Source organism: Pseudonocardia sp. EC080619-01 (assembly GCF_001420995.1).
Lineage (GTDB): Bacteria > Actinomycetota > Actinomycetes > Mycobacteriales > Pseudonocardiaceae > Pseudonocardia.
This window is the reverse complement of the sequence record NZ_CP012184.1, coordinates 57,672-113,922: the sequence shown is the minus strand read 5'-3', so window position 1 is coordinate 113,922 and position 56,251 is coordinate 57,672. Positions and strand designations below refer to the sequence as shown.

Annotated in this window: 53 protein-coding genes (2 of these 53 only partly in view); 27 read left to right on the top strand and 26 right to left on the bottom strand. The window is 74.2% G+C overall.

What is annotated here, in order from left to right; translation table 11 throughout:
• The 4 genes from tkt to AD017_RS00515 all read left to right on the top strand — a co-directional run.
• A protein-coding gene (gene tkt / locus AD017_RS00530) for a transketolase (protein ID WP_082398984.1) crosses the window boundary here: on the top strand, positions 1–1,169 show its 3' portion. 937 nt of this gene lie to the left of the window's left edge; the window shows 1,169 of its 2,106 coding nt (coding positions 938–2,106); its start codon lies beyond the left edge, outside the window; its stop codon occupies positions 1,167–1,169.
• A 33-nt stretch (positions 1,170–1,202) separates the two neighbouring features.
• Entirely contained in the window at positions 1,203–1,790 is a 588-nt protein-coding gene (gene hxlB, locus AD017_RS00525; protein WP_082398983.1) for a 6-phospho-3-hexuloisomerase, read from the top strand.
• Positions 1,791–1,877: 87 nt separating this feature from the next.
• A complete protein-coding gene (locus AD017_RS00520) occupies positions 1,878–2,819 on the top strand; it encodes a fructose-bisphosphatase class II family protein (RefSeq protein WP_060572209.1) in 942 nt (313 codons plus the stop codon).
• Between the two features lie 27 nt (positions 2,820–2,846).
• Positions 2,847–4,268, top strand: coding sequence for an ATP-dependent 6-phosphofructokinase (locus tag AD017_RS00515; protein WP_060572207.1), 1,422 nt, complete (start codon positions 2,847–2,849; stop codon positions 4,266–4,268).
• 91 nt (positions 4,269–4,359) lie between these two features.
• Here AD017_RS00515 and AD017_RS00510 read toward each other — a convergent pair whose 3' ends face one another.
• The 4 genes from AD017_RS00510 to hxlA all read right to left on the bottom strand — a co-directional run bounded on the left by AD017_RS00510 (position 4,360) and on the right by hxlA (position 7,751).
• A complete protein-coding gene (locus AD017_RS00510; RefSeq protein WP_145984087.1) occupies positions 4,360–5,094 on the bottom strand; it encodes a class I SAM-dependent methyltransferase in 735 nt (244 codons plus the stop codon).
• A 240-nt stretch (positions 5,095–5,334) separates the two neighbouring features.
• Positions 5,335–6,513, bottom strand: a complete 1,179-nt coding sequence (locus AD017_RS00505; protein ID WP_145982610.1) for a sodium:calcium antiporter — start codon at positions 6,511–6,513, stop codon at positions 5,335–5,337.
• Positions 6,514–6,830: 317 nt separating this feature from the next.
• Positions 6,831–7,109 (bottom strand): hypothetical protein, encoded by a 279-nt coding sequence (locus AD017_RS00500; RefSeq protein WP_029239314.1) that lies wholly within the window; start codon positions 7,107–7,109, stop codon positions 6,831–6,833.
• Between the two features lie 12 nt (positions 7,110–7,121).
• The gene (gene hxlA / locus AD017_RS00495; protein ID WP_029239997.1) at positions 7,122–7,751 is read right to left on the bottom strand and encodes a 3-hexulose-6-phosphate synthase; all 630 of its coding nucleotides are present in this window, start codon (positions 7,749–7,751) and stop codon (positions 7,122–7,124) included.
• A gap of 278 nt (positions 7,752–8,029) precedes the next feature.
• Between hxlA and pqqC the strand changes: the two genes are divergently transcribed.
• The 3 genes from pqqC to pqqE are packed head-to-tail and all read left to right on the top strand — an operon-like array spanning position 8,030 to position 10,109.
• Positions 8,030–8,725, top strand: a complete 696-nt coding sequence (pqqC, locus tag AD017_RS00490) for a pyrroloquinoline-quinone synthase PqqC (RefSeq protein ID WP_010228272.1) — start codon at positions 8,030–8,032, stop codon at positions 8,723–8,725.
• On the top strand, positions 8,725–9,000 hold the full coding sequence (gene pqqD, locus AD017_RS00485; RefSeq protein ID WP_010228270.1) for a pyrroloquinoline quinone biosynthesis peptide chaperone PqqD: 276 nt from the start codon (positions 8,725–8,727) through the stop codon (positions 8,998–9,000). The genes pqqC and pqqD overlap by 1 nt, the downstream gene beginning before the upstream one ends.
• Positions 8,997–10,109, top strand: a complete 1,113-nt coding sequence (gene pqqE / locus AD017_RS00480) for a pyrroloquinoline quinone biosynthesis protein PqqE (protein ID WP_060572203.1) — start codon at positions 8,997–8,999, stop codon at positions 10,107–10,109. The genes pqqD and pqqE overlap by 4 nt, the downstream gene beginning before the upstream one ends.
• A 74-nt stretch (positions 10,110–10,183) precedes the next feature.
• Here pqqE and AD017_RS00475 read toward each other — a convergent pair whose 3' ends face one another.
• The 4 genes from AD017_RS00475 to AD017_RS00460 form a co-directional block, all read right to left on the bottom strand.
• Positions 10,184–11,278: a dipeptidase gene (locus tag AD017_RS00475; RefSeq protein WP_060572202.1), complete on the bottom strand. Its 1,095-nt coding sequence runs from the start codon at positions 11,276–11,278 to the stop codon at positions 10,184–10,186.
• A gap of 38 nt (positions 11,279–11,316) precedes the next feature.
• Positions 11,317–12,261, bottom strand: coding sequence for a fructose-bisphosphatase class II (locus AD017_RS00470; protein ID WP_060572200.1), 945 nt, complete (start codon positions 12,259–12,261; stop codon positions 11,317–11,319).
• Between the two features lie 98 nt (positions 12,262–12,359).
• Entirely contained in the window at positions 12,360–13,337 is a 978-nt protein-coding gene (locus AD017_RS00465) for a class I fructose-bisphosphate aldolase (protein WP_060572198.1), read from the bottom strand.
• A gap of 40 nt (positions 13,338–13,377) precedes the next feature.
• Entirely contained in the window at positions 13,378–14,421 is a 1,044-nt protein-coding gene (locus tag AD017_RS00460; protein ID WP_060572196.1) for a LysR family transcriptional regulator, read from the bottom strand.
• A gap of 452 nt (positions 14,422–14,873) precedes the next feature.
• Here AD017_RS00460 and AD017_RS00455 point away from each other — a divergent pair, with 452 nt between their 5' ends.
• The gene (locus AD017_RS00455) at positions 14,874–16,508 is read left to right on the top strand and encodes a cytosine permease (RefSeq protein WP_060576156.1); all 1,635 of its coding nucleotides are present in this window, start codon (positions 14,874–14,876) and stop codon (positions 16,506–16,508) included.
• 49 nt (positions 16,509–16,557) lie between these two features.
• On the opposite strand, the gene AD017_RS00450 is transcribed toward AD017_RS00455, so the two are convergent.
• From AD017_RS00450 to AD017_RS00425, 6 genes are read right to left on the bottom strand one after another with little or no spacing between them, the layout of a single operon-like run.
• Positions 16,558–17,319, bottom strand: a complete 762-nt coding sequence (locus AD017_RS00450; RefSeq protein WP_060572194.1) for an urease accessory protein UreD — start codon at positions 17,317–17,319, stop codon at positions 16,558–16,560.
• Between the two features lies 1 nt (position 17,320).
• On the bottom strand, positions 17,321–18,028 hold the full coding sequence (gene ureG, locus AD017_RS00445) for an urease accessory protein UreG (RefSeq protein ID WP_060572192.1): 708 nt from the start codon (positions 18,026–18,028) through the stop codon (positions 17,321–17,323).
• A complete protein-coding gene (locus AD017_RS00440; protein ID WP_060572190.1) occupies positions 18,018–18,722 on the bottom strand; it encodes an urease accessory protein UreF in 705 nt (234 codons plus the stop codon). Before AD017_RS00440 ends, ureG begins: the two co-directional genes overlap by 11 nt.
• Positions 18,722–20,443, bottom strand: coding sequence for an urease subunit alpha (locus tag AD017_RS00435; protein ID WP_060572188.1), 1,722 nt, complete (start codon positions 20,441–20,443; stop codon positions 18,722–18,724). Before AD017_RS00435 ends, AD017_RS00440 begins: the two co-directional genes overlap by 1 nt.
• A complete protein-coding gene (locus AD017_RS00430) occupies positions 20,440–20,796 on the bottom strand; it encodes an urease subunit beta (RefSeq protein ID WP_060572187.1) in 357 nt (118 codons plus the stop codon). The genes AD017_RS00435 and AD017_RS00430 overlap by 4 nt, the downstream gene beginning before the upstream one ends.
• A complete protein-coding gene (locus tag AD017_RS00425) occupies positions 20,793–21,095 on the bottom strand; it encodes an urease subunit gamma (RefSeq protein WP_060572185.1) in 303 nt (100 codons plus the stop codon). The genes AD017_RS00430 and AD017_RS00425 overlap by 4 nt, the downstream gene beginning before the upstream one ends.
• A 210-nt stretch (positions 21,096–21,305) precedes the next feature.
• Here AD017_RS00425 and AD017_RS00420 point away from each other — a divergent pair, with 210 nt between their 5' ends.
• The 3 genes from AD017_RS00420 (at position 21,306) to yidC (ending at position 25,039) form a co-directional block, all read left to right on the top strand.
• The gene (locus AD017_RS00420) at positions 21,306–23,294 is read left to right on the top strand and encodes a solute carrier family 23 protein (protein WP_060572184.1); all 1,989 of its coding nucleotides are present in this window, start codon (positions 21,306–21,308) and stop codon (positions 23,292–23,294) included.
• 40 nt (positions 23,295–23,334) lie between these two features.
• Positions 23,335–23,682, top strand: coding sequence for a DUF6412 domain-containing protein (locus AD017_RS00415; RefSeq protein ID WP_060572182.1), 348 nt, complete (start codon positions 23,335–23,337; stop codon positions 23,680–23,682).
• A gap of 448 nt (positions 23,683–24,130) precedes the next feature.
• Positions 24,131–25,039 carry a membrane protein insertase YidC gene (gene yidC / locus AD017_RS00410; protein WP_060572180.1) on the top strand — a complete coding sequence of 303 codons (909 nt, stop codon included), beginning with the start codon at positions 24,131–24,133 and terminating at the stop codon, positions 25,037–25,039.
• 60 nt (positions 25,040–25,099) lie between these two features.
• Here the strand turns inward: yidC and AD017_RS00405 are convergent, their stop codons facing one another.
• Positions 25,100–26,632, bottom strand: a complete 1,533-nt coding sequence (locus AD017_RS00405) for a PucR family transcriptional regulator ligand-binding domain-containing protein (RefSeq protein WP_060572178.1) — start codon at positions 26,630–26,632, stop codon at positions 25,100–25,102.
• A gap of 92 nt (positions 26,633–26,724) precedes the next feature.
• On the opposite strand from AD017_RS00405, the gene AD017_RS00400 reads away from it, so the two are divergent.
• From AD017_RS00400 to AD017_RS00390, 3 genes are read left to right on the top strand one after another with little or no spacing between them, the layout of a single operon-like run.
• Complete coding sequence (locus AD017_RS00400; RefSeq protein WP_060572176.1) at positions 26,725–28,071, top strand: 8-oxoguanine deaminase; 1,347 nt, start codon at positions 26,725–26,727, stop codon at positions 28,069–28,071.
• 4 nt (positions 28,072–28,075) lie between these two features.
• Positions 28,076–28,873: a xanthine dehydrogenase family protein subunit M gene (locus AD017_RS00395; RefSeq protein WP_010233194.1), complete on the top strand. Its 798-nt coding sequence runs from the start codon at positions 28,076–28,078 to the stop codon at positions 28,871–28,873.
• Positions 28,870–31,656 (top strand): molybdopterin cofactor-binding domain-containing protein, encoded by a 2,787-nt coding sequence (locus AD017_RS00390; RefSeq protein WP_060572175.1) that lies wholly within the window; start codon positions 28,870–28,872, stop codon positions 31,654–31,656. The genes AD017_RS00395 and AD017_RS00390 overlap by 4 nt, the downstream gene beginning before the upstream one ends.
• Positions 31,657–31,661: 5 nt before the next feature.
• Here the strand turns inward: AD017_RS00390 and hchA are convergent, their stop codons facing one another.
• Positions 31,662–32,543, bottom strand: a complete 882-nt coding sequence (gene hchA / locus AD017_RS00385) for a glyoxalase III HchA (protein WP_060576155.1) — start codon at positions 32,541–32,543, stop codon at positions 31,662–31,664.
• Between the two features lie 143 nt (positions 32,544–32,686).
• On the opposite strand from hchA, the gene AD017_RS00380 reads away from it, so the two are divergent.
• On the top strand, positions 32,687–33,814 hold the full coding sequence (locus AD017_RS00380) for a zinc-binding dehydrogenase (protein WP_060572173.1): 1,128 nt from the start codon (positions 32,687–32,689) through the stop codon (positions 33,812–33,814).
• Positions 33,815–34,278: 464 nt separating this feature from the next.
• Here the strand turns inward: AD017_RS00380 and AD017_RS00375 are convergent, their stop codons facing one another.
• The gene (locus tag AD017_RS00375) at positions 34,279–35,013 is read right to left on the bottom strand and encodes a GntR family transcriptional regulator (protein ID WP_174521777.1); all 735 of its coding nucleotides are present in this window, start codon (positions 35,011–35,013) and stop codon (positions 34,279–34,281) included.
• Positions 35,014–35,136: 123 nt separating this feature from the next.
• On the opposite strand from AD017_RS00375, the gene AD017_RS00370 reads away from it, so the two are divergent.
• From AD017_RS00370 to AD017_RS00350, 5 genes are read left to right on the top strand one after another with little or no spacing between them, the layout of a single operon-like run.
• A complete protein-coding gene (locus AD017_RS00370; RefSeq protein ID WP_227012623.1) occupies positions 35,137–36,342 on the top strand; it encodes a TIGR03364 family FAD-dependent oxidoreductase in 1,206 nt (401 codons plus the stop codon).
• Entirely contained in the window at positions 36,342–37,253 is a 912-nt protein-coding gene (locus tag AD017_RS00365; protein WP_060572170.1) for a phosphate/phosphite/phosphonate ABC transporter substrate-binding protein, read from the top strand. Before AD017_RS00370 ends, AD017_RS00365 begins: the two co-directional genes overlap by 1 nt.
• On the top strand, positions 37,250–38,059 hold the full coding sequence (locus tag AD017_RS00360) for a phosphonate ABC transporter ATP-binding protein (RefSeq protein WP_202968959.1): 810 nt from the start codon (positions 37,250–37,252) through the stop codon (positions 38,057–38,059). Before AD017_RS00365 ends, AD017_RS00360 begins: the two co-directional genes overlap by 4 nt.
• A complete protein-coding gene (phnE, locus tag AD017_RS00355; RefSeq protein WP_010236912.1) occupies positions 38,056–38,886 on the top strand; it encodes a phosphonate ABC transporter, permease protein PhnE in 831 nt (276 codons plus the stop codon). The genes AD017_RS00360 and phnE overlap by 4 nt, the downstream gene beginning before the upstream one ends.
• Positions 38,883–39,575, top strand: a complete 693-nt coding sequence (locus AD017_RS00350; protein WP_060572168.1) for a phosphonatase-like hydrolase — start codon at positions 38,883–38,885, stop codon at positions 39,573–39,575. Before phnE ends, AD017_RS00350 begins: the two co-directional genes overlap by 4 nt.
• On the opposite strand, the gene AD017_RS00345 is transcribed toward AD017_RS00350, so the two are convergent.
• The 3 genes from AD017_RS00345 to AD017_RS00335 form a co-directional block, all read right to left on the bottom strand.
• Positions 39,563–39,850 (bottom strand): YrhK family protein, encoded by a 288-nt coding sequence (locus AD017_RS00345; protein ID WP_060572166.1) that lies wholly within the window; start codon positions 39,848–39,850, stop codon positions 39,563–39,565. The two genes, AD017_RS00350 and AD017_RS00345, sit on opposite strands and share 13 nt — an antisense overlap.
• Before the next feature lie 147 nt (positions 39,851–39,997).
• Positions 39,998–41,602: a benzoylformate decarboxylase gene (gene mdlC / locus AD017_RS00340; protein ID WP_060572165.1), complete on the bottom strand. Its 1,605-nt coding sequence runs from the start codon at positions 41,600–41,602 to the stop codon at positions 39,998–40,000.
• A gap of 72 nt (positions 41,603–41,674) precedes the next feature.
• Positions 41,675–42,304 (bottom strand): PadR family transcriptional regulator, encoded by a 630-nt coding sequence (locus AD017_RS00335; RefSeq protein ID WP_060572163.1) that lies wholly within the window; start codon positions 42,302–42,304, stop codon positions 41,675–41,677.
• A gap of 73 nt (positions 42,305–42,377) precedes the next feature.
• Here AD017_RS00335 and AD017_RS00330 point away from each other — a divergent pair, with 73 nt between their 5' ends.
• A complete protein-coding gene (locus AD017_RS00330; RefSeq protein ID WP_060572161.1) occupies positions 42,378–42,614 on the top strand; it encodes a hypothetical protein in 237 nt (78 codons plus the stop codon).
• Positions 42,615–42,663: 49 nt separating this feature from the next.
• Here the strand turns inward: AD017_RS00330 and catC are convergent, their stop codons facing one another.
• Genes catC through AD017_RS00310 form a run of 4 tightly spaced genes read right to left on the bottom strand, consistent with a single transcriptional unit; the run spans position 42,664 to position 45,863 of the window.
• Positions 42,664–42,948 carry a muconolactone Delta-isomerase gene (gene catC / locus AD017_RS00325; protein WP_010225188.1) on the bottom strand — a complete coding sequence of 95 codons (285 nt, stop codon included), beginning with the start codon at positions 42,946–42,948 and terminating at the stop codon, positions 42,664–42,666.
• Positions 42,948–43,805, bottom strand: coding sequence for a catechol 1,2-dioxygenase (catA, locus tag AD017_RS00320; RefSeq protein WP_010225190.1), 858 nt, complete (start codon positions 43,803–43,805; stop codon positions 42,948–42,950). The genes catC and catA overlap by 1 nt, the downstream gene beginning before the upstream one ends.
• Positions 43,806–43,836: 31 nt before the next feature.
• The gene (locus tag AD017_RS00315) at positions 43,837–44,940 is read right to left on the bottom strand and encodes a mandelate racemase/muconate lactonizing enzyme family protein (RefSeq protein ID WP_010225191.1); all 1,104 of its coding nucleotides are present in this window, start codon (positions 44,938–44,940) and stop codon (positions 43,837–43,839) included.
• A complete protein-coding gene (locus AD017_RS00310) occupies positions 44,937–45,863 on the bottom strand; it encodes a LysR substrate-binding domain-containing protein (protein WP_010225193.1) in 927 nt (308 codons plus the stop codon). Before AD017_RS00310 ends, AD017_RS00315 begins: the two co-directional genes overlap by 4 nt.
• 211 nt (positions 45,864–46,074) lie before the next feature.
• Between AD017_RS00310 and benA the strand changes: the two genes are divergently transcribed.
• The 4 genes from benA to AD017_RS00290 are packed head-to-tail and all read left to right on the top strand — an operon-like array spanning position 46,075 to position 53,474.
• Positions 46,075–47,439, top strand: a complete 1,365-nt coding sequence (gene benA, locus AD017_RS00305; protein WP_060572159.1) for a benzoate 1,2-dioxygenase large subunit — start codon at positions 46,075–46,077, stop codon at positions 47,437–47,439.
• A 34-nt stretch (positions 47,440–47,473) separates the two neighbouring features.
• Complete coding sequence (gene benB, locus AD017_RS00300) at positions 47,474–47,995, top strand: benzoate 1,2-dioxygenase small subunit (protein ID WP_060572157.1); 522 nt, start codon at positions 47,474–47,476, stop codon at positions 47,993–47,995.
• 10 nt (positions 47,996–48,005) lie between these two features.
• A complete protein-coding gene (gene benC, locus AD017_RS00295) occupies positions 48,006–50,717 on the top strand; it encodes a benzoate 1,2-dioxygenase electron transfer component BenC (protein WP_060572155.1) in 2,712 nt (903 codons plus the stop codon).
• A 45-nt stretch (positions 50,718–50,762) separates the two neighbouring features.
• Positions 50,763–53,474 (top strand): LuxR family transcriptional regulator, encoded by a 2,712-nt coding sequence (locus AD017_RS00290; protein WP_082398981.1) that lies wholly within the window; start codon positions 50,763–50,765, stop codon positions 53,472–53,474.
• Here the strand turns inward: AD017_RS00290 and AD017_RS00285 are convergent.
• A complete protein-coding gene (locus AD017_RS00285) occupies positions 53,461–53,691 on the bottom strand; it encodes a hypothetical protein (RefSeq protein WP_083697116.1) in 231 nt (76 codons plus the stop codon). The genes AD017_RS00290 and AD017_RS00285 overlap by 14 nt on opposite strands.
• A gap of 256 nt (positions 53,692–53,947) precedes the next feature.
• On the opposite strand from AD017_RS00285, the gene AD017_RS00280 reads away from it, so the two are divergent.
• Together AD017_RS00280 and AD017_RS00275 are read left to right on the top strand one after the other, a co-directional pair.
• Positions 53,948–54,817, top strand: a complete 870-nt coding sequence (locus tag AD017_RS00280; RefSeq protein ID WP_145982608.1) for an MEDS domain-containing protein — start codon at positions 53,948–53,950, stop codon at positions 54,815–54,817.
• Positions 54,814–55,752, top strand: a complete 939-nt coding sequence (locus AD017_RS00275; protein ID WP_060572149.1) for an ATP-binding protein — start codon at positions 54,814–54,816, stop codon at positions 55,750–55,752. The genes AD017_RS00280 and AD017_RS00275 overlap by 4 nt, the downstream gene beginning before the upstream one ends.
• 12 nt (positions 55,753–55,764) lie before the next feature.
• Here AD017_RS00275 and AD017_RS00270 read toward each other — a convergent pair whose 3' ends face one another.
• A protein-coding gene (locus AD017_RS00270; RefSeq protein WP_227012622.1) for a PIG-L deacetylase family protein crosses the window boundary here: on the bottom strand, positions 55,765–56,251 show its 3' portion. It continues 287 nt past the right edge of the window; 487 of the gene's 774 nt are visible here — the last part of the coding sequence; its start codon lies off the right edge, out of view; the stop codon is at positions 55,765–55,767.

The following is a 56,251-nucleotide window of genomic DNA, read 5'->3' as shown; positions in this document are numbered from 1 at the left end:
ACGACGACGTCCTGCGCCACACCCGCGCGGCCGCCGAGCGCGGCCGGGTGGACCACGAGAAGTGGCAGCTCGAGTTCGACGCCTGGGCGCAGGCCAACCCGGGCCGCAAGGCGCTGCTGGACCGCCTCGGTGACCGCGCGCTGCCGGCCGGGTGGGCCGACGACCTGCCCAGCTGGGAGGCCGGCGGGGGAGCGGTCGCCACGCGCAAGGCATCGGCCGCGGTGCTGGCCACCCTCGGCGAGGTCCTGCCCGAGCTGTGGGGCGGGTCGGCCGACCTGGCGGAGAGCAACAACACCACGATCAAGGGCGCCGACTCCTTCGGCCCCGCCGAGATCTCCACCGGGACCTGGACCGCCCAGCCCTACGGTCGCACGCTGCACTTCGGCATCCGCGAGCACGCGATGGGCTCGATCCTCAACGGCATCGCGCTGCACGGCGGCACCCGGCCCTACGGCGGCACCTTCCTCATCTTCAGCGACTACATGCGGCCCGCGGTGCGGCTGGCCGCGCTGATGCGGCTGCCCGTCGTCTACGTGTGGACACACGACTCGATCGGCCTCGGCGAGGACGGACCGACCCACCAGCCCGTCGAGCAGCTGGCGTCGCTGCGCGCGATCCCCGGCCTGTCCGTGGTGCGCCCGGCCGACGCCAACGAGACCGCGCACGCCTGGAAGGCCGTGCTGGAGGACACCGGCGGCCCGGCCGGGCTGGCGCTCACCCGCCAGAACGTCCCGACCCTGCAGGGCACCTCCGCCGAGGGGGTCGCCCGCGGCGGCTACGTGCTCGCCGACGCCTCCTCGGGTCCTCCCCGCGTGGTGCTGATCGCCACCGGCTCCGAGGTCCAGCTGGCGGTGGAGGCCCGGACGGCCCTCGAGTCCGACGGCATCGCGACCCGGGTGGTGTCGATGCCGTGCGTGGAGTGGTTCGACCGCCAGGACCGCGCCTACCGGGACGATGTCCTCCCGCCGGCGGTCCGGGCCCGGGTGGTCGTCGAGGCGGGCATCGCGCAGCCCTGGCACCGCTTCGCCGGCGACGCCGGCGAGATCGTCTCGCTGGAGCACTTCGGTGCCTCGGCGGACTTCACGACCCTGTTCACCGAGTTCGGCATCACCACCGCCGCCGTGGTCGACGCGGCCCGGCGCAGCGTGGAGTCCCTACAGCGGCGGTGACCCGCCGCCGTCCTCACGACAAGGAGAATTGCGTTGACTCAGTCGATTCCTACGGCGCTCGATCCCGGTCATTTCTCCGACGCCACCCGCGCGGTCGTCGGTGAGGTCGACAAGGTGACCGCAGGCGTCCAGTACGAGACCTGGACACGGGCCGGGGCACTGCTGCTCACGGCACCGAAGGTGTTCACCCTCGGGACCGGGCGCAGCGGGCTCGCCCTGCAGATGGCCGCCATGCGGTTCATGCACCTCGGGCTCCCCACCCACGTCGTCGGTGAGGTGACCGCCCCGGCGATCGGCTCGGGCGACGTCCTGGTCGCGGCGTCGGGCTCGGGCACCACCGCCCGCGTGGTGCGCGCCGCGCAGACCGCGCGCGACCAGGGCGCGGAGGTGATCGCGCTGACCACGGCGGCCGACTCGCCGCTGGCCGGGATCGCGACCGAGGTGCTCGTCGTCCCGGCCGCCGACAAGCAGGACTTCGACGGCGCCACCTCCGTCCAGTACGCGGGGAGCCTGTTCGAGCAGTCCGTGCTGCTGATCACCGACGCGCTGTTCCACACGCTCTGGAAGACCGGCGGCACGCAGGCCCGCGAGCTGTGGCGCCTGCACGCGAACCTCGAGTGAGCGCCGCACCGGGCCCGTCCGGACGCCAGGTCGCCCCCTCCGTCGAGTCCCACGTCGAATCCCACGTCGAATCCCGAGGAGCCCGTGATGCAGGCCGCTGACCTCAGCACGTTGGAAGCGGTGGCGCTGGCCGCCACCCGCAGCGCCGCCGTGGCCGGCTACGCCTGGGTCGGCCGCAACGACCAGAAGGCCGCCGACGCGGCGGCGACCACGGCGATGCGCACGGCCCTCGCCGCCGCACCGGGCCGGGGGACCGTCGTCATCGGGGAGGGGGAGAAGGACGACGCCCCGATGCTGTTCAACGGCGAGGTGGTCGGCACCGGCCACGGACCGGACTTCGACATCGCCGTCGATCCCCTCGAGGGGACCTCGTTCTGCGCGCGGGACCTGCCCGGCTCGCTGGCCACGATCGCCTTCGGCGACACCGGCACGCTCTGGTCGCCGGGGCCAGGTTTCTACATGGACAAGATCGTCGTGCCCCCGGCCGCGAAGGACGTCGTCGATCTCGACGCCCCGCCCGAGCAGACCGTGGCCGACGTCGCCGCGGCACTCGGGAAGGACGTCGCCGACCTGCGGGTCGTCATCATGGACAAGCCGCGGCACACGGAGCTGATCGAGCGCGTGCTCCGGACGGGCGCTGCGGTCCAGACACCGGCGGGCGGCGACGTCGGCGGTGCCCTGGCGGTGCTGATGCCGACCCACGACCTCGACCTGCTCCTCGGGGTCGGCGGCACACCGGAGGGGGTCATGACGGCCGCGGCGGTCCGGGCGCTCGGCGGCGGCATGCTGGGCCGCCTGGCCCCGCAACGTGACGACGAGGCGGACGCGATCCGCGCGGCGGGCATGTCCCTCGACCGCGTCTACGACGGTACCGAGCTCGCGGCGGGTGAGGCCTTCTTCGCCGCCTCCGGGGTCAACGGCGGGCCGCTGCTCGCCCGGCCGCACATCCGCGACGGCACGACCGTGGTCGAGTCACTGCTGATCTCCCGAGGTCAGATCCGCCACATCACCCACACCACCTTCGACTGACCCCACCCGGACGACCAAGGAGATTCGGTGACCCTGCACCTGGACGACCTCCGTGTCCGCGACCTCGGCGAGTGCCACTACGACTCGCCGATGTCCGAGCTGCTCCCCACCAAGCAGACCTCGCCGCACTACGTGGCCGAAGGCGACCGGGTGCTGCTCGAGGACACCGTCTCGATGCTGGCCGGGCACGGCCTCCCGTCCGTCCAGGCACCGAGCTTCGAAGCCGCCGGCCCGCGCCGCAAGATCTACTTCGATCCCGCGGAGGTGACCGCGGGCGTCGTCACCTGCGGGGGGCTGTGCCCCGGGCTCAACAACGTCATCCGCGGCCTGGTCAAGGCACTCGCCGTGCACTACAAGGTCAAACGGATCCTGGGCTTCCGCAACGGGCTCCGTGGGCTGACGGCCGAGCACCGCGACGACACCGTCGACCTGACCGTGGACGGCGTCCGCGACATCCACCACGCCGGCGGCACCATCCTGGGCAGCTCACGCGGCGGGCAGGACGCCGACGAGATGGTCGACAGCCTCGTCCTGCGCGGCGTCGACATCCTGTTCGTCATCGGTGGCGACGGCGGGATGCGCGCCGCGACCTACCTCAGCGAGGCGATCCGGGCGCGCGGTCTCGACATCGCGGTCATCGGGGTCCCGAAGACCATCGACAACGACCTGCCCTTCACCGACCAGTCGTTCGGGTTCCAGAGCGCGTTCGCGCGCGCCACCGAGTTCATCTCCGCGGTCGCGGTCGAGGCCGCCGCCAGCCCGAACGGCGTCGGGATGGTGAAGCTGATGGGCCGCCACTCGGGGTTCATCGCCGCCTACGCCGCGCTGGCCGCGAGCGCCGCGGACATCGTCCTGATCCCCGAGGTCGGGTTCGCACTCGAGGGCGAGACCGGCCTGCTCGCCCACGTCGAGCAGCACGTGCGCACCAAGGGCCACGTGGTGATCGTCCTCGCCGAGGGGGCCGGCCAGGACCTCCTCGATGACCACGGCCCGTCCTCCGTCGAGCTCGGATCCCTCTCCGGGGCAGGCCTGCCGCAGCACAACGGCCGCGGCACCGACGCGTCGGGCAACATCAAGCTCGGCAACATCGGTGAGCTGCTCAAGGAACGCATCACCGCCCACCTGAGCGCGGTCGGCCTCACACCCACGATGCGCTACATCGACCCGAGCTACGCGGTCCGCAGCATCGCCGCGAACGCCTACGACAGCGTGTACTGCCTGCGCCTGGCCCACGCCGCGGTGCACGCGGCCATGGCCGGGCGTACCGAGGCCGCCGTCGCGCGCTGGCGGCGACGCATCGTCCACGTCCCGCTGCCGCTGATGACCAGCCGCCGCAACCAGATCGACCCCGACGGCGACATGTGGATGTCGGTGCTCGAGGCCACCTGCCAGCCGGCCGAGTTCGGCCCGGTGCGCACCCGCGACACGGTCCCCGCGGGCTTCTGCTGACCGACCGCACACGCCGGCGCGGACGCCCCCTCCGGAGCACGGCGGCGGGTTCTCCGACCACGGCGGAAGCTGCTTCGTCCCCCGGTGCGACTCATCGACCATGCGTCGACCGGGCCGGACGGCCGCCGTGGCGCGCCAGGAGGTAGCCGGCCGGGGGCCTGGCCGGGGCCGGAGCGGCGATGCGCATGCGTCCGAGTTCGACGAAGCCGTGCGGTCGTAGTCGTTCGTCGAGCGCGTCGAGGTTCCACAGGAACGCCGGTGAGGCCTTGTGGGCATAGGGGACCCAGCCGTCGGCGCCCGGTGTGTCGGTGATCTGCACCCCGATGAGCAGGGGACCTCCCGGCCTGATCACCCGGGCGAACTCGGCCAGGACGTCCGGGAGGAGGTCCGGCGGGGTGTGGATGAGCGAGAAGTGGGCCAGGACGCCGGCGACCGAACGGTCCGGTGCGTCGAGACGGAGCATGGAACCGACCTCGTAGCGGAGATCGGGGCGGTATCGCCGGGCGATCGCGACCATGGCGGGTGACAGATCGACCCCGTAGGCCCGGGTGCCGTTCCGGTCCAGGTGGTCGGTCCACTGTCCCGGGCCGCACCCCGCGTCGATCACGGCGTTGTCCGGTCGATCGGCATGGTCCGGCCCACCGGCACGGTCCGGCTCACCGGCGCTGTCCGGCCCGCCGCCACGGGCGAGCCCGGCGAAGGCGTCGATCATCGCTGCGGAGAGGGCGTCGGTGGTCTCGTCGCCCTGCCGCACCATGTCGTCGTACGCCTCGGCGACGTCGTCGTAGTCCCGGCGCGTCCGTTCCACGGCCTCGTGCTCGTCCATGCGGCGGACCATAGGGAACGGCACCGACACCTCGGCCGCGCCTGCGCGCCCGACCCACTCCCGATCTGACCCATGCCCGCCACGACCGCACACGTTCTGGTGCTCCCGCACGAGATACGAACCGTGCGGGAGCACCAGAAGGGTGCGGATGCGGCGGGGCCTGTGCGGCATGGACCGGACCCGGACCCGGACCCGGACCGGACCGGTCGCCGAGGAACGACGACGCGCGACCGGTCGTCGTCAGTCGTCGTCCGGTGCGCCCGGGACGGCGGGGGCCTCGATCCCCGGAGGGGACGCCGCGTCGTCGTCGTCGCCGCCGGCGTCGTCGACCGGGACCAGGCCGAACACGGTGAAGCTGATGGCCCAGTAGGCGATGTAGCCGACCAGCAGCGCGGCGCCGTGCCATCGGCGCAACCGGCCGGTGAACAGGGCGTACGCCGCGAACCCGTTGATCACGACCAAGGCCGGCAGATGCCAGCTGAACACCTCGGAGGTGATGACGATCGTGCCGCCGGCCAGAACGACGATGCCGAGCTTGGCCGTCACCGAGAACACCACGCTGCCGACGACGTTCCCGACCCCGATCGCGGGCGCACCCCGCCGGGCCGGTTCGACGGTCAGGAAGATGTCCTCGAGGGAGAGAACCAGGGTCGCGATCGTCGCACCGAAGACCGTGCCGCTGATCGCGAAGTTCTCCAGCAGCCCCTCGGTGCCCTCCGACATCGCCCAGGCACCGACGACGAGACCGAGCAGCGCCAGTATCGCCAGGAGCAGCAGCGTGCTGCCGGAACGACGGTTCGCCGTCGCGACCGCGAGGTCGCCGGTCTCGTAGAGACCCCCCGCACCCGCGTCACCGGGACCGCCCCCCGCGGTCCCACCGCCGACGGAGGCGGCGACCCGCCGGCCGGTGACCGCGCGGGTCTCCTCGCCGTCGAGCGACTCGAGCACCTCGGAGCTGCGGAACGTCGGCATCGCCCGCTGGTACTCGCGGTAGGCCACGTAGGCCACGAACGCCACGAACAGCAGGATGAGCACGATCGCGGACGCGACCCCGAGCTCGCCGATCAGGGCGACCGGGACCAGGATCAGCGGGGCGAGCGCGAAGATCGCGATGTAGTCCCGGGGAATCTCCACCCGGCAGGGCGCGATCAGCGCGGCGAGGCCCAGCACCAGGCCGGTCATCGACATGACGGTCCCGAAGATGACGCCGACCGCGACGTCCTCCAGGCCCTCGAGGTTCAGCACGATGCCGAACGCGAGGTCGTCGAACTCGATACCGGTGAACAGGATCGCCAGCAGGAACAGCGACACCGTGAGACCGCGGGCGGCGCCGACCAGATAGGTGATCAGCTTTTCGGCGCTGTAGACGAGCACCGCCGCACCGGCGGCGAAGACGATGAGTGACGTTATCGCGTCCATGGTGCGGTGCTCCTCCTCGAGCAGGCGTCGGCCCGTGCAGCGACCAGAATCGATGGACGAACGGCGACCGGGCTCCCTGTCACGCGTTCGACGGCAGCCGGGAACCGGCGGAGACTCCTCGGAACGGAGACCGTAGATCCTCATAGGACGCCGAATCCGTCGCCGCCGGGATGGTAGATCGCACCCGACATCTCGCGGAGCTGGTCGAAAGGCGAGTTGACAGGAACGGGATCGATACGTCCCGAAAGGATCCACTCCGCCGGACCGGGTGGGCGGCGATGAGCGCGCCCACCCGGTGGCCGAACGGTGTGGCCCCCTCACGAGGTCTGCGGCCACAGCCTCGATCGCTCGGGGTGGTCGTCGTCGAGCAGGCGGTGTGCCAGCGCGATCGCCTCGTTCGGGTCGATCTGGTCGAACGCGGGATCCCCGTAGGAGAGGCTCTCGAAGACGTCGGCGAGCTCGTTCGCCGCGGCCGGGGACAGACCGTCGTCCCGCTCGCAGCGCACGTAGCGCACCCGGAGCACCCCGGCGGCCTGCAGCATCAGTGCGCCGTAGGCGTTGGCGGGCGCCAGCTGCGGGGGTCGGTGTCCTTCCATGCCGGTTCCCCCTCAGCCGGTGGCGCGCTGCTTGAGCTCGGCCGCTGCCGCGCCCGGGTCGTCGGCGCCGTAGATCGCCCCGCCCGCGACGGCGACGACCGCGCCGGCCTCACGGACCGAGGCGATCGTGTCGGCCTTGACCCCACCGGCGATCGAGAACGCGACCCCGGCCTCCCGGCCGTCGTCGAGCAGCTGCGCGATCGAGTACCCCGGACGGGCCTGCTCGTCGAGACCGGCATGGATCTCCACGAACGCCACACCCAGCTTCGCGACCTCACGGATCCGGGCCACCCGCCCGTTGACCACACTGATCATGTCCGCCACGACCTGCTTGCCGTGCTTCTCCCCGGCCGCGACCGCACCACGCACGGTGTCGTCGTCGACCGCACCCATCACCGTCACCAGATCCGCACCCGCGGAGAACGCCAGCTCCGCCTCCAGCGCACCCGCATCCGCGGTCTTCAGGTCCGCGAACACCAGCTTGTCCGGGTGCGCCGCCTTGATCGCGGTCACCGCACCGATACCCGCCGACTTCACCAACGGCGTACCCAGCTCCAGAATGTCCACGTGCTCGGCCACCTGGTCCGCCAGCCTCAACGCCGAGGGAAGATCCAGAACATCCAACGCCACCTGCAGCTGCACGAGAGAACTCCCAACGTCACGACTCCGATGTATGTCCCCACCACCATCACCGCCACCACCGAAAACCGGCAACGCCGCAGCACATGCGAAAAACCAATCCCCCGATACACCTTCCACATAACCGTCCGGGGCCGCAGATGATCCCGATCCGCTCGTGGCGGGCTCGTCGCCGTTCGTCCGCGGTCCGGCGCCGGTCGTTCCCACCCGGTTGTCAGGCATCGGCGTGGGTATCACGGTGAGCGGACAAGTCCGGCAGAGCCGGTGTGGAGGTGGGGGAAATGAACGCCTGGTCCGCGAACGAGTTCGAAGCGCGGCTGCGGTCCATCGGGGAGAAGCGGTATCACCATCTGCACCCGTTCAACGAACGGATGCACGCGGGCACACTGACCGAGAACGAATTCCGGGGCTGGGTGCGGAACCGCTTCTACTACCAGGTGAACCTCCCGGTGAAGGACGCGTTCATCCTGACCAAGCTCCCCGGCCGCGACGACCGGCGGCGCTGGATCCAGCGCATCATCGACCACGACGGGCGTACCGGCGACGAGGGCGGCATCGAGAAGTGGATCCGCCTCGGCGAGGCCGTCGGCCTGACCCGTGAGCACCTGTTCGACGACGACACGGTCCTGCCCGGCACACGGTTCGCGGTGGACGCCTACGTCGACTTCTGCCGCCGGCAACCGTGGCTGGAGTCGGTCGCCTCGGCGCTGACCGAGCTGTTCGCGCCGGACCTGCTCAGCCGGCGGATCACCGACGTCACCCACCACTACCCGTGGATCGCGACCGACGGTCTCGAGTACTTCCGGGCACGGCTCACCCAGCAGCCCAAGGACATCGAGCACCTGCTCGAACTGGTCCTCGACCACGCGACGACCCGCGAGCAGCAGGACGCGTGTGCCCGGGCGCTGGAGTTCAAGTGCGACGTCCTCTGGAGCCTGCTCGACGCCGTGGAACTCGCCTACGGCAGGAGCCGCTGATGACCGACGACGATCTGACCGCCACCCCCCGGCTGGCGACCAGGGCGATGCTCAAGCACGACCGCGTCCGGGGTGTGGAGCTGCTGCTGCTGCCCGAGCGGGTCGTGGTCCTCAACCAGTCCGGCGCGGCGATCCTCGGCCTGTGCGACGGCAACCGGACCGTGCGGCAGCTGGTCGACCAGCTCGAACGGGACTTCGCCGCGACCGACCTCGTGAACGACGTCATGACGTTCCTCGACGACGCCAGCGGGCGGGGCTGGGTGGTGGTGTCGTGAACGGCCCGCCCCAGCCCTACGGCCTGCTGGCCGAGGTCACCCACCGGTGCCCGTTGCACTGCGTCTACTGCTCGAACCCGCTGGCGCTCCTGGAGAGCCACGACGAGCTCGCCACCGACGACTGGCTGCGGGTGATCGGGCAGGCGGCCGGGCTCGGCGTCGTGCAGGTCCACCTGTCGGGCGGGGAACCCCTCGTCCGCGGCGACCTGGAGACGCTGGTCGCCGAGTGCCGCCGCCTCGGCCTCTACACGAACCTGATCACCAGCGGTCTCGGGCTCACCGAGCGCAGGGTGGAGTCGCTGGTCGCCGCCGGGCTCAACAGCGCCCAGCTGAGCATCCAGGGCGACGCCGCCGAGTCGACGGACCTGGTCGCGGCGAGCAAGCGGTTCGACAAGAAGGAAGTGGCCGCGCGCCTCATCCGCGACGCCGGGCTGCCGTTGAACATGAACGTCGTGCTGCACCGGCTCAACCTCGACCGGCTGGACGCGATCATCGACGTCTGCGTGCAGTGGGGCGCCGAACGGCTCGAGCTCGCCAACACCCAGTACTACGGCTGGGCGCTGCGCAACCGCGAGGCACTGATGCCCGGCACCGCCCAGCTGGACCGGGCGGTCGAGGTCTACCGGCGTCGCAAGGCGGAGCTGGCCGGGCGGACGGAGCTGCTCTGGATCCTCCCGGACTACTACGAGCCCTACCCGAAGCCGTGCATGGGGGGCTGGGCGCAGACCGCGCTGACCGTCGCCCCCGACGGTCGCGTGTATCCGTGCCCTGCGGCCTCGGAGATCACGACCATGGAGTTCGACTCCGTCCGCGACCACGACCTCGACCGGATCTGGACGACGTCCGCCGCGTTCGCGGCGTTCCGCGGCACCGAGTGGATGCCCGACCCGTGCCGCAGCTGCGTGCGCAAGGAACTGGACTTCGGCGGCTGCCGCTGCCAGGCCTTCGCCCTGACCGGCGACGCGGGGCGCACCGACCCGGTGTGCCGGCACTCGCCGGACCACCACCTGGTGCAGGACGCGCTGGACAGGGCCAACCGGGACGACGCCGGGACCCGGGGGCAGCAGCTCGTCCACCGCCGTCCGACGGTGTCGGCACGGAGGCGATGACGCCGTAGCGCCGTACCGGCTCCCGCGCCGGGCGCGGCGCACGCCGGCCTCCGTCCCCCCGGGGTGGGGCGGGGTCAGGCGCGCGCCGCGTCCTCGGTGTCGCGCAGCACGCGGAGGGCGTTGCCCCGGGCGAGCTTCCGCAGGTCGTCGCGGCTCCAGCCGCCGGCATCGAGGGCGTCGAACAGGCGGGGGTAGTACTCGACGCTCGGAATGTCGGGCGGGGGCGTCATGCCGTCGAAGTCGCTGCCGATCCCGACGTGGTCCACGCCCATGACCTCGCGGAGGTGGTCGAGGTGGCGCACGATGTCGGCGATCCCGACCGCGGGGGGTGGGTTCCTGCGCTCCCACCCCGCGACGGCGTCGTCACGGACCTCTCTCCGCGCGAGGCCCCACCGCCGGAGGTCCTCGCTGAGGAAGGTCGGCAGGAACACGGCCATGACGATGCCGCCGGTCGACCCGACGCGTTCGAGGACGGGATCCGGGACGTTGCGGGCGTGCCGGCACACGGAGTAGGCCCCGGAGTGGGAGAAGAACGCCGGTGCCCGTGACACGTCGAGCGCCGCGTCCATGGTGGCGTGTGCGGTGTGCGACAGGTCGACGAGCATCCCGAGGTCGTTGAGCTCGGTCACGACCATCCGTCCGAAGTCGCTCAGCCCGCCGGTGTCGACGACATCGGTGCAGCTGTCGGCCCAGCCGGTGTTCCGCGTGTGCGTCAACGTCAGGTACCGGGCGCCGAGCCGGTGGAACAGGCGCAGGACCTCGAGCGAGTCGAGGATCTGGTGCCCGCCCTCCACCCCGATCAGCGACGCGATCCGGCCCTCGCCGTTGATCCTGTCGATGTCGTCGGCGGTGCGTGCGAGGGCGGTCCGGTCCGGGTGGAGCGCCTGGAGGCGGTGGATCCCCTCGAACTGTTCCAGCGTCCCTGCCGCCAGCGCCGCACCCGTCGTGGAGCAGGGCATCCACACCGACCAGAACTGGGCACCGACCCCACCCGCGGCGAGCCGGACCAGGTCCGTCTGCAGGGTGTGGGGCCGGGCGAGAGCGAGGTCGAGCGTGCCGGAGTCCAGCCCCGCCTCGTCGCGGATCTTCGAGATCATGTCGTTGTGGCCGTCGATCAGCGGCGCTTCGGCCAGCAGCGACCGGACGCCGTCGTCGGTACGCAGGCTCATCTCTCTCCCTCGGGGCAGGCGGTCACCCGGTCACCCCGTCAGGCGAACCGGTGCTCGGATCCGACCATCCGCACCGTGTCCGGCTCCGAGCACAGCAGAATCGACCGCGTGGTGGCGCGGCCGGCGCGGTACCGGACACCCTCGAGCAGCTCGCTGGTGACCACCCCGGTGGCGCAGAACAGGACGCGCCCACCGCGGACGAGGTCCGCCGTGTGCAGGACCGGGCCGGCACCGTGGGAGCGCAGCCGGAGCTGCAGCGAACCGCCCGTGCAGGACAGGGCGGCGGCGGCCATGACCCCCTCCGCCACCCCGGCGGTGCACAGGAGCACGTCCACCGGGCTCTCGGGGAGGGCCGCGGCGATCGCTCCCGCGAGGGCGCCGCCCTGCAGGGCGTGGACCCGGGCCCCGGCGTCGCGGACCTCGTCCACGACGCCGCGGTGCCGGAACCGGTCGAGCACGGCGACCTCCACGTCCGACACCCGCACGCCCTTGATCGCGGCGACCGCGCGCAGGTTCTCCGCCACCGGCCTGGTGATGTCGACGGCGTCGGCGCAGTCGGGGCCCACGGCCAGCATCTCCACGTCGGAGGGCACCCGCGGCGTGTACAGCGCGCCGTGCCCGGCCACGGCGATCGCCACCAGCGAGTCCGGTACGCCCCCGGCCGGTGACCGGTCGCCGCCACCCACCCTGATGCCGAGGTCGCACAGCGGCCCCGCACCGGCGCCCGCGGCGTCGCCGGTGCGCAGGACGGGGGAGTCGTCCCGCTCGCCCTCGCCGATCACCACGGTGCCGTGCACGGGCACGGACCGGAGGTGCTCGTGCATCGCCAGACCGGCGGCGGCCCTGTCGCGGCCCGACCGCTCGCGGCCGGCCCCTCGACCGGCCGCGAGCGCGGCGGCCTCGGTCGCCCGCACGAGCTCCAGCCCGAGATCCGCATCCGGTCCCGGGCACGACGCGGTGGCGAACCACTCCTGAGTACTCATCACCCTCGATCCCCGTGACCGGCACGAGCTCCGGCGCGCGCTCCGACGCGGACGCGGAGGGCGGCCGGCTGCTCCGACCGCCCTCCGCCGTCAGGCACTCATCGTGCGGCGGCGTTCGCGACGGCGTGCTCGGACAGCGCGTCCTGGGCGGCGCCCCAGCTGTCCTGGTCGCCCCGCCACACCTCCAGCGCCGGCCCGACCAGGGCCCGCCCGAACGAATAGGTGAGCTCCCAGGGCAGCGGGTCGAGGTGCTGCATCGCCCCGAGGTGCTGCGTCGCGACCTCAGGGCGCTGCCCGCCGGAGAGGAAGGCGATGCCCGGCACGGACGCGGGGACGGTCTCCCGCAGCGTCTCCACCGTGGCCCGGGCGACGTCCGCCACCGTGGGCTGCTCGGGGCTACCGGTCCCGGCGACCACCATGTTCGGCTTGAGGACGATGCCGTCGAGTTCCACCTCCATCAGGGCGAGCTCCTCGAACAGCGACCTCAGCACGGCGGTCGACACCTCCCGGCAGCGGTCCAGCGAGTGGGCACCGTCCATCAGGACCTCGGGCTCCACGATGGGCACCAGGCCGACCTCCTGGCACAGCCCCGCGTAGCGCGCCAGCGCATGCAGGTTCGCGCGCACCGCCCGCGACGACGGCGTGTTGTCGCCGATCGTGATCACCGCGCGCCACTTCGCGAACGTCGCGCCGAGCCGCACGTACTCCGCGACCCGCTCCCGCAGCCCGTCGAGACCCTCGGTGATCTTCTCCTCGGACGCCCCCGCGAGCGGCTTCGCCCCGGTGTCGACCTTGATCCCGGCGAGGATCCCGATGTCGTCGAGGTACTCCGGGAACGTGCGGCCGTTGCTCAGCTTCTGGTGGAACGTCTCGTCCGCGAGGATGACACCGCTGACCGACTCGGCCAGCCGCGGAGTGGTGACGATCAACTCCCGGTACACCCGGCGGTTCTCCGCGGTCGGCTCGACGCCGACGTTCTCCAGCCGTGCCGACATCGTCCCGATGCTCTCGTCGGCGGCGAGGATGCCGCGCCTGTTGGACACCAGGGTCCGTGCGATCTTGTTCAGAGCAGACACTGTCGTCGATCCTCCTGTAGGTACGAAACGGGTGCGGCGATCAGGCGATCGCCTCGTGGACGTCGATGGCCGGCGACTGCTGGGGCCGCGGCCGCAGCCGCGATCGCGAGCCGGCCTTCCTCGATCTCTGGCCCGCCCCGACGACCGGCACCGGGGAGCCCTTCGCCGTGGCGACCTCCACCAGCTCCGCCGCGTACCCCGGAAGGCCGCGGCGCTCGCTCCAGGCCGCGTAGATGGGCTTGGCAGGCATGTCCTGGTCGACGGCCACCAGGTGCAGCCGCCCCTCCGCGAGCTCGGCCCGGACGGTGGAGACGTTCAGCACCGTCACCCGCCGGCTGGTCGCGACCGCCTGCTTGATCGCGGCGTTGGACGGCAGCTCCACGTGGCTCTGCGGGGCGTGCGCGGCGTCCAGCAGCTCGTCGGTGAACTCCCGCAGCCCGGAACCACGCTCGCGCACCACCAGGGGCGCGCCCGCCAGCTCCGCCACCGTCAGCGGAGTGCTCCGCGTGGCCCACGGGTGGTCCGACCCGACCACGACGGCCAGCTCGTCGTCACAGATGTTGCGGGTCACCAGGTCGTCGCGATCGTGGCGCTGCCCGCGGTCGCCCGCCTCACACCAGCCGTCGATGAACGCGAGATCGGCCAGGCCCGCCTGGATCATCCCACGCAGCGCGTCGACACCGCCGCTCTGCACCTCGACCCGCACCTCGCCGAACGAGAACCGGGAACGGTTCAGCCACTCGGGAAGCAGGTGCTCCGAGATCGCCGGACTGCCCGCGACCCGGAGGCGCTTCGTCTCGCCGCTCCGGGCACCGGAACCGAACTCCAGCAGCTCCCGCGCCGCCTCGATCACGTTCCGGGCGTACTTCGCGAGAATCTCCCCGTCCTCGGTGAGCTTCGAACCCGCGGGAGAACGTTCCAGCAGCTGAATTCCGAGGCGGCGTTCCATCGCGCTGATCCGGATGCTCGCGGCCGGCTGGGAGAGGCTGTGCGCCTGCGCCGCTTTCCCCACGCTGCCGTGACTCCCGACCGACAGCAGCAGATCGAGGTCGGCGAGCTGAGGCATCTTGGACGGAAGCACCATTGGATTCATCCCTCTCGCTGACCTGCGACTCGCGGTACGCAGCGAGATTGGGCACACCGGTTCGGGTGGTCAAGGCGGCCGAGACGAACGCACGCTGCGCGCGCATGAACGGTGTGCGGCAGGTCACCTACGGGACGGTGCCGGAATCAGGCGGTGGTGACGGGCCCCGCATTCCCTCCCGTGACGTCACGACCGCCGCTCGTCGTCGGTGCGCCGCCGTTCGTTCGACCCGGCTCCGCTCCGGCGGACGCCGGGCGGCCCCGTTTCTTCACGTAGTCGTTCCGCGGCGACGACCGCCCGTCATCTCGGGTCCGGTTCGCCCCATTGGCCCGATCCATGCGACACCCACTCGTGACAGCGGGGCAACCCGGGACGGTGGTCCGGGCACGCAGCATTCCGTGCGGCGGCCGCCGACCCGGCCGTCGTCGGAGGTGGGGGACGTGACCCAGGAGATGGACCCGCCGGCCACGGCGGCACCGGCCGCGGTCGGCGCAGCGCGGGAGACGCTGGAGGACTACACACTCCGGTACGCGCCACGCAGCTACCGCAGGTGGTCACCGGGCGTCGTCGGGGTGACGGCGCTGGGCGGGATCGCCTACCTCGCCGACTTCTCGATCGGCGCCAACATCGGCATCGCCTACGGCACGACGAACGCGCTGTGGGGGATCGCGGTCTTCGCGCTCGTCGTGATCGCGACCGGCACGCCCGTGGCCTACTACGCCGCGCGGTACAACCTGGACCTCGACCTGGTGACCCGCGGCTCCGGATTCGGCTACTACGGCTCGATCCTCACCAACATCATCTTCGCGACGTTCACCTTCATCTTCTTCGCGCTCGAGGGCTCGATCATGGCGCAGGGGCTCGAGCTCGGGCTCGGCGTCCCGCTGTGGATCGGCTACGCCGTCTCCACGGTGATCATCTTCCCGCTCGTCTTGTACGGGATGTCGCTGCTGTCGACGCTCCAGCTCTGGACGACGCCGCTCTGGCTGGTGCTGATGGTCCTGCCGTTCGGCTACCTCGTGCTGGCCCACCCGGACTCGGTCTCGACGTTCCTGGCCTACCAGGGCGAGGACGGCCTGGGTGCGCCGAGCATCGGCTCGGTCATGCTCGCCGCGGGGGTCTGCCTGTCGCTGATCGCGCAGATCGCCGAACAGATCGACTACCTGCGGTTCATGCCGCCGAAGACGCCGGAGAACCGCCGCCGGTGGTGGACGGCGACGCTGCTGGCGGGGCCGGGCTGGGTCCTGTTCGGCGCCGCGAAGCAGGTCGTCGGCCTGTTCCTGGCCGTGTACTTCATCGCGAACGTCGCCGGGGGCGCCGCGGTGGCGAACGAGCCCGTGCAGCAGTTCCTGCTGATCTACCAGGACCTCGTGCCGGGCTGGCTGGCGATCACCCTCGCGGTGGTGCTCGTCGTCGTCAGCCAGGTCAAGATCAACGTGACGAACGCGTACTCCGGGTCGCTGGCCTGGACGAACTCCTTCACCCGGATCACCGGGACCTATCCCGGCCGGCTCGTGTTCCTCGGCGTCAACCTGCTGATCGCGCTGGTGCTGATGGAGGCGAACATGTTCGACTTCCTCACCGCGATCCTCGGCTTCTACGCGAACATCGCCATCGCGTGGATCGTCGTCGTCGCCACCGACATCGCGGTCAACAAGTACCTGCTGAGGCTCTCCCCGAAGCACCCCGAGTTCCGCCGCGGGATGCTCTACGCGGTCAACCCGGTCGGGTTCGTCTCGGTCGTGCTGGCCGGCGGACTGTCGATCGCGACGTTCTTCGGGGCGCTCGGGACGGCGATCCAGCCGTTCTCCCCGCTGGTCGCGATCGCGCTCGGGCTCGTGCTGCCCCCGGTGCTGGCGGTCGCCACCGGGGGCCGGTACTACCTGCGCCGGACCGACGACGGCATCGACCTGCCGATGTACGACGAGCACGGCAACCCGTCGGACGTGGTGCTGCCCTGTCACGTCTGCGGGCAGGACCTGGAGCGCCCGGACATGACCGCGTGCGTCGCGCACGACGCCTATGTCTGCTCGCTCTGCCTGAGCACGGACCGGCGCAAGGAGCACGTGCTGCCCGCCCAGGGGTGACCACCCCACGGACCGGACCGGGGCTCCCCGGTCGTCGAAGCGGTGGCCGTCACCGGCCCGTTCCGGTGGCGGCCACCGCGCCCTCCACGCAGGACAGGGCCTCGGTGAGCCGGCGGTCCGCGGTGACCGCGTCGTGCGCGACGGCGGTCGCGAGCACGCCCCGGACGGCGAGCGGGGACAGGCTCCAGCCCTCGCCCGCGGCGGGGCGGGTGCCGCCGTCGTCCCCGACCAGGACCTCGGTGCCCAGCACGCGGTGCCCGGCCAGGTGGGCGGGTGAGCCGTCGAGATCCGGGTCGCCGATCTCCTGGGTCTGCACCAGCAGCGGGAGCCCCCGTTCGGTGATCCGGACCGTGCCGCGGTAGCGCCCGGGGCGCTCGCCGGTGCGGCCGCCGACCAGGAGGTCCCGTGCCCGCAGCGACGCCGTCGGGGCGAGGTCGGCGTCCAGCACCGTCTCGTGGTCGGCCCGCCCGGTGACGACGGTCGGCTCGGGCAGGTACGTCAGCGCGCCGCCGTCGCCGACGGTGCAGGACAGGACCGTCCGGCTCGGACGTCCGGCGCCGGGCAGCGCGACGGCCGCCGCGACACCGGTCAGCACCAACCGTGCGCCGGGTCCGACGGTGACGTCGAGCCGCACGTCGTCGCCGGCGAGCGGGGTGGACGCCGACCCGACCAGGTGGACGACGGCATCGGGGCTCGCCGCCGCGGCCGCGCCCCGCCGCGGGACCAGCGCCAGCGGCGCCTGGGCACGCAGGACCGTCACGACGGTCCGGCCGTCCCGCAGCTCGACGGCGAGGCTCGCGCGGGCGCGCACCTCAGACCGTCGCGCGGACCGCGGCGACCTGCTCCAGCACCCAGGCGCAGGCGTCACCGGCGGCCGGGTCCTCGACCAGGGACTGTGCGAGGACCGGGAGCTCGCCCCGGATCCGCGCCGCGTCGCCGGTCATCACCCCGAGATCGGCGCCGACCAGCGGGGCGAGGTCGGTCTTGTTGATCACCAGGAGGTCCGCGGTGGTCACCCCGGGGCCGCCCTTGCGGGGCACCTTGTCCCCACCGGCGACGTCGACGACGAAGATCTGCCGGTCGACCAGCCCCCGGGAGAACACGGCGGTGAGGTTGTCCCCGCCGGACTCGACGAGCACCAGCTCCAGGTCGCCGAACCGTTCCTCGAGCAGGTCGATCGCGTCGAGGTTCGCGGTGATGTCGTCGCGGATCGCCGTGTGCGGGCAGCACCCGGTCTGCACCGCCTCGACCCGCTCCGGTGCCAGGACGCCCGCGCGACGCAGGAAGTCGGCGTCCTCGGTGGTGTAGATGTCGTTGGTGACCACGGCCAGCCGGACCCGCCCGGCCAGGCTGCGGGCCAGCGCCGCGACCAGCGCGGTCTTGCCGGAACCGACCGGGCCGCCGATCCCGATCCGCACCGCGCGTCCGGCGTGCGGGGCGGGGGAGTGGTGGTCGTGGTCGGTGACGGTCGGATCGAAGCTGATCACGTGGCCGTGACCGTGGCCTGCGTCAGGAGGCAAAGAGACGCACCCTCTCGCGGTGGTGGTGGACGTGGGCCTCGGCCATGAGGTCGAGGACCGGCGCACCCGGCGCCGGCAGATCGGTGACCGGGCCCGCCGCGAGGTCCGCGGCCTCGCTCACGAGCGCGGCGAGGTCGGGGCCGAGCGCGACGAGCACGGCGTTGACGGCGAACGGGTCCAGCCCGAGCAGCCGCACCGCGGCCGAGGCGGGACCGCTGACGGCCAGGTAACCGACACAGCGGGCCGCCGCGGCGGGGTCCTCCCCGGCGTACCCGATCACCGCTCCGGCCAGCAGCGGATGGTGCGGGCGGGGGTGGACGGCGACGAGCGCGTCCAGCACCGGCGACGGCCAGGCCGCCCGCACCGCCCGCAGCGCCGCCCGGCCCTGCGCCCGCGAGGCGTCGCGCTGCGCCGCCGACGGGGTGCGCGCGTCGAGCGCGGCGTCCAGGGCGCGGAGCGCCCGTGAGTGGAAACCGTGGTCGGAGCCGACTTTTCCACTCACGAGCGCGGAGCGCCCCGCGGCGGTGGCGGCGACCCGGCCCGCGGTGCGCAACCGCCCGCGCAGGAACGTGGCGAGCGAGTCCACGTCGGACACCAGGCCGCGGGACACGGCCTCCTCCAGGCCGCCGGAGTGGACGTGCCCGCCACCGGGGAATCGGGCGTCGGCGAGCACGAGCGAGGCGAGGCCCGTCATCAGAACAGGAAGTACCGCTGGGCCATCGGCAGCTCGCCGACCGGCGCGGGTTCGACGACGGCGCCGTCGATCGTCACCCCGAACGAGTCCGGGTCGACCCGCACCTCCGGCGTCGCGTCGTTGAGCACCATCGCCGCCTTGCGCACGGAGCGGGTGTCGGCGACCGGCACGCACGGCGTCGCGAGGCCGAGACGGCCGGGGACACCGTCGTCGAGGGCGGACGGTGCCATGAAGGTCAGCGAGCCCAGCGCGGCCGGGGTGGGGGCGTAGCCGAACATCGGGCGCCCGTAGACCGGGCCGGGCGTCGGGATGGAGGCGTTCGCGTCGCCCATCTGCGCCCAGACGGCGAACCCGCCCTTCAGCACGACCGCGGGCCGCACCCCGAAGAACTTCGGCTCCCACAGCACCAGGTCGGCGAGCTTGCCGGCCTCGACCGACCCCACGTGCTCCGCGGCGCCGTGCGCCAGCGCCGGGTTGATCGTGTACTTGGCGACGTAGCGCCGGGCCCGCAGGTTGTCCGCGCGGTCCGAGTCACCGGGCAGCGGCCCGCGGGCGGCCTTCATGACGTGCGCGGTCTGCCAGGTCCGGACGACCACCTCGCCGATCCGGCCCATCGCCTGCGAGTCGCTGCTCATCATCGAGATCGCGCCCAGGTCGTGCAGGACGTCCTCGGCGGCGATCGTCGTCGGGCGGATCCGGGACTCGGCGAACGCCAGGTCCTCGGGCACCGACGGGTTCAGGTGGTGGCACACCATGAGCATGTCGAGGTGCTCGTCGAGGGTGTTCACGGTGTGCGGCCGGGTCGGGTTCGTCGACGACGGCAGCACGTGTCCGGTGCCGACGACCTCGATGATGTCGGGGGCGTGCCCGCCGCCCGCGCCCTCGGTGTGGAACGCGTTGATCGAGCGGCCCCCGATGGCGTCCAGGGTGGACTGCAGGAAGCCGGCCTCGTTGAGCGTGTCGGTGTGGATCGCGGCCTGGACGCCGGTCTCCTCGCAGACCCGCAGGCAGGCGTCGATCGCGGCCGGGGTGGTGCCCCAGTCCTCGTGGAGCTTGAACCCGCCCGCCCCGGCGCGGAGCTGCTCGTGCAGCGCCGCGGAGCTCACCGTGTTGCCCTTGCCCATGAGCAGGACGTTCACCGGCTGGTGGTCCATCGCGCCCAGCATCCGGCCGATGTTCCACGGGCCGGGGGTGACGGTGGTGGCCTTCGATCCGTCGACCGGCCCGGTGCCACCGCCCATCAGCGTGGTCACGCCGGACGCGAGCGCGGTCTCGACCAGCTGCGGGCAGATGAAGTGCACGTGGGCGTCGATCCCGCCCGCGGTGAGGATCTTCCCGTTGCCGGAGAGCACCTCGGTGCCCGGGCCGATCACCAGCGCCGGGTCGACGCCGTCCATCGTGTCGGGGTTCCCGGCCTTGCCGATGCCGACGATCCGGCCGTCCTTCACGCCGACGTCGGCCTTCACCACGCCCCAGTGGTCCAGCACGACGGCGCCGGTGATCACCAGGTCGGGGCACTGCTCCGCGGTCACGGCGGCCTGGCCCATCGACTCACGGATCACCTTGCCGCCGCCGAACATGACCTCGTCGCCCGACGCGGGACCGCGGGAGCGGTCCTCGGTCACCTCGACGACGAGGTTCGTGTCGGCCAGCCGGATCCGGTCGCCGACCGTGGGGCCGTAGAGGTCGGCGTAGCGGGCCCTCCCGATGGTGCCGCTCATCGTGCGTACCCCCGCTCGTCCAGGGCTCCGGCCCGTTCCGGGCGCAGACCCGGCACCCGGCGGGCACCGGCGATCGGCACCAGCGTCACCTGGCGCGCCACGCCCGGCTCGAACCGCACCGACGTCCCGGCCGGCACGTCGAGCCGGTGCCCCCAGGCCGCGTCGCGGTCGAACTCGAGGCCGGGGTTGGCCGCCGCGAAGTGGTAGTGCGAGCCGACCTGGACCGGCCGGTCGGCGACGTTCTCGACGGTCAGGACGATCCGCTCGCGTCCCGGGTTCAGCGCGACCGGCTCCTCGCCGAGGAGGATCTCGCCCGGCGAGCCCGCCGTGCTCCCGCCACCCCCGCCGCTCACGCGATCGGCCCGTGCACGGTGACGAGCTTGGTGCCGTCCGGGAAGGTGGCCTCCACCTGCACCGAGTCGAGCATGTCCCCGATGCCGTCGAGGACGTCGTCGCGGGTCAGCACCTCCCGGCCGCTCGACATGAGCTCGGCGACCGTCCGCCCGTCCCGGGCGCCCTCCAGGACGTGCTCGGTGATCAGCGCGACCGACTCCGGGTAGTTCATCCGCAGGCCCCGCTCGCGCCGTCTGCGGGCGACGTCGGCGGCGACGTGGACGAGCAGCTTGTCGCGCTCCTGGGGGCTGAGGTGCATCCCGGAACTCTCTCCGGAGCGCGTTTCCCACAGGTTTCGGCGCGGTTTCGAGCGATCACGCCGCTGTCTCGCGGCGGGCCGGTCGACTGTGGGATCGCACGAATCTCCCGGTCACCGGCCCGGTGCGTTCGTCGTCCGTGGCCGTGCCGGGCCCGGCGACGGCGGGCGCATGGTGATGCAGGTCGCAATCCCGTCCGGAACGAGGATCCGATGAGTCCGCTGCCGCGTCCGCGCCGCCGCCCGTCCACCCAGCCCGTCCACCCCGTCGACGCCGTGCCACCGCCGGGCCGTCTCGCCGTCTACGGCCTGCAGCACGTGCTCGCGTTCTACGCGGGCGCCGTCGTCGTCCCGATCCTGCTGGCGAACGCGATCGGGCTGGACGAGCGGCAGCTGATCCACCTCATCAACGCGGACCTCTTCACCTGCGGGATCGCCTCGATCATCCAGGCGGTCGGGATCGGCCGGAAGATCGGTGTGCGGCTCCCGCTGCTGCAGGGCGTCACCTTCACCGCGGTGTCCCCGATGATCGCGATCGGGCTCGCCGCGGGTGGCGGGACCGAGGGGCTGACGACGATCTACGGTGCCGTGATCGTCGCCGGGCTCGTGACGTTCTTCGCGGCGCCCTACGTGGCCCGGCTGCTGCGGTTCTTCCCGCCGGTCGTCACCGGCACGGTGATCACGGTGATCGGGCTGGCGCTGCTGCCGGTCGCGGCGCAGGACGCCGTCGGCGGTGCGAACGCCCCCGATCCGGGCAACCCGCTGTACCTGGCGCTCGCGCTCGGCACGCTGGCGGTGATCGTGCTGATCCAGCGGATCTTCCGGGGCTTCCTGGCGACCGTCGCGGTGCTGGCGGGGCTCGTGATCGGGACGCTCGCCGCGGTGCCGTTCGGGCTCGTCGACACCTCGGGGGTGGGGGAGTCGGCGTGGGTCGGGGTGACGACGCCGTTCCACTTCGGCTGGCCGCAGTTCTCACTGGCCGCGATCCTCTCGATGATCGTGGTCATGATGATCACGGCGGTGGAGACGACCGGGGACGTCGTCGCGACGGGCGAGATCGTCGGGAAGCGGGTCGGGCCGGACGACGTCGCCCGCGCCCTGCGCGCCGACGGCGCCGCCACCACGCTGGGCGGGGTCCTGAACTCGTTCCCCTACACCTGCTTCGCCGAGAACGTCGGCCTGGTGCGGCTGACCCGGGTGTCGAGCCGATGGGTGGTCGCGGCCGCCGGTGGGTTCATGATCCTCATCGGGCTGGTCCCGAAGGCGGGGGCGCTGGTCGCCGCGGTCCCGCACCCGGTCCTCGGCGGGGCGGCGCTCGCGATGTTCGCGACGGTCGCCGTCGTCGGGATCCAGACGCTGACCGCGGTGGACTTCCGGGACCACCGCAACGTCGTGGTGGTCGGCTCCGGCCTCGGGGTGGCGCTGTTCGTCACGGTGCAGCCGGACGTCGCGCAGGCGCTGCCGGGCTGGGCGCAGATCGTGCTCGGCTCGGGCATCACGGCGGGCAGCGTGGTGGCGATCGGCCTGAACCTGCTGTTCTTCCACACCGGACGCCGGCCGGCCGGGGACCCGGTGCCGGCCGGGATCGCGGCCGACCGGATCGAGACGATGGGGCGGGCCGAGTTCGCCGACGTCTTCGGCCGGCTCTTCGAGGGGCCGACGCCGGTGCCCGCCCGGGTGCACGCGCGCGGGCCGTTCCCGGACACCGACGCGCTGCGGGCCGCGGTCCAGGAGGAGCTGTTCGCCGCACCGGCGGGGGAGCAGCGGGAGCTGATGGGGCACTACCCCGATCTCGGTGGACTCGTGACGAGCGGGAGCGGGAGCGGGACCGGCGACGGCGTCGGGCCGGACGGGCGGGCACCCGCGGGCCGGGCGGGGCAGGGAACCGGGGACACGGCCGGGGACACAGCCGGGGACACGGTCGGGGACGCGCTCGGGGACCGGGCCGTGTCCCGGGACCGGGCCGGCCTGGCGCTGCTCGGCGCCGACGACCGGGACGAGCTCGCTGCGCTCGCGGCGTCCTACCGGGAGCGGTTCGGTTTCCCGCTGATCGTCTGCCTGCGCGACGCCGGTGACCGGGCCGCGCTGCTCGCGACCGCCCGCCGCCGGCTCACCCACCCGCCCGCGCAGGAACACGCCGCCGCCCTCGTCGAGATCGCGAAGGTCGCCGGGCACCGGTTCGACGACCTCGTCGCGCGCTGATCCCCGGCCCGCCACCGTCCGGGGCGGTACGGTGGCGGGCATGGGAGAGGGGACCGCGTACCGGGTGGACCGGGTGCGTGACGCGGCGGCGGTGCTGCTCGCGGCCCTCCTCGCGTCGCTCCTGGTGCTGGTCCCGGTCCTGCTCCCGGTCGACGGCGACGCCGGACTCGTCGGCGCCGTCGTCGCGCTGGCCGTCCTGGCCTGGACCGGCGGGCGCGAGCTCGGCTCGCTGCGTCTCCTCGCGACCACGGCGACGACTCCCGTCCGCGAGGCCCTGCGCAGCGCGCACCGGGCCGGTGCGGCCCGCCAGTGCGATCCCGACGCCGACGGGCGGCCGCGCCCCCGGGCACCGGGGTTCCCGGTCCCGCTGGAGCAGACGATCGGCTGAGCCGGTCGGGAGCCGCCGACGACCGGTGGTGACCGTCGGGTCTCGTCGGGTCTCGTCCGCGGGTGCCGTCGGCCGGTGTCGTCGGCCGGTGTCGTCGGCGCTGTCGACACGCGTGGAGATCGCAGATGTCGCACCCGGTGCGGTGGCTCGTCGCCCCACGGGGGTGGTCCTGTTCGGAGAATCGCTTCCTCAGGCAGAGATTTTCCGGAAGGAGGTACCCGGCGGCCCGCAGGGCTGTCGGGCGGTGTGCCGGCCGCACACGTCACGGCCCCGCGTCACCGCCCGCGTCACCGCCCGCGTCAACGCCGGCCTCGCGCGCCACTGCGGCCTACGCGCCACCGCCGCCCCCCGCGCCACTGCCGGCCCCGCGCCATGGGCCAGCGCCCCCGCCGATCCGCCTGCTCCGGCGTCCGTCCCGCCCTTCGACCGGACGTCCCTGGAGTTCCCTGTGCTCGACTTCCTCTACTACCCCGTCTCCTTCGTCATGCGCCTCTGGCACGAGCTGTTCGGTGCCCTGCTCGGCCCCGCCTCCGGCCTCGCCTGGGCGCTGTCCGTCGTGTTCCTCGTGCTCACCGTGCGCGGGCTCCTGGTGCGCCCCGCCTGGACCCGGATGCGGTCGGCGCGGATCACGCGTGCGCTCGGCCCGCAGCTCACCGCGTTGCGGGAGAAGCACCGCCACGACTCCCGCAGGCTCGCCGAGGCGACCGCCGCGCTGCACCGCGAGCACGGCTCGTCGCCGGTCGCCGGGCTCGGGACGGCGCTGCTGCAGATCCCGGTGTTCGTCGCGTTGCTGCACGTCCTGCGCTCGTTCAACCGCCCCGGGCTGAGCTTCGAGCAGAACGCGGCGATCGCCAACTACGCGTTCGGACCCGACCAGGTCGGCTCGTTCCTGCAGGCCAGGCTGTTCGGGGCGCCGCTGTCGGCGTGGCTGACGATGCCCGCCGACCAGCTCGCGTCGTTCGGCGGGGCGCCGGTCGCGGCCGGTGCGGTGGCCGCGGTCGTCGTGCCGCTGGCGGTGCTCGCCGCCGTCTGCACCCACCTGAGCATGCGGTTCGCCCGGGTCGACCCCAGCGGACAGCCCGCGGGCGTCGGACGGGTGCTGGCCGCGATGCCGTGGGTCGCGCCGCTCGGCGTGCTCGTGGGCGGGCTGTTCTTCCCGGTGCCGATCGCGCTGCTGCTGTGCTGGATGACCGGCAGCCTCGCGACGCTGGTGCAGCAGCTGGTGATCACGAGACTGCTGGACCGGCGGCCCGCCCCGGTCGTCGCCGCTCCCGCCCCCGCTCGTGCCCGTGCCCGTGCACCGCGGCCGGGTGCGAAGCCGGTGCGTGCGGGGAAGGCCGGTGCCGCCCGGCGCTGAGCCGTCACCGGGACCCCGTCACCGGGACCCCGTCACCGGGACCCCGTCACCGGGACCCCGTCACCGGGACTGCAACGCGAGGTACAGGTCGACGCGGTCGGAGAACGAGCCCAGGTCACGACCGGTGAGTTCCTCGACCCGCCCGATCCGGTACCGCACCGTGTTGACGTGGAGGTGCAGTCGCGCCGCGGTCCTGCTCCACGAACCGGACTCGTCCAGGAACGTCGCGAGCGTCTCGGCGAGCCCGGTCCCGGAGCGGACGTCGTGGTCCAGCACCGGGCCGAGCACCTGGGCGGCGAAACCGCGGCGGACGTCGTCGGGCACGCCGGCCAGCAGCGCCACGTGCGAGGTGATCTCCCCGGCCCGGGCGGACGCGACCGGGCCGGGCCGGGTCGCGGCGAGCCCCGCGGCGTGCCCGGCCTCGCCGAGCGCACCGGACAGCGCCTCCGCGGACGACGGCCGCGACACCCCGGCGTGCAGCCGGCGCCCGCCCAGTCCCGGCCCGAGCCGGTGCAACGCGGCCAGCACCGCGGGGACCGGGTCCGGCTCCCCGGTGTCGGCGAGCACGGCGACGGCCGCGTCGTCGTGCACCCCGACGGCGGCCGGCCCGGCCCCGGCCAGCGCGTCGACCAGCACGGTGTGCGCCGTGCCGGCCGGGTCCGGGGTGCCGTCGGCGCGCAGCACGAGCACGACGAGCGTGCCGTCGGGTTCCACCCCGGCCTGCCGCAGCCGGACGCGCGTCTCCGGCCGGTCGCCCTCACCGGCGGCGATCCGGGCCAGCGCGTCGTCGGCGATCGGCCGGGCCACCGCGACGCCCTCCCGCCGCCGGGCCCGGTCGAGCGCGGCGATCGCCGCCAGCTCCCCGACGGCGTCGACCGCCTCGGGCCCCGGGCCGCCGGGATCGTGGCCGGGGGCCGACTCCGCCGCCACCAGCCAGCTCTCCGCGCGCGCCGTGCCCGGCGCGGCCGGGACGAGCAGGTGCCGTCCGGCGGAGACCGGGAGCCGTCCGGCGGTGAGGAAGGCCGCGACGACGGCGTCCCGGTCGTCGTCGGGCAGTGGGGGACCGGCGAGCAGCCGGCCGCCGGCCGTCAGGACCCGGCAGGTCAGGCCGGTCCCCGCGGACACCGAGCCGGCCAGCTCGGTGAGCGCCGCGCCGCCCGCGAACGCGTCGAGCAGGCGCCGGTGCCGCCCGAGCGTGTGTGCGAGCCGGTCGCCGCGGGCCGCGGACAACGCGCCGACGACCGTCTCCGTGACCGTTCCGAACGACACGTCGACCGGTACCGCGATCAGCACGAGGCCGTGCCGGCGGCAGGCGTCGACGACGTCGTCCGGGACCTCCCCGAACACCGCCTCGCCCGCGACGAGCGCGGCCGCCCCGGACCGCGCGACGGCCGCGACGAACCGCTCGGAGTCGGCCGCCGACCGCCGCCACACCAGGCCGGACACGACCAGCTCGCCGCCGCCGAGGTAGCGCGACGGGTCCGGCAGGTCCGTCGTGTAGACCCAGCGCACCGGACGGTCCAGATCCGCCGCGGTGCCGTGCAGCACGCGCAGTCGCAGCTCACGGCGGTCCACCAGCTCGGAGAGCAGCATTGGAGGAACCTACAACCGTCCGGGCAGGGGACGGCGACGATTCGTCACGGTGGTGCCTTCTACCCGTGACCCCGGAGCGGTTCCCTGGGCACATGGAGCGGATCGTCATCGACGGGGCGCACGTCGTCACCGTCAGCGGGCAGGAGTTCCCGGGCGGGCACGTCGTCGTCGAGGGGAACCGGATCACCGCCGTGGGGCCGGGCCCGGCACCCACCGGGCCGGGCCGGGTGGTCGACGGCCGCGGCTGCCTGCTCACCCCGGGACTGGTCAACACCCACCACCACCTGTACCAGTGGGTGACCCGCGGGCTCGCCGTCGACCACACGCTGTTCGAGTGGCTGACGACGCTGTACCCGGTGTGGGCCGGGATCGACGAGCACGCCGTGCACACCGGTGCCACCGGCGCGCTCGCGACGCTCGCGCTGTCCGGGTGCACGACCTCGACCGACCACCACTACGTCTTCCCCCGCGAGGGCGGTGACGTCCTCGGCGCCGAGATCCGCGCCGCCGCCGAGGTGGGGCTGCGGTTCCACCCGACCCGCGGCTCGATGGACCTGGGGCGCAGCGCGGGCGGGCTGCCCCCGGACCACGTCGTCGAGGACCGCGACGCGATCCTGGCGGCGTCCGCCGACGCCGTCGCCCGCTGGCACGACCCGGCGCCGGACTCGATGCTGCGGATCGCGCTGGCGCCGTGCTCGCCGTTCTCCGTCACCGGCGACCTCATGCGGGAGTCCGCCGAGCTGGCCCGCGACCTCGGTGTCCGGCTGCACACCCACCTCGCCGAGACCGCCGACGAGGAGGACTTCTGCCGCGAGCGGTTCGGCTGTTCCCCGACCGAGTACGTCGCCGGTCTCGGCTGGACGGGCCCGGACGTCTGGTTCGCCCACACCGTCCACCTCGACGACGACGCCGTGAAGGCGATCGGTGCCTCCGGCACCGGCGTCGCGCACTGCCCGACCTCCAACGGGCGGCTCGGGGCCGGCATCGCCCGGCTCCGGGACCTGGCCGACGCCGGTGCGCGGGTCGGGCTGGGCGTCGACGGGGCCGCGTCGAACGAGGGCACGAACCTGCTGGAGGAGGTCAAGCACGCGGTCCTGTTCGCCCGCGCCGTCGGCGGGCCGACCGCGCTGTCCGTGCGCGCCGCCCTGGAGCTCGGCACGCTCGGTGGCGCGACGGTCCTCGGCCGCGAGGCCGAGATCGGCTCGATCGAGCCCGGCAAGCTCGCCGATCTCGCGCTGTGGCGGCTCGACGGGCTCGGGCACGCCGGGATCGCCGACCCCGTCGCGGCGCTCGTCCTCGGTGCGGCGCCGCCGTTGGAGCGGCTGCTGGTGAACGGCCGGACCGTCGTCGAGCGGGACCGGGTCGTCACCGTCGACACCGGCGCCGTCGCCGAGCGCTGCGCGGCGGTGCACCGCGACCTGGTCGCGAAGGCCGGGTGAGCGGATGGACCTGCACACCGTCACGACGTTCCGCCGGGCCCGCTCGCGCGGCGACCTCGCGCTGGCGCCGGGGGAGCGGATCCTCGGCGGCGGGACCTGGCTGTTCTCCGAGCCGCAGCCGGACACGACCGGCCTGGTCGACCTGACGACGATGGGCTGGGAACCGGTCGTCGTCCGGCCGGACGGCGGGCTGGAGATCGCCGCGACCTGCACGATCGCCGAGCTCGCCGCGTTCGGGGAGCGCACCGGGCGCCCGCTGCTCGCGCAGTGCGCGCACGCGCTGCTGGCGTCGTACAAGATCTGGCACACCGCGACCGTCGGCGGGAACGTCTGCCGGTCGTTCGCCGCGGCCGGCATGGTCGCGCTGTGCGTCGCGCTCGACGGCGTCGCGCTCGTCTGGACCCCCGACGGCGGCACGTACCGCGTCCCCGTCGCGCAGCTCGTCACCGGCAACGGGACGAACGCGCTGCGCCCCGGCGAGGTCCTGCGGTCGCTGGAGCTGCCCGCGCACGCGCTGTCGGCCCGCACCGCGTTCCGGAAGATCGCGCTCGCCGAGCTGGGCCGGTCCGGTGCCGTGCTGACCGGGCGGCTGCACGACGACGGCGGCTGCGTCTTCGGCATCACCGCCGCGACGGCCGCACCGACGGTGCTGCGCTACCCGGCGCTGCCGGGCACCGGGCGGCTGCGCGCCGACGTCGCCGCACTGGACGGCTGGTACACCGATCCGCTCGGCACGGCCGGCTGGCGGCGCCAGGTCAGCGGCGTCCTGCTGGCCGAGATCCACGAGGAGCTCGCCGCATGAAGTTCCGGATCAACGACGTCGAGGTGTCCGGCGAGCCGCGCCCGGGCCAGTGCACACGGACCCTGCTGCGCGAGCACGGGCACTCCGAGGTCAAGAAGGGGTGCGACGCCGGCGACTGCGGCGCCTGCACCGTCCTGCTCGACGGCCGCCCCGTCCACTCCTGCCTGATCCCCGCGCAGCGCCTCGACGGCGCGGAGGTCACCACCGTGTCCGGGCTCGCCACCGAGCGGGGACTGCACCCGGTGCAGCAGGCGTTCGTGGACCGCTTCGGGTTCCAGTGCGGCTTCTGCACGGCCGGGCAGATCGTGACCGCGTCGACGCTGACCGAGGACGACCTCGACGACCTGCCCCGCAGGATGAAGGGCAACCTCTGCCGCTGCACCGGCTACCGGTCGATCCGCGAGGCGATCGAGACCGGGGTGCGGGCCGCGGCCGCCGGGGCCACGCCCGGATGCGGCGCGGCACGGGACGGCGGCGCGACCGCGTCCGGCCCCGGTACCGGCCCCGGGTGCGGCAGCGCGCCCGACGGCGGGAGCATCGGCACCGCGGCGCGCCCCCCGGCCGCGGAGCGCATCGTCACCGGGACCGAACCCTTCACCGTCGACACCGACCTCACCGGTGCCCTGCACCTGCGGATCCTCGCCTCCCCGCACGCGCACGCCCGGATCCGCGCGATCGACGCCACCGCCGCGCGCGCCGCACCGGGCGTCCGCCTGGTGCTGACCCACCACGACGTCCCGGCGACCCGCTACTCCACGGCCCGGCACGAGCACCGCACCGACGACCCGGACGACACCCGGATGCTCGACGACGTCGTCCGGCACGTCGGGCAGCGGGTCGCCGCCGTCGTCGCGGAGAGCCCCGCCGAGGCCGAGGCGGCCTGCCGGCTGATCGCCGTCGACTACGACGTCCTGCCCGCGGTGCTCGACCCGGAGGAGGCCCGCCGGCCGGGTGCACCGCTCGTGCACCCGGACCGGACGCCGGACGACCGGGTCGACGACGCCTCCCGCAACGTCGTCCTGGCCCTGCACGGCGGGCACGGCGGCGACGTCGCCGCGGCGTTGCGCGGCTCGGCCGTCACCGTGTCCGGGACGTGGCGGACGTCGCGGGTCAGCCACGCCCAGCTGGAGTGCCACGGCGCGGTCGGACGGCTCGACGACCGCGGCCGCCTCGACATCCGCGCCGGCACCCAGGTCCCGTTCCTCACCCGCGCCGAGCTGGCGCGCCTGCTGGACCTCGACCCCGACCGTGTCCGGGTGCACACCGCGCGGGTCGGTGGCGGGTTCGGCGGGAAGCAGGAGATGTTCGCCGAGGACCTCGTCGGGCTCGCCGTGCTGCGCACCGGGCGCACCGTCGTCCACGAGTTCACCCGGGCCGACGAGTTCGAGCGCACCGCGCTGCGCCATCCCATGCGGGTGGGCGTCGAGCTCGGCGCCGACGCGTCCGGGCGGCTCACCGCGATGAAGCTCGACGTCCTGTCCGACACCGGCGCCTACGGCAACCACTCCCGCGGGGTGCTGTTCCATTCGGTCGCCGAGTCGGTGAGCGTCTACAACTGTCCGGTCAAGCACCTCGACGCCGAGGTCGTCTACACCCACAACGTGCCCAGCGGGGCGTTCCGCGGGTACGGGCTCGGGCAGGTGCTGCTCGCGGTGGAGTCCGCGATGGACGAGCTCGCGATCCGGCTCGGCATCGACCCGTTCGAGCTGCGCCGGATCAACATGGTGCGCGCCGGGGACCCGCTGCACGTCGCGCACCACCCGGAACCCGAGCACGACCTGCACTGGACGAGCTACGGCATGGACCAGTGCCTGGACCTCGTGCAGGACGCGCTGGCCCGGGACCCGGGGGACCCCGTGCCGGAGGGCCCGCAGTGGCGGGCCGCCGACGGCATGGCGCTGGGCATGATGACGACGATGGCGCCGTTCGGGCACGCCGCGACCGCCTCGGTGACGCTGCTGCCCGGCGGGCGTTACCGGCTCGGCGTCGGGACCGTGGAGTTCGGCAACGGCACGACGACGACGCACCGCCAGGTCGTCGCGTCCGTGCTGGCGACGACGCCGGACCGGATCGAGCTGCACCACGGCGACACCGACGCGTGCGGCTACGACACCGGGGCGTTCGCGTCCGCCGGGACGACCGTCGCGGGCAAGGCGCTGCACCGGGCCGCGCTGGCGCTGCGGGAACGGATCCACACCCTCGCCGGTCCCGGTGCGGAGCTGCACGCCGACGGCGTCCGCACGCCGGACGGCCCGATCGGCTTCGACGAGCTGCTGGCCGGCTCGCCCGGCGGGCTGACCTGCGAGGGCACCGAGCCGGGGGAGGAACGGGCGATCACGGCGAACGTGCACGGCGTCCGGGCCGCGGTGAACGTCGAGACGGGCGAGGTACGGGTGCTGCGGTCGGTGCAGGCCGTCGACGCCGGCACCGTCCTCAACCCCGAGCAGCTGCGCGGGCAGGTCGAGGGCGGCGCCGCGATGGGGCTCGGCAGCGCGCTCTACGAGGAGGTGTACGTCGGCGACGACGGCCGGCTGCTCAACCCTGCGTTCCGCACCTACCGGGTCCCGCAGATGGCCGACGTGCCGCCGGTCGAGGTGCTGTTCGCCGCGACCTCGGACGCGCTCGGCACGTTCGGCGCCAAGTCGATGAGCGAGGCCCCCTACAACCCCGTGGCGCCCGCGATCGGGAACGCGATCCGGCGCGCGCTGGGGGTGCGGCCGTACCACCAGCCGTTCACCCGGGACCGGGTGTGGCGGCTGGCGGCCGGTGCTGCCGAGGGGTAGCCGGGTCAGCCGAGCTCGCGTGCCTTCGCCAGCATCGCGGTGGCGGTGAGCCTGCCGAGCTCGTTCGCCGCGAGCGGGCTGTCCCCGGTGATCACGTCACGGTCGGTGGTGCAGCGGCCGGACATGTCGTCGTTGACGACGCGGACGCCGTCGTCCTGCAGGGCCCTGCCCAGCATCCACGGCATCGGGCCGGGCAGGTAGCCGATGTCGACGTTCGCACCGGCGTCGAGCGCGTCGGGAAACACGCACATCTCGTAGCCCTCGAACAGCGACCGCTCCCGGCCGATGCGGGTCGACAGGAACGCGGCCGGGCCGTGGCACAGCGACACGACGAGCCGACCGGCGCCCGTCGCCCACTCCAGGGTGTCGCGCACGTCCGTGCTGAACGGCAGGCCGGACAGGGCGCCGTGACCGCCGGGGACGAAGACCCCGAGGTAGTCCGAGTCCGGGCCCAGCTCGTGCTCGACGACGTCGGCCAGCGACTTCGGCTTCCGCCACTGCGGCAGCAGGGCGTCGCGGGTGCTGCGCACGGCCTCGTCCTCGCCTGGGTAGGCCCACCACTCGAACTTCGCCGGGTTGCCGGTCAGCGTGGCGATCTCGACGCCGAAGCCGGCCCCGAGCACATGGTGCAGCGGCAGCAGCGTCTCCACCGGGTGGTTGCCGGTGGAGAACATGGTGCCGTTCCCCATGAGGAGGTAGCGCTCGTCGGTGGCGAGGACGAGGATCTTCCAGCGCCCACCGGTCCACGCGTGGCGCTCCGTCGCGAGACCGTCGAAGTCGGTGCGCGGCGCGGTGTAGGCATCCAGCGAGTACGGCGACGGGAAGTACGCCTCGTGCTCGGCGGTGTCGGGCGTCGGCTCCTTGCTCAGGGTCGCCTGGTCGGTCACGAGAACCTCGCACGTGTCGGGGTCGAGGACGGGGTCGGTCCGGGCGTACCCGCCCCGCCGCCCGCGGAACCACGCCGGACCGTTCACCAACCTGTAAAGACAAGTTCGTCGTTCCGCGCGTGGACCGGTGCGAGCATCCGTGCATGACGGTCACCGAACCCACCGCCCGCTACGCCCGCTGGGACGGCGTCGGGGAGCCGTTCCGCGTCGTCGGCACACCGCTCCCGGAGACGCCCGGACCCGGCGAGCTCCTCGTGGCGATCGATCTCGCGACCGTCTGCGGCTCGGACCTGCACACCACCCGCGGACGGCGGCCCTCGCCCGCGCCCGGGGTACTCGGCCACGAGCAGGTCGGACGGGTACTGGCCCTCGGCCCGGGCGCGACGGCCCGGCACGTCGACGGCAGCCCGGTCCGGGTCGGCGACCGGGTCGTCTGGTCGGTCGCCGCGTCCTGCGGGTCCTGCCGCCGGTGCCGGCGCGGGATCCCGCAGAAGTGCACCGACCTGCACAAGTACGGCCACGAGCCGCTCGACGAGACCCGGCCCCTCACCGGCGGGTTCGCCAGCCACTGCGTGCTCGCGCCGGGGACGGCGACCGTCGTCGTCCCGGACGCGGTGCCCGACACCGTCGCCGCGCCCGCCTCCTGCGCGACCGCCACGGTCGCCGCTGTGCTCGACGCGGCCGGGCTCGGCCCGTCCGCCGCCGGGATGCGGGTGCTCGTCACCGGGGCAGGCATGCTCGGCGTGACCGCCGCGGCGATGGCCTCCCGGGCCGGCGCGGACGTCGTCGTCGTGGACCCGCACGCCGACCGCCGTGACCGCGCCCTGCGGTTCGGCGCGGTGGCCGCGGTGCCGGGACCGCCGGCCGCGACGGCCGCACCGGGCGCACCGGGCGCACCGGGCGCTCCCGCCGCGCCGGGCTTCGATCGCGTCGACGTGGCGCTCGAGCTGTCGGGGGCTCCGTCGGCCGTGCAGACCTGTCTCGACAACCTGGACGTGGGCGGGACCGTCGTCCTCGCCGGGTCGGTGTCGTCCGGCCCCGCGGTCGCGCTGGATCCCGAGCGCGTCGTCCGTGGGCTGCACACCGTCGTCGGCGTGCACAACTACGCGCCCCGGCACCTCGCCACGGCCGCCGGGTTCCTCGCCGCCGAGCACGCCCGGTTCCCGTTCGCCGAGCTCACCGGCGGTCCGTGGGCACTCGACGACATCGACGCCGCCTTCGCCGCCGCCGGGGAACCCGGTGCGGCACCGCGACAGGGCGTCCGGCCCTGAGCGGCCGGCTCGTAGGGAGCCGGCTCGACGACCGCTCGTGCGGTGAGGTCGGGTCCTCGCGGAGATCGCTGCTCGGGTAAGCGATTCTCCGGAGGGAGAGCCTGGAGGGCCGGCCGGTCGGACGGAAGGGCGGGCCGGGTGCCGGGTGCCGGTTCCGGGGGTCGGCGGGAATCGCTGCGTGAGGCAGCGACTCTCCGGACAGGGCGCCGGGCTCGTGCGAGCCGGTCCGGTCGTGAGGTGCTGTCGGCAGGGGGTCGGCTGAGATCGCTGCGCGAGGAAGCGATTCCCGTATCGTCGGGGCGGCGGACGTCCGCGGTCGGGGCCTCGTGGAAAGAATGCCACGTTCGGTCCAAGCCTGTCGTGAGCCGCAGCGGGGCGGCGGACGGTGCCGGCGCCGCTGCTCGGCGGGCGATCCGCCGGAACCGGGGGTGTCGGCGGCGGTCACGCGGTGAGTCGTGGCCGGGCTACTCCCTGGTCACGGCGCCCCGTCCGTGCCGCATGTTCGTGATCGTCACCGTCGCGACGTCCGGGCGGTAGCGGTCCTCGGACCACTCCAGGATCTCGCCGGCGGAGTTCCAGGTCAGGCGGCGCTCGCGCAGCAGCGGGTGCCCGGCCTCGACGCCGAGCAGCTCGGCGTCCAGGTCGTCGGCGGCGACCGCGTCGAAGGTGTGGCGGGCGGCGTGCAGGTCGACGCCGGTCGCCGTGAGCAGCGCGTAGATCGAGCCCGCGTTCAGGTCCGCGTCGAGCAGGGGGCGGCCGACCTTCTCCACGTAGGTCATCCGCTCGAGCATCGCGGGCCGGTCGTCGAGGAGCCGGAGGCGGATCAGCTGGACCGCGTAGTCGTCCGGGTCGAGGTGCAGGGCGGCGGCGACCGCGGGGCCCGGGTGACGCAGGGCGATCTCCTGCAGCCGCTGGCCCGGCACGTGCCCGGTCAGCTCCGCGCGCCGGGTGAAGGACAGGAACGACTCGAAGGGCTGCGCCGGCACGGCGTCGAGCACCACCGGCCGCCTGCCCTGCCCGCCGCCGATCAATCCCTCGTCGCGCAGTGCGGCCAGCGCCTGTCGGACAGGGCCGCGCGAGGTCTCGAACTCCCGGCACAGCTCCGCCTCCGACGGCAGCATCTCCCCGACGGCGAGCGTGCCGCCGCGGATCCGCGCGCGGAGCTCGTCGGCCAGGGTCCGGTGCAACGGTGTACCCACGAGCCCGACTCTACAAGTGCGCAGCCTCCGAGCACGGCGTCCACGGATATGGCAGGTGAACAGTCGTCGACTTGTATCGACAAGTCGTTGCCCAGTCCCGGCGGCGCTGGCACGGTCGGTGCCGTGACCCGGACGAGTGATCTCGTGATCGTCGGGGCCGGCGTCGTCGGCCTCGCCCATGCGGTGGAGGCCGTGGCGCGTGGCCTGACCGTCACCGTGCTGGAGCGCGACGAGCGTGCCGTCGGCGCCTCGGTGCGGAACTTCGGCCACGGCTGCCTCACCGCGCAGACCGGCGACGCGCTCGCCTACGCCACCCGCGGCCGGGACACCTGGCTGCGGCTCGGGAAGGAGGCCGGGTTCGGCGTCGCGGAGTGCGGCACCGTCGTGGTCGCCCGGTCCGGCGAGGAGCGTGCGGCGCTGGAGGAGCTCGCGTCCGTGCGCGGCGACGACGTCGAACTGCTCGACCCGGCCGGGGTCGCCGCCCGCGTCCCGGTCGCCAGCGACGGCCTGCACGGGGGTGCGTTCCTGCCCAGGGACCTGCGGGTCGAGCAGCGCCGGGCGGTCGGTGCGGTCGCCGCCTGGCTGGCGGATCAGCCGGGGGCGGAGATCCGGTTCGGGACCCCGCTGCTCGGCATCGACGGTGGTGCCGGGTCCTCCGGCACCGGGTCCACCGGCACCGACGACGACGGCCCCGTCGTCGTCCGCACCGGCCGCGGGGACGTCCGCGCCCGGCAGGTCCTCCTGTGCGTCGGTCACGACCTGGACCGCCTCCTCCCGGACCTGGCCGACGAGGCGGGCCTGCGCCGGTGCGTCCTGCAGATGCTGCAGGTCCGGACGGCCAGGCCCGTCACGGTCGGGCCCGCGGTCCTCACCGGCAGCTCGATGCTCCGCTACCCGGCCCTCTCCGGGACGGCGGGCGCGGCCGCGCTGCGCGCACGGTGGAGCACCGAGCGGCCCGAGCTGCTCGACGCCGTCGTCAACCACATGCTCACCCAGCTGCCCGGCGGCGACCTCGTCGTCGGGGACACCCACGCCTACGACCGCACACCCGCACCGTGGGGCGACGAGTCCCTCGACGAGCTGCTGCTCGCCGAGACCCGGGCGCTGCTCGGGACCGACGTGCGCGTCACCCGTCGCTGGCAGGGCGTCTACGCCGACGCCCCCGGCGAGTTCCTCGTCCGCCCGGCCGGGCCCGCGACGACGGCCGTGTCCGTCACCTCCGGGATCGGCATGACCACCGCGTTCGGCCTCGCCCCGGCCGTGCTCGACAGCCTCCGGGACCGGCACCACCCCGCCGTCCCCGCCACCCGTTCCACCGAGGAGCCCTGATGCGACCCCGACTGCTCGCCGGCCTGCTGCTGGCAGCGACACTCGGCCTCACCGCCTGCGGCGGCCCGTCCGGAGAGGACTCCGCCGCCGCCTCGCCCACCTGCCCGGACGGCCGGATCCGGATGGGCGTCGAACCCTTCGAGGACCCGCAGAAACTGATCCCCGCCGCCGAGGTGCTCGGTGACGCCCTGGAGCGCCGGCTGGGCTGCCCGGTCGAGGTGCAGGTCACCGACGACTACTCGGCCGAGGTCCTGGCCATGCGCAACGACGAGCTGGAGCTGGGGATCTTCGGCCCGCTCGGCTTCGTCTTCGCCGAGCAGCGGGCCGGTGCCGAGGCGGTCGCGTCGTTCGGGACCGCGGACGGTGCGCTGTCGACCTACACGGCCGGGCTCTGGGTGCCCGCGGACTCCGACGTCCGCGAGGTCGCTGCGCTGCGCGACCGCACCCTGGCGCTCGGCGCCGTCGGCTCCACCTCGGGCGACGCACTGCCCCGCCAGGCCCTGCTCGACGCCGGGCTGCGCGAGGGTGACGTCCGCGTCGACTACGCGGGCGGGCACCCCGAGGCGCTCCTCGCGCTGACCAACGGCAAGGTCGACGCCGCGGAGATCAACACCCAGCAGCTCGCGTCCGCGGTCGAGTCGGGGATCTTCGACCCGTCGCGGTTCCGGCAGATCTGGACGTCCGCGCCGATCCCGAACGACCCGGTCACCGTCCGCGGGAACACCTCCCCGGAGTTCAAGGCCGCGGTCACCGATGCCCTGCTGAACCTCGACGCGCAGGCCGTCGGCGAGATCGGTGCCCTGCTCGACGTCGACCCGCCCGGGAAGCTCGTGCCCGTCACCCACGAGACCTACGCCCCCCTGTTCGAGCTGGCGCAGAAGCTCGGCCTGACCGAGGAGGACGTCGAATGACGACGACGCCGATGCTCCGGGTCACCGGTGCGCGGGTCCGCTACGGCGACCGCGAGGTCCTGCACGACGTCGACGTGCACGTCGAGGCCGGGGAGCTGCTCGCCGTGCTCGGCGCCAACGGCTCGGGCAAGTCCACCCTGCTCCGGGCCGCCGCCGGGCTCGTCACCGACGGGGGCGACGTACGGGCGGGCGGCGAGGTGCGGGTCGGCGGGGAGCCGCGCGACCGCCTCGACGTCGCCCTGGTCTTCCAGAAGATCCACCTCGTGCAGCGGCGGACCGTGCTGGAGAACGTCTGCGCCGGTGCCCTCGGGCGGCTGCCGCTGCGCTCGTCGCTGGTCCCGGCGCTGTTCCCGCGCGCCGTCCGGGAGGAGGCCATGGGCTGCCTGGAGCGGGTCGGGCTCGCCGACCGCGCCCACGACCGGGCCGGTTCGCTGTCCGGCGGGCAGCAGCAGCGGGTCGCCGTGGCCCGGGCGCTGTGCCAGCGGGCCCGGGTGCTGCTCGCCGACGAGCCGGTGTCCGCGCTGGACCCGGCGGCGGCCGAGCAGGTGCTGGGCCTGCTGGCCGAGCTGGCGCACACCGAGCGGCTCGCGGTGCTCGCCGTCCTGCACCAGCCGGGCCTCGCCGCGCGGTACGCCGACCGCGTCGTCGGGCTGAAGGACGGCCGCGTCGCACTCGACGGGCCGCCCGGCACGGACGTCGGCGCGCTCTACCCGGCCGCGGAGCGGGCCGGCCACCCGGCAGGCGACACCGCACCGGACACCCCACTGGACACCCCGCTGGACACCGCACTGGAGACCGCGTCGTGACCGTCACCGAACCGGAGATCCGCCGCGTCGCGGTACCGCCCCGGCGGCGCGAGCCGCGCACGCTCGCCCTCGGCGCCGGGATCGTCGCCGTGCTGCTCGTGGTGCACGTGATCGCCTGGCGCACCACCGAGATGTCGTTCGCGTCGCTGCTCGACGGCGCGGGCGGCATGGGGGAGTTCCTGGCCGAGTCGATCCCGCCCGACGTCTCGTGGGAGGTGCTCGGGCCGAGCCTGGAGGGTGCGCTCGTCACGCTGTGGATCGGGCTGCTCGGCACCACGCTGTCGATCCCGTTCGCGCTGCTGCTCGCGCTCGCCGCGGCCCGCGGCACCGCGCCCGGCCCGGTCGTCTACCAGGCCGCCCGCGGGCTGCTGTCGTTCCTGCGCGCCGTCCCCGACGTCGTCTTCGCACTGGTGTTCGTGACCGCGGTGGGCCTCGGCCCGTTCCCCGGCGTGCTCGCGCTCGTGTTCCACAACGTCGGCGTGATGGGCAAGCTGTGGGCCGAGACGATCGAGGACGCCGACCCGGGCCCCGCGACCGCACTGCGCTCGGCGGGCGCCGGACGGCTGCAGGTCGCCGCGCACGCCCTGCTGCCCACGGTCACCCCGCAGCTGGTGGGCCTGCTGCTCTACCGCTTCGACGTCAACGTCCGCTCGTCGCTGGTGCTCGGCCTCGTCGGCGCCGGCGGCATCGGGTTCCTGATCAACCAGTCGATCCAGCTGTTCCGGTTCGACGAGATGCTGACCCACATCCTCGTCGTCCTCGTGCTGATCGTCGCCGTCGACCAGCTGTCCGCGCTGGTCCGCCGCCGCCTCGGGAGTGCCGCATGACCGTCCAGCCGACCCCGCACCCGACGACCCCGCACCTGGCCGTCCTCGACGTCGCCGGGACCACGGTGGACGAGGGGGGCGCCGTCTACCGGGTGCTCGCCGACGTCGTCGCCGACGCCGGGCACCCCGCCTCCGCCGCCGACATCCGCCGGTGGATGGGTGCCGACAAGCGGGAGGCGCTCGCCGCGCTCACCGGCCGCGACCGGATCGAGGACCTGCACGACGCGTTCGTCGCCCGCCTCGCCGCCGCCTACGCCGCGACCCCGCCGCGCCCGCTCCCCGGGGTACCCGGGGCGCTCGCCGCGCTGCGCACGACCGGGACGTCGGTCGTGCTCACCACCGGCTTCGACCGGCAGGTCACCGACCCGCTGCTCGCGTCGCTGCCCCCGGAGTTCACCGGGGAGCTCGACGGCGTCGTGTGCGCCGAGGAGGTCGGCGCCGGCCGCCCCGACCCGGCGATGATCCACCGGGCGATGGCGCTGACCGCGGTCACCGACCCGGCCCGGGTGCTCGCCGCGGGCGACACCGTGCTCGACGTCGAGGCCGGGCGGCGGGCCGGTGCCGGCTGGGTCGTCGGTGTCCTCACCGGCGGCCAGACCCGGGACGAGCTGACCGCGGCCGGGCCGACCCACGTCGTCGCGGGGGTGGCGGCGCTGCCCGATCTGGTGGGGGCCGTTCAGAAGTCGTGATCGGCCTCCGCCGGGTTCCCCGATATGTGCTGGAGGTGCACCCGGCGGCTCAGCCGGATCACCGGCCGGACCAGCATCTCGATGGACCCCGCGATGAACATCCACGTCCCGGCGTAGGTCGTCGCCTCGTGCAGGAACAGGATGCTGCCGATCAGGAACCAGATGCCGATGAGGACGTCGTTGCTGATGCTGACCAGCTCGTACCGACGCCGGATCACGAGCTCCGCGTGGCCCACGGTGAGCGTGATGGTGCGGTCGTTCTCGGACACGTCCATACCGCGCGGTGTACCACCGGACTCCCGGATCCTCTTCGCGTCTCGTCCGTACTGACGAGGACACCCGGCACCGGCGGCGGCCGGTGCCGGTTCTGACCGGGGTGGTCGTCCTGGCCGCCGGGCTGTCGGTGCGGGCGGTCGTGCGGGTCAGCCGATCCCGGGCGCGGTGACGACCTCGACCAGCCGGGGCCCGTCGTCGTCGAACGCCTCCTTCAGCGCGGCGGCCACGGACCCGGCGTCCCGGGCCGACACGGCGGGCACCCCGTAGCCCTCGGCGATCCGCACGAAGTCGAGGCCGGGGACGTCGAGCCCCGGGGTCTCACCGGTGCCCAGCAGCCCGGCGAACCCGCGCAGCGCGCCGTAGGTGCCGTTCTTGAGGATCACGAAGACGACCGGGACCCGGTACTGCGCGGCGGTCCAGAGCGCGGTGATCCCGTAGTTGGCCGAGCCGTCGCCGACGAGTGCCACGACCCGCCGCCGGGCGGTCCCGCCCTCGTCGGTGTGCGCCAGCTGCGCGCCGACGGCGGCGGGCAGCCCGAACCCGAGGCCGCCCGACGCGGGGAACAAGTAGCTGCCCGGCTCGGTCAGGTCGGCCTGGGCGAAGAACGCGTCGATCGTCGACGTCGACTCGCAGACGTGCACCGTCCCGGCCGGTGCCGCCTCGCGGACCAGCGCGAACAGCTGCTCCGGGGGGACGTGGTCGTCGGCGCCCGCCGGGGTCGCGAAGGCCGGTCGGGGCGGGAGCGGGTCGCGGCCGGAGTCCGGCACGGCCGCGGCCAGCGCGGCGAGCGCCGCACCGACCGGTGCCACCCAGGCGTCGCCCATCGGGGCCCGCGCGGCCTCGGCCGGGTCGGCGGTCAGGTGCAGCAGCCGGGCCCCCTCGGGGAGCAGGTCACCGGGCAGGAACTGGTGGTAGCGGAACACCGGGGCCCCCGCGACCAGCACGACGTCGTGCCCGGCCAGCCGCTCGGTCACGTCCCGCACCGACGCCGGGAGCACCCCGCGGAACGACGGGTGCCGGGTCGGGAACGGGCACCGCGACGCCGACGGCGCCACCCACACCGGGCACGCCAGCCGCTCTGCGAGGGCGACGGCGTCGGCGGCGGCCCGGTCCGCGTCGGCCTGCGGGCCGAGCACCAGGACCGGGTTCCGTGCCGACGCGAGCGTGCCGGCGATCGTCGCCGTCTGTGCGGGGTCGAGCGCCGCCGCGGACACGGTGCGCCTGCCGGGCAGGTGCGCGGTGTGCGGGCCGGCGGGGGCGGCCCAGTCGTCGTAGGGGACCGAGAGGTAGACCGGGCCGCGCGGTTCCAGGCAGGCGGTGTGCACGGCCTGGGACAGCGCCCGGGGCACGTCCTGCGCGTCGACCGGCTCGGCCGACCACTTCACGAGCGGGCGCGGGAGCGCCGCCGCGTCGACGTTGGTGAGCATCACCTCCTGGCCGACGGTGGAGCGGACCTGCTGCCCGGCGGTCAGCACCAGCGGCGAGTGCGAGTAGACCGCGTTGGTCAGCGCGCCCATCGCGTTCCCGGACCCGGACGCCGCGTGCAGGTTGACCAGCGCCGGACGGCCGGTCGCCTGGGCGTACCCGTCGGCCATGCCGACGACCACACCCTCGTGCAGGCCGAGCACGTAGCGGGTGCCGTCGGGCATCGCCGCCAGGAACGGGAGCTCGTTGGACCCGGGGTTGCCGAACACGGTGTCGATGCCGTGGCCGTGCAGCACCTGCCAGCCGGCCTCGCCGATCGTCGCCATCGCAGCCGCCTCTCGTGTCGTGGACCCCGGTCACGCTAGGCATCCGGTACCGGCCGGCGCCATGCCCGGCGGCTAGCGGTCGCGGGGGTCGCGCGCGACGACCTCGCGCAGCGCCTCGGTCTCCACCGGCAGGTCGGAGAGGTCGTCCGGCCAGGACGCGACGACCTCGCCCGCCCAGTCGGCCCACCGCTCGGTGGCCGCCGACATGTCCGAGAGATAGCGCCCCACCAGCGTGTTCAGCCCGGCGCGGTCGGGGAACGGCGCGTCGCCCTCCAGGTAGGACCGGGCGATCGCGGCGTCGACCGCGGCGGTCTCGCGGGCCCACCGCCGGGTCGCCTCGATGGTGCGCAGCAGGTCCGCCTTGGTGCCGTTGTCGGCGAGGAACACCCGCAGGAGCTGCTCGGACTCCAGTGCGGGGGGCGATCCGGGCTCGGTCAGCCAAGCGGCGAGCGCCCGGCGGCCGTCCTCGGTGATCGTGTAGACGGTGCGCCGGCGGCGGCCCTGGTTCTGCGACTCGGCGGTGGCGTAGCCGAGTGCGACGAGCTTGCGGGGTTCCTCGTAGAGCTTGCTGGAGGCGCGGGGCCAGAACCGGGCGAGGCTGCGCCGGATCTGGTTGGTCAGCTCGTAGGTGCTCCACGGCCGGACGGCCAGCAGCCCCAGCATCGCGTAGGACGTCGTCGTCGGCGTCTGGCCCCGGGACATCCGGTGACCCTCCCATACTCCCCAAGGGAGTACTCCCCATGGGAGTATGTGTCCGGCGAGGGAAGGGGACCACGTGGGCGGGGACGCGGTGCGAGGCGCTTCGGGACGGGGTGGCGAGGGGACGTTCGGCGGCGCGGTCGGTCTCGCCGCGGCGCTGTCGGCGCTGCTGGTCGCCGTCGCCGCCCTGCTGCTGACGATGGCCCCGGCCGAACCCGGCGCCGGCTCGTCGGCCGCGACACCGGCCGGTGGACCGTCGAGCTGCGCGCAGGACCCGTCGGGGGCGTTGTTCGGGCTGATCTGCGAGAACTGACCCGCGCCCGGTCCTCCGAGGACCCGGGCGCGGGCCGGTTCCCGCGGTCTCAGGCGTCGATGTCCGACGGGTGCGTGGCCAGTGCCGTGACCTGCATCGTCATGTACGGGAACAGCGGCAGCCCCCACAGGATCTCGTGCAGCTGCTCGTTGTCCTTGACGTCGAAGATCGACAGGTTGGCGTACTCGCCGACGCAGCGCCAGATGCTCACCCACTCACCGGAGCGCTGCCAGTCCTGCGAGTAGGCCTTCTCCCGGGCCAGCAGATCGGCCTTGGCCGCGGGGTCCATGTCCTGCGGGAGGGCGACCTCCATCCGGACCGCGAACCGCGCCATCAGGCGGGGTCCAGCGCGAAGTCGTAGGTGACCTCGTTGCCGTGGCCGTCGGCGGCCGGGCCCGGACGCAGGATCAGCTCCGGCTTCACGGCCTGGGCGACGTCGTCGGCGACGTAGTCGCCGCCGTCGAAGTACAGCTGGGTGGTGACCAGGTCCTTGCCGGGCGCGGAGACCTTGAGGTGCAGGTGCGCGGGACGCCACGGGTGCCAGCCGGCCGCACCGATGAACGCGCCGGTCGAGCCGTCGGTCGGGATCTGGTAGGGCGCGGGCTGCATGGTGCGGAAGGCGTAGTGGCCGTCGGCGCCGGTGGTGATCACGGCGCGCAGGTTCCACTCCGGGATGCCGGGCGCGAACTGCGAGTAGTAGCCGTCGTCGTCGGCGTGCCAGAGGTCGACCGTCGCACCGGCGACCGGGTTGCCGTCGAGGTCGGTGACGGTGCCCTGGAACAGCAGCGGGGTGCCCTTCTCGTCGTCGCGCATGGGGACCGTGGCCGTGGACTCGAACTCCGGGGCGCCCGGCACGTAGTACGGGCCCTCGATGGTGCCGACGGCGCCCTTGCGGTCGGCGTTGGCGACCTCCTCGACGACGTGCTCGACGAACACGTCGAGGAACAGCGGCCACTCGCCGTCCTCGCCGACCCGGATCAGCCAGGACTTCAGGGCGTCGTACTCGGCGTAGGTGACCTGGTGCCTGCGGATGACGTCGTGCAGGGCGGCGAGGGTGTCGGCGGCGATCGCGGACACGCGGGCCGGGTCGGCCTGCGCCCCGGTGCGCTCCTTCTTCGCGAAGGTCGCGGTGGCGTTGGCGCCGGATCCGGCGGCGGTGGCGGACCCCGTGCTCGGCTCTGTGGTGGTCATGGTGCGTCTCCAGACTGCGGTGTCGGATGTCCTAGGTGTCGGTGCGGTAGTGCGCGAGCTTGTCCGGGTCGATCGTGATGCCGATCCCGGCCCCGGCGGGGACGCGCAGCTCCCCGCCGGTGATCACCAGTGGCTCGGCGAGCAGGTCGTCGGCCATGTCGAGGAAGTTCGAGAGCTCACCGGCCCGTGCGCTCGTGTGCCGGTGCGCGGCGCCGAAGGCGACCGAGCAGGCGCTGCCGACCTGGCCGTCGATCTGGTTGCCCAGCACGACCTCGGCACCGAGGCCCTCGCACAGGTGCAGCACCCGCTGTGAGCCGGTGAACCCGGTCCGCGCGGTCTTGATGCTGATCATCGTCGCCGCGCCGTCGAGGAGCTCGCGGGTCACCTCGCCGGGCCGGGTGGCGGACTCGTCGGCGACCGTCGGGACGGAGGTGCGTCCGGTCAGCCAGCGCCGGCCGAGCACCTGGTCGGCCGGCATGAGCTCCTCGGACAGGGTCAGCCCGAGATCGGCCATCTCGTCCAGGGCCCGGGCCGCCTCGGAGGCGGTCCAGCCGCGGTTGCCGTCGACGTAGAGCTCGGCGTCCGGGCCCAGCGCCTCGCGCAGGGCCCGGCAGGCACCGGTGTCCAGCGCGACCGGGCGGCGGCCGACCTTGACCTTGAAGGTGGTGACGCCGTGCTCGTCGCGCATCCGGAGCGCCTCGGCGACCATGACGTCGTCGGGGGCGAAGCCGACCATGTGCGCGACCCGCATCCGGTCGGTCCACCCGCCGAGCAGCTCGGTGACGGGCACGTCCAGCCGCCGGCCGATGACGTCCCAGACCGCCATGTCGACGGCGGCCTTCGCGGCCGGGTTGCCGACCGTGCGGTCCAGGACCGCATGGATCTTCTCCCGCTCGAACACCGACAGCCCGACGAGTTCGGGGGCGAACACGGTGTCGACGACGGCGCGGATGCCGGCCTGGGTCTCGCCGTAGGTGTAGGGCCGCGGCGGTGCCTCCGCGACGCCGACGATCCCGTCCTCGGCGTGGACCCGCACCAGCACGTGGTCGGCGGTGTGCACCTCGCCGCTGGCGAACCGCAGCGGCTTCCGGTACGGGACGGCGAACGGGATCGCCTCGACGGCGACGATCTTCACGGGAGTCCTCCGAGCAGGGGGGTGGGTGCGGTGGCCGGGTCGAGCTCGCGGGCGTGGTCCGCGAGGACGTCGAGCAGCCGGACGAGAGCGGGGGAACGGTCCTCGGTGCGCCAGGCCAGCGCGAGGTCCACCCGCAGCTCCTCCTCGAGGTCGGTGTAGGTCACGCCCTCGGTGCCGAGCGCGCGCACCGACTCGGGCAGCAGCGCGACGCCCTCGCCGGCGGCGACGTGGGTGAGCAGGATCGGGGTGTCGCGGGCCTCGGCGTGCCGGCGCGGGAGGAAGCCCGCGCCGAGGCAGCCCTGCACCGCGACGGAGTCGACGACCGAGCCCGGGGCGCCGTAGGCGACGAAGTCGTCGCCGCGCAGCTCGGTGAGCGACACCGACGTCCGGGCGGCCAGCCGGTGCCCGGCGGGCAGGGCGGCGACCAGGCGTTCGCGGGCGACCGTGCGGGTGGACAGCTCGGGCCGCACGACCGGCGGCCGCAGCACGCCGATGTCGATGCGCCGCTCGTCGAGCGCGTCCTCCTGGGCGCTGGTGAGCAGCCCGGCACGGAAGCGCAGGGTCACGGCGGGCATCCGGCGGGAGACGACCCGGGCGAGCCGGGGCAGCAGCCGGTAGGCGGCCAGGTCTGTCGCCCCGACGGTGACGACGGCGTCGGCGCCCGCGGCGACCCGCTCGACGCGGCGGCGGGCGTCGTCGACCGAGGCGAGGATCCGGTAGGCGTCGGAGAGCAGCGACTCCCCGGCCGGGGTCAGGTCGACCCGGCGCGTGGTGCGCTCGAACAGCGTCGCCCCGACCTGGCTCTCCAGCTGCCGGATGGCCTGGGACAGCGGCGACTGCGCCATGTGCAGCCGCTCCGCGGCCCGGCCGAAGTGCCGGGTCTCGGCGACGGCGACGAAGTAGCGGAGCTGTCGCAGATCCATGTCCTGCCCCCTCCCTGCGATCCGGGTCGTCCAGACGTCGAGCAGCGTAGAACCGCTCCGGTCAGAGCCACAAAGACCGAGTAGCGCGCGATCAGGACGCTCTATGTCTCGACCCACCCTGGGTCAGGACTGGGTACCTGCCCGGGGCGCCGGACGGCGGCCGGCCGCGACAGTGAGCGGCGTTCCCGGACCACGACCCAGGAGGACGTCGATGACCGCCGTCGCCCACTCCACCCACATCCGCCGCGTGCTCGACGACGCCGTCGTCGAGGACCCCGAGGCCGGTGTCTACCGCGCCAACCGGCGGATCTTCACCGACGCCGACGTCTTCGAGCTCGAGATGAAGCACATCTTCGAGGGCAACTGGGTCTACCTCGCCCACACCAGCCAGCTCCCGGAGCCCGGCGACTACGTGACGACCTACATCGGCAGGCAGCCGGTGATGATCACGCGGGACCGCGACGGCGAGCTGCACTGCCTCATCAACGCCTGCGCGCACCGCGGATCGATGCTGTGCCGCCGCAAGACCGACAACCGGATGACCCTCACCTGCCCGTTCCACGGCTGGACCTTCCGCAACGACGGCACGCTGCTCAAGGTCAAGGACCCGGACGGCGCCGGCTACCCGGAGGGCTTCGGCAAGGACGGCTCGCACGACCTCACCCGGGTCGCCCGGTTCGACGAGTACCGCGGTTTCCTGTTCGGGTCGCTGAACCCGGACGTGCTGTCGCTGGACGAGCACCTCGGCGACACGACGAAGGTCATCGACATGCTCGTCGACCAGTCCCCGGAGGGGCTGGAGGTGCTGCGCGGCTCGTCGACCTACACCTACGACGGCAACTGGAAGGTGCAGGCCGAGAACGGCGCCGACGGCTACCACGTCTCCGCGCTGCACTGGAACTACGCGGCCACCACCTCGCGGCGGGGCTCCGGCGAGTCGGCGAACGACACCAAGGCGCTCGACGCCGGCGGGTGGGGCAAGTCCGGCGGCGGCTACTGGTCCTACCCGAACGGCCACCTCTGCCTGTGGACCTGGGCGGCGAACCCCGAGGACCGTCCGCTGTGGAGCTCGCTCGACGCGCTCAAGGAGGAGTTCGGCGACGCCAAGGGCGAGTTCATGGTCAAGGGCTCCCGGAACCTGTGCCTCTACCCGAACGTCTACCTGATGGACCAGTTCTCCACCCAGATCCGGCACTTCCGGCCGATCGCGCCGGACAGGACCGAGGTGACGATCCACTGCATCGCGCCGAAGGGGGAGAGCGACGCGGCCCGTGCCCACCGGATCCGCCAGTACGAGGACTTCTTCAACGCCTCCGGCATGGCCACCCCGGACGACCTGGAGGAGTTCCGGGCCTGCCAGCTGACCTTCGAGGCGACGGCGGCCCCGTGGAACGACATGTCGCGCGGCGCGCAGCACTGGCTGACCGGCCCCGACGACGTCGCGAAGGCCCTGGACATGGACGGCGTGATCTCGGCCGGGGTCAAGAACGAGGACGAGGGCCTCTACCCGGTCCAGCACGGCTACTGGCGCGACGTGATGCGCCGCGCGATCGACGCCGAGTCGCCGCAGAGCTGAACCCCCGCCGCACCCGGTCGAAGGAGCCCGAGAGATGACCACCCCCACCACGGAGCGTCCGAGCACGCTCATCACCCAGAACGCGATCGAGCAGTTCCTCTACCGCGAGGCGCGCCACCTCGACGACCGCGAGTTCGAGAAGTGGCTCGAGTGCTACGCCGACGATGTCGTCTACTGGATGCCCGCCTGGGACGACACCGACCGGCTCACCGAGGACCCGCAGCGCGAGATCTCGCTGATCTACTACGGCAACAAGGGCGGCCTGGAGGACCGGGTCTTCCGGATCCGCACCGAGCGGTCGTCGGCCACGTCGCTGCCCGAACCGCGGACCAGCCACAACATCTCCAACGTCGAGGTCATCGAGCGCCGCGGCGACCTGGTCGACGTCCGGTTCAACTGGCACACCATGTACTTCCGGTACAAGACCGTGGACCCGTACTACGGCACGTCGTTCTACACGATCGACTTCTCCGGGGAGACCCCGCTCATCCGCCGCAAGACCGTGGTGCTGAAGAACGACTACATCCACCACGTGGTCGACGTCTACCACTTCTGAGGGGGAGGACATGACCACGACGGAAACCCGGACGCACCGGGTGGCACTGGCCTTCGAGGACGGTGTGACCCGCTTCGTGAACTGCCGGGAGGACCAGTCGGTCGCCGACGCGTCCTACCGGTCCCGGATCAACATCCCGGTCGACTGCTCCGACGGCGCCTGCGGGACCTGCAAGGCGTTCTGCGAGTCCGGCGCGTACGACCGCGGGTCCTACATCGAGGACGCGCTGTCCGGCGACGAGGCCGACGAGGGCTACCTGCTGGCCTGCCAGGCGCGGCCACGCTCCGACCTGGTCGTGCAGATCCCGACGACCTCGGCGGTCGCGAGGACCGCCGCGGCCACGCACGACGGCAGGATCACCGCCCTCGACCGGCTCTCGCCGACGACGGTGCGGCTCACCGTCGAGGTCCGCGACCGGGCGAGGCTCGCGTTCCTGCCCGGCCAGTACGTCAACATCGCCGTGCCCGGCACGGACGTCCACCGCTCGTACTCGTTCTCCTCCGGGCCGGACGACGAGGCGCTCACCTTCCTGGTGAAGCTCACCCCGGGCGGGGTGATGTCGGACTGGCTGGAGCACCGCGCCGCCGTCGGGGACGCGGTGTCCTTCACCGGGCCGCACGGCAGCTTCTTCCTGCGCGAGTCCGACGCCCCGCTGCTCCTGCTCGCCGGGGGCACCGGCCTGGCGCCGATCCTGTCCATCCTGCGGACGCTGCGCGACCGGGGGAGCACCCGCCCGGTGCACCTCGTGTACGGGGTGACCACCGACGACGACGTCGTCGAGCTGGAGACCGTGCGCGAGCTGGCCGGGGAGACCGGTCTGACCTGGGACTACTGCGTCGCCGATCCCGCGACGTCGGCGCCGAACCAGGGGTACGTGACCGCGCTGTTCGGCCGCGACCACCTGCACGACGGCAGCGGCGCGGTGTACCTGTGCGGTCCGCCCGCGATGGTCGAGGCGGTCCGCGGGGACCTGCGCGAGCGGGAGCTGGCACCGACCGGCTTCTACTACGAGAAGTTCGCGCTGGCCGCGGTGCCGGACGGGGCCCCGGCCGCAGGGGCGGCGGTCACCGGGCCGGACCCCGCCGCCGACGCGGTCGCCACGACCACGGACCGTTCACCCGCCACCGAGTCCGGCACCGCACCCGGCACCGAGGCCGCGGCCCCGCCGCAGCCGGTTCCCTCGGCGGCCGACGACCTCCTGACCCTCGACGGGCGGGACGGCCGCGCGGTCCTCGGCCGGCCACTGACCCGGTTCGGCGAGCCGGAGCCGCTGCACACCCCGCCCCTGGCTGCCACCGCCACCCCGCAGGACGGGCTGGACGACGACGCCGCCCTGCTCGTCGCCCCCGAGGGCGCCCGCGGGATCCAGTCGATGCCGGTGCTCCCGCCGCACGACCTCGCCCCCCTCGCCGCCCCCGTCCCGGCGCCGGACCCGGCCCCGACCGGCACCGTCGCGGGCGACGGCTACGAGATCGGCGAGGAACACCCGGACATCCACTCGTCGGACGCGATCTTCGACGCCCGCCGGGCCCTCGAGCTCGGCGCCCTGGAGCTGGTGCTCGGCAGGCTGTCCGGCCGGGAGATCGCCGGGTACCGGCTGCTGGCCGAGGCGACCGTGCCCTACGTCGACCGCGAGGCGCAGCGGTTCACCGACGCGCACGCCTACACCGAGAGCAACGCCGCGTTCCACGACTACCTGTTCACCCGCACCGGCAACGACCACCTGCTCCGCGCCTACCAGGCGCTGGGTGTGAAGGGGGCGATGGCGGAGACGCTGCGGTCGGCGGTCTGGTGCCACCCGGACTGCGCGCAGGACCACCTCGACATCGTCTCCGCGATCGAGGCCGGTGACCGGGCGGAGGCGCGCCGGCTGGTGTCGGCGCACGCCCGGAACTCCCAGGCCACCATGCGCCGTGCCATGCACGACGCCGCCCGGGCCCGCCGGCCGCGGTTCGTCGCGCCGGGCCGGTTCGACGGCCTCGTCGTGCTGGTCACCGGGGCGGCGCAGGGTATCGGGGAGGCCGTCGCCCGGCGGATCGGCGCCGAGGGCGGGGCGCTCGTCCTCGCCGACCGGTCCGAGCAGGTCACGACGGTCGCCGGCGAGCTCGGCGCCGAGGCGGTGACCGCCGACCTCGAGCAGTGGGAGGGTGCCGACGCCGTCGTCGCCGCCGCGCTGCGCCGGTACGGCCGGATCGACGTCGCCGTCCACACCGTCGGCGGGACGATCTGGGCCAAGCCCTACCACCACTACCCGCCGGAACAGATCCGCGCGGAGATCGACCGCTCGCTCATGCCCACCCTGTGGTGCTGCCGCGCGGTCGCGCCGCAGATGGTGGAACAGGGCGCGGGCACGATCGTCAACGTCTCCTCGGTCGCCACCCGCGGGCTCAACCGGGTGCCGTACGCGGCGGCCAAGGGCGGGGTCAACGCGATCACCTCCGCGCTCGCGACGGAGCTGGCCCCGCACGGCGTCCGGGTCCTCGCCACCGCACCCGGCGGGACGGACGCGCCGCCCCGGCGGATCCCCCGGGGACCGGCGCCGCAGTCCGCGCAGGAGCAGGACTGGTACGCCACGATCGTCGAGCAGACCACCGAGTCGTCGCTGCTCAAGCGGTACGGCACGCTCGACGAGCAGGCCGCGGCCATCACGTTCCTGGCCTCGCCGGAGGCGTCCTACATCACCGGGACGGTGCTCCCGGTCGCCGGGGGCGACCAGGGGTGAGCGCAGCGGCCCGCCCACCGGGCGGTGCCGGGTACGGTGCGCGCCGTGGGTGACCCCGGCGCCGGTGCGGACCCCGCCGGCCCCGGTGACGCCGCCGGCCTCGCCGGGCGGGCGGACGAGATCGCGCGGCTGCGCGGCCTGCTCACCGGGACCGGCCCGTGCGCCGCGCTGGTCACGGGCCCGGCGGGCGCCGGCACGTCGGCGCTCGTCCGTGCCGTCGCCGACGGGCACGACGGACCGGTCCACCGGGCCCGCGGCGCGTCCTGGGAGGCGGGCCGGGCCGGCGGCGTCCTCGCCCAGCTCGTGCCTGGCGTCGCGGTGCCGGGGACGGACGCGTTCGCCGCGGCGGAGGCGGTCGCCGGCGCGTGCGGTGCCGGGGCCCGGACGCTGCTGCTCGTCGACGACGCGCACGAGGCCGACCCGTGGTCGCTGCAGGTGCTGTCCACCCTGACCGGGCACCACCCCGGGCTCGACGTGACGGTCGTGCTGGCCGCACGCCCGGCCGACGCGGGCCCCGGCGTCGCCGACCTCCTCCGGCGGGTCGCCACCACCGAGATCGCGCTGCGCCCGCTGGACGCGACCGCGGTCGGCGCGATCGCCACCGCCCACGGCGTCCCGCTCGACGTCGCCGGAGCCGACCGGCTGGCCCGGCACACCGGGGGCCGCCCCCGCCACGTGCTCGCCCTGCTGGCGGAGCTGCCCCCGCACGCCTGGTCCGACCCGCACGCCCGGCTGCCCGCCCCACCGGAGGTCGCCACGTCCGTGGCGCAGCGCCGGGCCGCGCTGTCCGGGCCCGCGCGGGCGCTCCTCGACGTGGTCGCCGTCCTGGACCGGCCCGCCGAGCCCGACGAGATCGGGGCGGTCACCGGGGACCCCGGCACCGTCCTCGCGGCGCTGGCGGAGAGCGCGCGGGCCGGGCTCGTCGCCCGGGCGGGGAGCCGGTGGGGCCCGGCGGCGGCGCCGGCCGACCCGATGGTGCGCGCCGCCGTGCTCGACCTGCTCGGGCCCGACGTCGTCGCCGCGCTGCGCCGCCGGGCCGGCGAGTTCGTCGACGACCCGACCCGGCGGCTGACCCTGCTGGCCGGCAGCGTCCCCGGCCGCGACGACGGCCTGGCGGCCGAGCTCGACACCCGGGCCGGCGAGGAGGCCGGGGCCGGTGCCTGGAGCACGGTCGCTGCGCTGCTCACCGAGGCGTCGCGACTGACGACCGAGCGCCGACTGCGCGAGGAACGTCTGGTCCGGGCGGTGGACGCGCTGGTCGGGGCGGGGGAGTGCCGGGCGGCGGAGGCACTCGTCCCGGTCGTGGAGGCCACCCGGGAGACGCCGCTGCGGGGCGCGGTGCTCGGCTACCTGGCGGTGCTGCGCGGGCAGGCCGACACCGCGTCGGCCGGGCTCGGACGGGCCTGGGAGCAGGCCGGGACCGGAGGGACCGACCGCGCCGTCGCGGCGCTCGTCGCGCAGCGCTACGTGCTGCACGCGCTGGCCCGTGGCCGGGGCGAGGAGCTGGTGACGTGGGCGGACCGCACGATCGCGCTGGCCGGCCCCGACACCCCGCACGCGGTGGAGGCGGCGGCGATCCGCGGACTCGGACTGTCCGCCGCGGGTCGCCCCGACGAGGCCCGCGCCGCGTACGAGGCGGTGTCGGACCGGGTCCGGCACGGCGCGCAGGCCCAGCGCGTCACGATGGGCCGGGGCTGGCTGCACCTGCTGCAGGACGACCTGGGCCGGGCCCGGGCCGACCTGGAGAGCGCCGTCCCGACGACGGTGCTCGGCGGCTCGTCCCGGATCTCGCTGTGGGCGCTGGCCTGGCTCGCCCGGACCCGGTTCCTCGCCGGTGACTGGGACGGGGCGCTCCGGGCCGCCGGGCAGGGCCGCGAGCTCGCCGGACGGACCGGGATCGCCCTGGTCACGCCGCTGATCGAGTGGACGGCCGCCCAGGTGCACGCGCTGCGCGACGAGCCGGAGCGTGCGGAGCGGGCCGCACTGGCCGCGGAGGCGGGCAGCTCGGAGTACGAGGTCGCCCGGGTCCCGGCCCTGCTGGCACGCGCCCAGCTGGCCGAGGTCCGCGCCGACTACGCCGCCGTGCTGCGGGCGCTGGAGCCGCTGCACCGGTCCGCCGGCACCGGCAGCACCGACGAGCCGGGCTGGTGGCCGTGGACCGACATGTACGCGAACGCCCTGGTCGTCACCGGCGACCTCGACGCGGCCGAGGAGTTCCTGTCGCCGCACGAGCGCCGCGCCGCGGTCCGGGGCCACCGTTCGACGCTCGCCCGGCTCGGGTACGCGCGGGGCCGCCTGCTCGGCGCCCGCGGCGAGCACGACGCCGCGTGGCCGGCGTTCGAGGAGGCGTTGCGCGTGGCGGACCGGTTGCCGCACCGCTACGACCGCGCCCGCGTCCGGTTCGCCTACGGCCAGACGCTGCGGCGGGCCGGCAAGCGCCGGGACGCCGACGCGATGCTGTCGGCGTCCCGGGAGATGTGGGCGGGCCTCGGCGCGACGGTCTACGTGCGGCGCTGCGACCGGGAGCTCAAGGCGGGCGGGGTGCACGCGGGCGCCCGCGCCGAGCGGGGGCCCGCCGACCTGACGCCGCAGGAGCGGGCGGTCGCCGACCTCGTCACCGGGGGACGCACGAACCGGGAGGCGGCGGCCGAGCTGCAGGTGTCGGTCAAGACCGTCCAGTACCACCTGACCCGCATCTACGCCAAGGTCGGCGTGCGGTCCCGGGCGGAGCTGGCGGGGCGCCTCAGCGGCGGATGAGCGCGGGCCGCCCGGCGGCGCGGCGGTGGTGCAGCACGACCAGCGGGCGGACGGCGAGCGCGGCCGCGGCGAGCAGCAGCGTCACCGGGGCGGGGGCGGTGGTCACCGAGACGATCGTGGCGGCGGCGAGCAGCACCATCAGCAGCCCGGCCAGGAGGACCGGGCGCAGTGCGACCCGGCCTGCCGTCCGGTCGGGCGACGGGGCGGCACGGAACATGCTGACCACCTCCTGATCGACGCGCCTGATCGACGCGGTGTGCACGTCCCGAACAGCGAAGTTCGGTCCGGCTAACTCTACGCCTCGTCGTGCCTGTCGCAAGGGGCGGGCGGCTCCGGCTCGCGACGATCACCGGTGTCACCTATCGTGCCCGGCACGTCACACCTGGTCGTGTGACGAGTACCGCAACGGGGGGTGGCGAGTGACGGCTGGACCGGTCGTGGACGACCCGTCGTCACACGTGCTCACCGTTCCGGTGAGCGACGAGCAGCTCTGCGAGTCGGTGTCGGAGTTCCTCACGACCGGGCTGGCCCGGGGCGAGCGCGTCGCCTACTTCGACGACGACACCGCCGACGCCGTGCTCGCCCGGATGGACGAGGACGGCGTCGACGTCCGCGGGCCGCTGCGCAGCGGGCAGTTCCAGCTCGTGCCCGGCGATTTCACCCGGGCCGCACTGCTCGCCCCGCTCGACGAGCTCGGCGGCGTGCTGGAGCACAACATGCAGGCCGCCGTCGACGACGGCTGGGCGGGCCTGCGGTTCACCGGCCAGATGGACCACGGCCTGCGGCGGCCCGGCGGGCAGGCGCTCGACGAGTACGACCGCGTCCTCGCCGACGCGGTCCGGGGCCGTCCGGTGCACGCGCTGTGCGTCTACGACCACCTCCGCTACCCCGACGACCTGATCGCCCACATGCGCTCGGTGCACGACGCCGAGATCGGCGGGACCCCGCTGCTCGACGACACGCTGCTGCGGATCACCGAGCTCGGCCCGGCGCACCTGCGCCTCGCCGGCGAGGTCGACCACGGCAACCGGCCGCAGGTCCGCCGGGTGCTGGGCCGGGTCCTGGACCGGATGGTGCGCGGTGAGATCGAGGCCGACACCGTCGTCGCCGATCTCGGGTCGCTGCGCTTCTGCGACGTCGCCGCCGCGGTCAGCGTGGTGCACGCGGCGGAGGAGCTCCCGGCGACGCTGCGGCTGCGCCTGGAGAACGTCCGCCCCGGGGTGGCGCGGCTGCTCGACCGGTGCGGTGCGGGCTTCGCGAGCCGGCTCGACGTCGGGATCGGGGAGCGCAGCCCGCTCCGCACCGCCGACGCCCTCGAACTGGCGGGCGGGGCGCCGGGATGAGCGGTCTGCGGCACGTCCTGTGCTGGTACTCCGGTGAGGAGGACCTGCACGCACGGCTCGGCGACACGGTGCTGGCCACCCTGCGCGACGGCGGCTCGGTGGCCGTGGAGCTGCGGCCGTCGACCGAGGTGGCGTTGCGCGGGCGGGTCGCCGCCGAGCTGGGCGCCGACGCCGTCGCCGGGCTCCTCCGGCTGCCCCGCGACGCCGGTCCGGACGGCCCGTCCGGCCAGACCCAGGTGGCCCGGGCGGCGCGGGTCCTGCGCGAGCGGGTGGTCGAGACCGGCCCGGTCACCGTGGTGTCCGAGCACGCCGCCGGTCACGCCGGCCCCGGCGGCGCCTACTGGACCGAGGTCGAGGCCGCCGCCCAGGTCGCGCTGGCCGACCTGCCCGTGCAGCTGCTCTGCTGGTTCCCGCAGGAGGTCGCGGCGCCGGTCGCCGCGGCGGCCCGGGCCGCGCACCCGCTCGAGGACCGCGACGGCGCCGTCGTCGGGTCGTCCGCGCACCGGGACCCGCGGAGCCTGCTCACCGACCGTCCCGCCCCCGTCCCGGCCGAGATGGGACCGCCGGTGACGGACCTGCCGTTCGACGCGGTCCGGCTGCGCGAGGTCCGGTCCGCCGTCGACGGGGCCCTGCGCGGGCAGGGGTTCCCGCAGGCACGCTCGGAGGACGTGACCGTCGCCGTCAACGAGATCGCCACCAACGCGGTGCACCACGGGCCCGGCACCGCCCGGCTGATGATCTGGACGCCGCCCGGCGAGGTCGTCTGCGAGGTGCACGACACCGGCCGGCTCGACGACCCGCTCCCCGGCCTCGCACCGCCCGACCCGCGCGCGCCGCACGGCCGCGGGATCTGGATCGCCCGCCAGCTCTGCGACCTGCTGCACGTCTGGAGCGACGACGGCGGCACGCACGTCCGGGTCCGCGCCGCGGCCTGAGCCGCGCCCCGGTCAGCGGGTGTCGAGCACCCGGAACGACTCGACCAGCGCGCCGTGCGGGAACCCGGCGGCCCTGGCCTGCGACCCGGCCCAGCGGGCGATCATGTCGTCCAGCTCGGTCATGTGCGCGGTCTGGCTCTCGTGCGCGCGCAGCGCCGCGATCTTGCGATCGACCGTGGCGGTGATGTCGACGTGGATGTCGACGTGCCGCGACGACGCCGCGTCGTCCGACCCGCCGCCCAGCACCCACACCTCCGGCACCGTGTGCGCCTCGAACCCGTCGGCGGCCAGCTCCGGGAACGCGTAGGGGTTCCGCGCGTCCGGGTACACCGCGCACATCGATGCCTCACCGGTCGCGGTGTGGTCGGGGTGGCTGCCGTACATGTTCCCGAGGTCGCGGACCGGCGGCTGCACGACGACGCGGTCCGGGCGGGTCCGCCGGATCACCCGTGCCAGGTCGCGGCGCAGCTCCAGGGTGACGGTGAGCCGTCCGTCGGGG

Excerpts from the sequence above, each read along its gene's own strand:
- AD017_RS00520 (WP_060572209.1), top strand. The coding sequence starts at position 1,878 with ATGCAGGCCGCTGACCTCAGCACGTTGGAAGCGGTGGCGCTGGCCGCC.
- AD017_RS00510 (WP_145984087.1), bottom strand. The coding sequence starts at position 5,094 with ATGGACGAGCACGAGGCCGTGGAACGGACGCGCCGGGACTACGACGAC.
- AD017_RS00505 (WP_145982610.1), bottom strand. The coding sequence starts at position 6,513 with ATGGACGCGATAACGTCACTCATCGTCTTCGCCGCCGGTGCGGCGGTG.
- AD017_RS00500 (WP_029239314.1), bottom strand. The coding sequence starts at position 7,109 with ATGGAAGGACACCGACCCCCGCAGCTGGCGCCCGCCAACGCCTACGGC.
- pqqC (WP_010228272.1), top strand. The coding sequence starts at position 8,030 with ATGAACGCCTGGTCCGCGAACGAGTTCGAAGCGCGGCTGCGGTCCATC.
- pqqD (WP_010228270.1), top strand. The coding sequence starts at position 8,725 with ATGACCGACGACGATCTGACCGCCACCCCCCGGCTGGCGACCAGGGCG.
- AD017_RS00475 (WP_060572202.1), bottom strand. The coding sequence starts at position 11,278 with ATGAGCCTGCGTACCGACGACGGCGTCCGGTCGCTGCTGGCCGAAGCG.
- AD017_RS00470 (WP_060572200.1), bottom strand. The coding sequence starts at position 12,261 with ATGAGTACTCAGGAGTGGTTCGCCACCGCGTCGTGCCCGGGACCGGAT.
- AD017_RS00460 (WP_060572196.1), bottom strand. The coding sequence starts at position 14,421 with ATGGTGCTTCCGTCCAAGATGCCTCAGCTCGCCGACCTCGATCTGCTG.
- AD017_RS00455 (WP_060576156.1), top strand. The coding sequence starts at position 14,874 with ATGGACCCGCCGGCCACGGCGGCACCGGCCGCGGTCGGCGCAGCGCGG.
- AD017_RS00440 (WP_060572190.1), bottom strand. The coding sequence starts at position 18,722 with ATGACGGGCCTCGCCTCGCTCGTGCTCGCCGACGCCCGATTCCCCGGT.
- AD017_RS00435 (WP_060572188.1), bottom strand. The coding sequence starts at position 20,443 with ATGAGCGGCACCATCGGGAGGGCCCGCTACGCCGACCTCTACGGCCCC.
- AD017_RS00425 (WP_060572185.1), bottom strand. The coding sequence starts at position 21,095 with ATGCACCTCAGCCCCCAGGAGCGCGACAAGCTGCTCGTCCACGTCGCC.
- AD017_RS00420 (WP_060572184.1), top strand. The coding sequence starts at position 21,306 with ATGAGTCCGCTGCCGCGTCCGCGCCGCCGCCCGTCCACCCAGCCCGTC.
- AD017_RS00415 (WP_060572182.1), top strand. The coding sequence starts at position 23,335 with ATGGGAGAGGGGACCGCGTACCGGGTGGACCGGGTGCGTGACGCGGCG.
- AD017_RS00405 (WP_060572178.1), bottom strand. The coding sequence starts at position 26,632 with ATGCTGCTCTCCGAGCTGGTGGACCGCCGTGAGCTGCGACTGCGCGTG.
- AD017_RS00400 (WP_060572176.1), top strand. The coding sequence starts at position 26,725 with ATGGAGCGGATCGTCATCGACGGGGCGCACGTCGTCACCGTCAGCGGG.
- AD017_RS00395 (WP_010233194.1), top strand. The coding sequence starts at position 28,076 with ATGGACCTGCACACCGTCACGACGTTCCGCCGGGCCCGCTCGCGCGGC.
- AD017_RS00390 (WP_060572175.1), top strand. The coding sequence starts at position 28,870 with ATGAAGTTCCGGATCAACGACGTCGAGGTGTCCGGCGAGCCGCGCCCG.
- AD017_RS00380 (WP_060572173.1), top strand. The coding sequence starts at position 32,687 with ATGACGGTCACCGAACCCACCGCCCGCTACGCCCGCTGGGACGGCGTC.
- AD017_RS00365 (WP_060572170.1), top strand. The coding sequence starts at position 36,342 with ATGCGACCCCGACTGCTCGCCGGCCTGCTGCTGGCAGCGACACTCGGC.
- AD017_RS00360 (WP_202968959.1), top strand. The coding sequence starts at position 37,250 with ATGACGACGACGCCGATGCTCCGGGTCACCGGTGCGCGGGTCCGCTAC.
- AD017_RS00350 (WP_060572168.1), top strand. The coding sequence starts at position 38,883 with ATGACCGTCCAGCCGACCCCGCACCCGACGACCCCGCACCTGGCCGTC.
- AD017_RS00345 (WP_060572166.1), bottom strand. The coding sequence starts at position 39,850 with ATGGACGTGTCCGAGAACGACCGCACCATCACGCTCACCGTGGGCCAC.
- mdlC (WP_060572165.1), bottom strand. The coding sequence starts at position 41,602 with ATGGCGACGATCGGCGAGGCCGGCTGGCAGGTGCTGCACGGCCACGGC.
- AD017_RS00335 (WP_060572163.1), bottom strand. The coding sequence starts at position 42,304 with ATGTCCCGGGGCCAGACGCCGACGACGACGTCCTACGCGATGCTGGGG.
- catC (WP_010225188.1), bottom strand. The coding sequence starts at position 42,948 with ATGGCGCGGTTCGCGGTCCGGATGGAGGTCGCCCTCCCGCAGGACATG.
- catA (WP_010225190.1), bottom strand. The coding sequence starts at position 43,805 with ATGACCACCACAGAGCCGAGCACGGGGTCCGCCACCGCCGCCGGATCC.
- AD017_RS00310 (WP_010225193.1), bottom strand. The coding sequence starts at position 45,863 with ATGGATCTGCGACAGCTCCGCTACTTCGTCGCCGTCGCCGAGACCCGG.
- benA (WP_060572159.1), top strand. The coding sequence starts at position 46,075 with ATGACCGCCGTCGCCCACTCCACCCACATCCGCCGCGTGCTCGACGAC.
- benB (WP_060572157.1), top strand. The coding sequence starts at position 47,474 with ATGACCACCCCCACCACGGAGCGTCCGAGCACGCTCATCACCCAGAAC.
- benC (WP_060572155.1), top strand. The coding sequence starts at position 48,006 with ATGACCACGACGGAAACCCGGACGCACCGGGTGGCACTGGCCTTCGAG.
- AD017_RS00285 (WP_083697116.1), bottom strand. The coding sequence starts at position 53,691 with ATGTTCCGTGCCGCCCCGTCGCCCGACCGGACGGCAGGCCGGGTCGCA.
- AD017_RS00275 (WP_060572149.1), top strand. The coding sequence starts at position 54,814 with ATGAGCGGTCTGCGGCACGTCCTGTGCTGGTACTCCGGTGAGGAGGAC.